Source organism: Tateyamaria omphalii (genome assembly GCF_014651375.1).
In the GTDB taxonomy this organism is placed as follows: domain Bacteria; phylum Pseudomonadota; class Alphaproteobacteria; order Rhodobacterales; family Rhodobacteraceae; genus Tateyamaria; species Tateyamaria omphalii.
Genome location: NZ_BMWT01000003.1, coordinates 111,709 through 164,829 on the forward strand (window position 1 = coordinate 111,709; position 53,121 = coordinate 164,829).

Genomic DNA, 53,121 nt, shown 5'->3' on the forward strand with positions numbered 1-53,121 from the left:
TCACATCGATAGCGGAGTCAGGCAGCTTGCGGTCATTGATGTACCGGCTCGCCAGTTCGACAGATGTCTTGATCGCGTCCGAGGTATATTTGACGCCGTGGTGATCCTCGAAATAGGGCTTGAGGCCCTTGAGGATCTTTGTGGCATCTTCCACAGACGGTTCGTTCACATCGATCTTCTGGAACCGGCGGCTCAGCGCGCGGTCCTTTTCGAAGTGCTGGCGGAACTCCTTGTAGGTGGTCGATCCCATGGTGCGCAGCTTGCCGCCCTGCAAGGCAGGTTTCAACAAGTTGGACGCATCCATCGCGCCACCCGACGTGGCACCAGCGCCAATCACCGTGTGGATTTCGTCGATGAACAGAACAGCGTCCTTGTGCTCTTCCAACTCGGTTACGACGGCCTTCAGGCGTTCCTCGAAATCACCGCGATACCGCGTGCCAGCCAACAGTGCGCCCATGTCGAGCGAATAGATGGTGGTGCCAGACAGCACTTCAGGCGTCTCGCCCGCCACGATCTTGCGCGCCAGACCTTCGGCAATGGCCGTCTTGCCGACGCCTGGATCACCGACCAGCAGCGGGTTGTTCTTGCGGCGGCGGCACAGCACTTGAATGCAGCGCTCCACCTCGTCGGACCGGCCGATCAGCGGGTCAATATCGCCCTCGCGCGACTTCTCGTTCAGGTCTACGCAATACTTGGCGAGCGCGCTTTCTTTCTTCTCACCCTCGGTTACGCCCTGCGCCTCCTCTTCAACTTCTGGCGCGCCGGACACAGGCCGGGCTTCGCCGAATGCCGGGTCCTTGGCCACGCCATGAGCAATGAAATTCACCGCGTCGTAGCGGGTCATGTCCTGTTCCTGTAGGAAATAGGCCGCGTTCGATTCGCGCTCGGCAAAGATGGCGACCAGCACGTTGGCCCCGGTCACTTCCGTGCGGCCCGAGGATTGCACATGGATCGCAGCGCGCTGAATCACACGCTGGAAGGCGGCTGTGGGCACGGCCTCGGACCCGTCAATGTCGGTGACAAGGTTCGACAGGTCGTCGTCCACGAACTCCTCTAACGTGCCGCGCAGCTCGTCAATATCAACTGAACAGGCCTGCATGACACGGCGCGCGTCTGGTTCGTCAACCAGCGACAGCAGCAGATGTTCCAGGGTTGCAAATTCGTGCCGGCGTTCGTTGGCCAGCGCAAGCGCCTGATGAATGGCTTTTTCGAGTGTCGTCGAGAATGAAGGCACGGGCAGTGCTCCTTTCGATCGGGGTCGGGTGGGGGCGCCAAGGTATGTCGAGGCCCCGTACCAACCATGGCCTCATGTGTTTAAGTTTGGTTGAAGATCGCGCAGCTTCAAGGCTTTTTTGCACCTTGACCCTCACAATGTGCGTGAGAAACGTTACGATGGTGTCACTTTGGGCGCATTGGTGGACTGATCCGTCTCAGAAGTTGTCCTTCCGGGTGCGGATTTCCTTGAACACGTCGGTGGCGTTGGCGCCTTCCATACCCAAATGGGTCTGAATGGCGGGATCGTGGGCGCGCAAAAATGGGTTTGTTGCCAGTTCTTCGGACAAAAGCGAAGGAACGGTGGGGATATCCGATGCGCGTTTGTCGGCCACCTCGCGGAGTCGCGATATAAGCTCCGTATTCTCAGGATCAATGGTAAGGGCGAATTTCCCGTTGGCTGCCGTATATTCGTGGCCGGAGTAAACACGAGTATCATCGGGCAGGGCCGCCAGCTTTTGCAGGCTCTCATGCATTTGCGGTTTGGTGCCCTCGAACACGCGGCCGCAGCCCAAGGCCATCAGGCTATCGGCGGTGAAAACAGCCTTGGAGGCGGGAAAGTGGAACGCAATGTGGCCTACGGTATGGCCTGACACGTCGATGATCGCACCAGTTTCGGACCCGACGGTGACCTGGTCGCCTTCGGCCACCTGTACATCTAGCGCGGGCAGACGGTGCGCATCAGCACTGGCACCTGTGACACGGGCAGGGTGTTCGGTAAGGATATCCTGCAAACCGTCGACGTGATCATAATGGTGATGCGTGATCAGAACATCCGTCAGCTTCCATCCCGTCTCGGCCAAGGCTGCAAGAATGGGCGCGGCCTCGGGCGCGTCGATCAAGGCGGTATCCCCAGTGTCCGGGTCATGGGCCAGAAAAGCATAGTTGTCGGCGAGGCAGGGGATCGTGAGAATGTCGAGAGGCATGGCAATTCGGCTCTTTGTGCTTAGTGTTAGGGCCAAGGTGGTCCGAACGGGCCGGATGAACAAGAGACGATCATGCATCTTGATGTGCAGGACCTGCGCAATTTCTATTACCGCAGCGCGCTGGGGCGTGCGGCGCAGGCATCGCTGCGGCGGCGCCTGGTTGAATTGTGGCCGGAGGCCAAGGGCCAGACGGTTGCTGGCTTCGGCTTTGCCGCACCGCTCTTGCGACCCTACCTGAAAGAGGCACGCCGTGTCGTGGCGCTTATGCCGGGGCCCCAGGGAGTGATGCCGTGGCCCCCCGACATGCCTAACGTGTCCGTGCTGACCGAAGAGACCCTGTGGCCAATTGAAACCGGGCACGTGGATAAGCTGGTCATCCTGCACGGACTCGAAACGTCGGAACGTGCCTATGACCTGCTGGAAGAAGCGTGGCGCGTGCTGGGGCCGGGTGGCAAGGCGCTGTTCATCGTGCCCAACCGCGCAGGGTTGTGGAGCCGTAGGGACCGCACCCCCTTCGGCTATGGACGTCCCTATTCAGCGAGCCAGCTCGAGACTCAGTTGCGCAAACACCAGTTTTTGCCCGAACGGCATGTCGGCGCATTGTACCAGTTCCCGTCTAGCCGGCGGCTGTGGATGAAATCGGCCGCTATGTTTGAAAAGGTGGGGCGATTGATGCCGGGCATGGTGGCAGGCGGGGCGTTTATGGTGGAAGCATCGAAACTGGTCTACCCGCCCAAGGGCAAGGCCGTGCGTTCCAAAGCCAAGCGGCAAACCTTGCCGCAAGGTGTCACAGCGCCTGTGGCAGGGCGGGTTTGATGGGGGGCTCTAGCGCAGAGTACCCTGAATGATGATTTGATCTTCGGTCAGGTTTGGAACGCCATCCAGCCGAATGACCGACACCGTATCATCGATGAACGGCCCGTTGTCCAAGGTCACACGCACCTCGGTGTAAGATCCGTCGTCTGATGGAACGATTTCGATACCGTCGAAAAAGCCATAACTTCCGAAGGTGAATCCGTCACCCGTTTCGGAGTTGTCCAGAACAATCACATCTTCGTCGGGATCGAAATCTGTAATCCTAATCACGTCACGTATTGTTTCTTCTTCAAAGTCACTCAGGTAAATCTCGAACGTGTCGAAACCCTCACCTCCGGTGAGGGTCGAAATCCCGTCCTCCGCCGCGATTTCGTCGCTATATGAGCGACTGATCAACGTGTCGTCGCCCATTCCGCCATCTGCAACCCCGTCAATAGACACTGTCAATTGATCATTGCCATCGCCGCCCAGACCCGTCGCGTTTGCACCGATGAAAAGTCTATCATCTCCAACGCCGCCATCCAGCGTCACCGCGCCCCGCTCGGTAAGGAGGGAATTGGTGGTGGACTGTAGCGTGTCATCGCCTTCGCCACCCAATAGGGTTGTTTCCGCACTGGCGTCTTCATATGCGAATGCCGAGATTGAATCGTTGCCCTGACCGCCGTCCGCAAACCCATCCTGCACCAGCAGCATAATGTCATCGCCGTCATCGCCGAGCAGTGTCGCTGTGCTGGTTGCGACCAGCGTGTCGTTCCCGACTCCACCGGAGGCCACACCGTCCTCGCCTTCCAACCGGATCGAATCGTCGCCAGCATCTGTGGAGACAGTTACGTCGTCGCCCAACGCGGTGACCGTATCATTACCTGCCGCCGTTGAAATACTGTCACCGTCAGTGACAGACATAATGTCTTCGTCGACGGCATCACTCTCCGTCTCCGCGTCCTCAGTAGACGGATCGTCATTGTCGAACGCAGCCAACAAAAGCGCGCCCGACAGCAACCCAAGTAACGCCAAAGCGCCCATACCATTTCCTTCCCCGTTCGCCCCCGAACGCGCTCAGGTTGTATCTGACGCCAATGCGAGTCAACAAATGCGGTTGTTGCGCGTTTTGGAACAAAATGGCTCGTTGCGATTGTACCACATGTCACCGCACCAGACCCGGAATCGCCCCCGAACGCCCACGTTTTGTGACGGAAATTTTGCAATTCCTGAGGGCCAAACGGTCGCAGTTTTGTTAAGCCCTTGAAAACGCGAAATAACCACCCTACCGCCTGTTCGCGAACACATGTTGCGGGGTTGGAAACCCTCTGCTACATCCCCCCTGATTTTCACGCCTTGGCAAAATCAGGGCGGTCCAACACCCCGGGCCACGCATCCGTGTGCAGCAATCCGGGCCAAGACATCGAAAGGGTGGACGTGTCCGAACCAGCTTCGATCTCCACAGGTATTGCCGCGCGCTATGCCACTGCTGTCTACGAACTTGCCAAGGAAGGCAAAGCCGTCAAGAAACTCGAAGGTGATATTGAAACCCTGACAGCCGCCATGGCTGACAGCGGTGACTTCAACGCCCTGATCCACTCGCCCGTTTACAGCCGGGAAGAGCAGGCCGCCGCCATCACCGCGATCGCCAAGAAAGCAAAGCTGACAGATCTGATGGCCAACACGCTGTCGTTGATGGCTGAAAAGCGCCGTCTGTTTGTGCTGCCACAGCTGGTGCATGCGCTGCGCGAGGTGATCGCCGAAGACAAGGGCGAGCTGACCGCGGACGTCACGTCGGCCAAGGCGCTGACAAAGACTCAAAGCGACAAACTTGCCAAGACGCTCAAGGCCCGCATGGGTAAGGACGTCACCATCAATGCCACCGTCGATGAAAGCCTCATCGGCGGTTTGATCGTAAAAGTGGGCTCGAAGATGATCGATACGTCGATCCGCTCCAAGCTCGCTTCCCTCCAGAATGCAATGAAAGAGGTCGGATAAATGGGTATCCAAGCAGCAGAAATTTCTGCGATCCTAAAAGACCAGATCAAGAACTTTGGTCAGGAAGCAGAAGTGGCCGAAGTGGGCCGCGTTTTGTCGGTAGGGGACGGTATTGCCCGCGTCTACGGCCTCGACAATGTGCAAGCCGGTGAGATGGTCGAATTCCCCGGTGGCATTCAGGGTATGGCCCTGAACCTCGAAAACGACAACGTCGGTGTCGTGATCTTCGGGTCCGACCGCGACATCAAAGAAGGCGACACCGTCAAGCGTACCAACTCCATCGTGGACGTGCCCGCCGGTGACGAACTGCTTGGCCGCGTCGTGGACGGTCTGGGTAACCCGCTGGACGGCAAAGGACCGATCAAATCCTCCGAGCGTCGCGTTGCTGACGTGAAAGCGCCCGGCATCATCCCACGTAAATCGGTGCATGAACCGATGGCAACCGGCCTCAAAGCCGTGGACGCGATGATCCCGATTGGCCGTGGCCAGCGCGAACTGATCATTGGTGACCGTCAAACCGGCAAGACAGCCGTGGCTCTGGACGCGATCCTGAACCAGAAATCCTACAATGACGCAGCCGGCGATGATGAGAGCAAGAAGCTCTACTGCATCTACGTTGCCGTCGGCCAGAAGCGTTCGACCGTGGCGCAGCTGGTGAAGAAACTGGAAGAGTCCGGTGCGATTGACTACTCGATCGTTGTGGCCGCAACCGCGTCCGACCCGGCGCCGATGCAGTTCCTAGCGCCCTACGCCGCAACCGCGATGGCGGAATACTTCCGCGACAACGGCCGCCACGCACTGATCATCTATGATGACCTTTCGAAACAGGCCGTGTCCTACCGTCAGATGTCGCTGTTGCTGCGTCGCCCACCGGGCCGCGAAGCCTATCCTGGCGACGTTTTCTACCTCCACTCGCGCTTGCTGGAGCGTTCGGCCAAGCTGAACGAAGACAGTGGTGCCGGCTCGCTGACGGCCCTGCCGATCATCGAAACGCAAGGTGGCGACGTGTCGGCGTTTATCCCCACAAACGTGATCTCGATCACCGATGGCCAAATCTTCCTTGAAACGGAACTGTTCTATCAGGGCATTCGCCCCGCCGTGAACACCGGTCTGTCGGTGAGCCGTGTGGGTTCGTCCGCTCAGACAGACGCGATGTCGTCTGTTGCTGGTCCCGTAAAATTGTCACTGGCCCAGTACCGTGAAATGGCAGCTTTTGCACAGTTCGGTTCCGACCTCGACGCCGCGACCCAGCAGCTGCTGGCTCGGGGCGCGCGCCTGACCGAGCTGATGAAGCAGCCGCAATACGCACCATTGACCAACGCGGAAATCGTCTGCGCGATCTTCGCAGGGACCAACGGCTATCTCGACGGGATCGACGTCAACGAAGTGGGCAAGTTCGAAACCGCATTGCTGACCTTCCTGCGTACGCAGAAGGCAGACTTCCTCAAGTGGATCGCGGACGAAGACCCTAAGTTCAAGTCGGGTGAAAACGTCGACAAGATGAAGGCGGTTCTCGACGAGTTCGCGTCGACCTACGCATAAGGTAAGGAGGTAGGCACATGCCTTCTCTGAAGGACCTGAAAAACAGGATCGAGTCGGTCAAATCGACCCGCAAGATCACCAAGGCCATGCAGATGGTGGCCGCTGCAAAACTGCGGCGGGCACAGGAAGCAGCCGAGGCGTCACGCCCCTATGCCGAGCGGTTCAATGCCGTTATGGCGGGGCTTGCGTCTGCCGCGGCAGGCTCAGACAGCGCGCCCAAGCTGCTCAGCGGCACGGGCTCGGATCAAACCCACCTGCTGGTGGTCATGACGGCCGAACGCGGCCTGTGCGGTGGGTTCAACACGAACATCGCCAAACTGGCCCGCGCCAAGGCGGCAGAACTGAAAGCGGCAGGCAAGACGGTCAAGATCCTGACCGTTGGCAAGAAAGGCCGGGACCAGCTCAAGCGTGACTTCGAAGATCACTTCGTGGGTCATGTCGATCTGACCGAGGTCAAGCGCATGTCCTATGCCGACGCCCAGGGCGTGGCCAAGGACGTGCTGGGCCGCTTCGATGCGGGCGAGTTCGACGTGGCGACAATCTTCTACTCGAAGTTCCAGAATGTCGTGACGCAGATCCCGACCGCGCAACAGATCATCCCCTTCGCGATCCCCGAGGACTACGAAGCGGGCGACACGCTCTATGACTACGAGCCCGACGAAGAGGCCATCCTGGCCGACCTTCTGCCGCGTGGCGTGGCCACGGCGATCTTCTCCGGCCTGCTGGAGAACGGTGCATCTGAACAGGGTGCCCGGATGAGCGCGATGGACAACGCGACCCGTAACGCGGGTGAGATGATCGACAAACTGACCATCCAGTTCAACCGCTCACGTCAGGCCGTGATCACCAACGAGCTGATTGAAATCATTTCCGGCGCGGAAGCGCTGTAAGAGACCCGGAGACGAAAAATGGCAAACGCTAAAGGCAAAGTAACACAAGTCATCGGGGCCGTCGTTGACGTGCAGTTCGATGACCACCTGCCAGAGATTCTGAACGCTCTGGAAACCGACAACAACGGCAACAAGCTGGTGCTTGAGGTCGCACAACACCTCGGCGAAAATACCGTCCGCACCATTGCGATGGATGCGACTGAAGGTGTGGTTCGCGGTCAGGAAGTGGAAGACACAGGTTCGGCCATCATGGTGCCCGTCGGCACCGCGACACTGGGTCGTATCCTCAACGTGACTGGTCAGCCCATCGACGAAAAGGGCCCGGTCGAGGCAGACGAATTCCGCCCGATCCACGCCCCTGCACCGGACTTTTCCGATCAGTCGACAGAAGCCGAAGTGCTGGTGACCGGCATCAAGGTGATCGACCTGCTGGCTCCTTACGCCAAAGGCGGCAAGATCGGCCTCTTCGGCGGTGCTGGTGTGGGCAAGACCGTTCTGATCCAGGAACTGATCAACAACATTGCCAAGGTGCACTCGGGCCTGTCCGTGTTCGCTGGTGTGGGCGAGCGGACCCGTGAAGGGAACGACCTCTATCACGAGATGATTGAATCAGGGGTTCTGACGCCGGACAACCTGACCGACTCCAAGATCGCTCTGTGCTTTGGCCAGATGAACGAACCTCCAGGTGCGCGTGCACGTATCGCCCTGACCGGTCTGACACTGGCCGAGCAGTTCCGCGATGCGACGGGTACAGACGTTCTGTTCTTTGTCGACAACATCTTCCGCTTCACGCAGGCGGGTTCGGAAATGTCGGCGCTTCTGGGTCGTATTCCTTCGGCTGTGGGCTACCAGCCAACACTGGCAACCGACATGGGCGCGATGCAGGAACGCATCACCTCGACCAAGAATGGTTCGATCACGTCCATTCAGGCTGTCTACGTTCCTGCAGACGACCTGACGGACCCTGCGCCTGCAACCACATTTGCGCACCTCGACGCGACAACGGTTCTGAACCGGGCGATTTCCGAGCTGGGTATTTATCCTGCTGTGGACCCGCTCGACTCGACCTCGCGCTTGATGGACCCGCAGATTGTGGGTGAAGATCACTACAAAGTGGCCTCTGACGTGCAGCAGATCCTGCAGCGCTACAAGTCGCTGCAAGACATCATCGCCATCCTCGGGATGGACGAACTGTCGGAAGAGGACAAGCTGACCGTTGCCCGGGCGCGCAAGATCCAGCGCTTCCTGTCGCAGCCCTTCGACGTGGCGAAAGTGTTCACCGGGTCCGACGGTGTGCAGGTTCCGCTGGAAGACACGATTGCCTCGTTCAAGGCGGTTGTGGCCGGCGAATACGACCACCTGCCCGAAGGTGCCTTCTACATGGTTGGCGGCATCGACGAGGTGATCGCCAAAGCCGAGAAGATGGCTGCTGAAGCTGCCTAATCGTAAGGCGGGCTTAGAGCCCGCCCTACATCTCAATCTCCGGGCGTAGGGCGGGGTTCACCCCGCCGCCCCAAATAGGAGAAAACGATGCAATTTGATTTGGTATCGCCCGAGCGCAGCCTTGCGTCCATGGACGCCACTGCAGTGCAAATCCCCGGTGCCGATGGCGACATGACCGTGATGGCCGACCACGCCCCCACGATCACGACCCTGCGCCCCGGCGTACTCAAGGTCGAGGCAGGCAGCGACACTCATGAATATGTCGTGACCGGCGGTTTCGCTGAGATCGGCGCGCAGGGCGTGTCGGTGCTTGCCGAACGTGCGGTTGCGAAGGGTGACATGACCCAGGACCAGCTGGACGCAATGATCGATGACGTACAGGACGCCTACAATCGCGCCAAGGATGCGGCGCAGGGCGACACAGGCCCGGTTGATGATGCAGCCAAGCTGTTGGCCGACATGGCCACGATGGGTTCCGAGATCGGGTTGAGCCCCAAGCAGCCCAGCCTGTAACGCTCCGTAAACAAATGTGTGAAAGGCCTCGCATGTCGCGGGGCCTTTTTCGATTTTTGACCTTAAACTAGCGACGCGACGTGTTACCACGGCAAAGTCCAATAGAACGATCTGATGAAACGACTGCGCAACCACCTGATAGGCATCGACCAAGGCGATACTGTCCTGTTCTCTGACTTCGAAGACGGCGGGGACATGTGGACGGGGCGTGGTCAGCGCGAACGGCGACGCCGTATCGCCTTTTCCGAACCTTTCCGTACGGAACCAACGGTGCATGTGTCGATTTCGATGTGGGACGTCGAAAACGAAACCCCTATGCGCGCGGACATTTCAGCTGAGACGATCACGCAAGACGGGTTTGATTTGGTCTTCCGCACCTGGGGCGACACGCGTGTTGCGCGGGTGCGTGTTGCCTGGCTGGCTATGGGTGAGTTGCGGCAGGCAGACGAGTGGGACCTGTACTAGGCGGGATACATTCGGCTGCAAATGCTTGAGTCGGTACGCGCGCGTGCAGACTGTGAATATGATCAGGCACCACGCCCATTGTCGACTGTATGCAAGACCGGGGTCAGATGTCTGCCGCCTGCTTTCCGCGCCAAAGTATGAAAAGGCCGGACAGAACGATCAGGCATGTTCCGACCAGCATTGACGCACTCAATTGCTCACCAAAAACCGTCACGCCCAAACCCACTCCGAACAACAGTCGCGTGTATCGGAACGGGGTCACCGCAGATACCTCTCCGGTTCTCATTGCTTTCATCAGGCTTGCGTAGGCGACGGCGCCTGCAAGTATGGCGCCAAGAAGTGCAAGTGATACGCCAGCATTGGGCTGAACAAACGCTTTGTCTTGCCAAACCGACACGATCAAACCCGCAAAGAGCACGGACAAGAAACCATATACGCCAAGAATATTCGTACTGAGTGATGCAGGGGCTGCACGACTGGCCAGATCACGCCCAGCAAAACCGATCATGCCTACAAGAGCCAGAATGGACATTGCGGAAAAGCTGTTTGTGCCGGGTTGAATGATGACAACGACGCCGACCAGTCCGATGAGAATGGCGGCCCATCTCCTCCAGCCAACTCTTTCGCCAAAAAGCAAGGCCGCACCTGCAACAACAACGAGCGGGGTCGCTTGAAGTATGACAGTGGTCGAAGACAAAGCCGTCAACGAAATGGCCAGCACATAGAACAGGCGGCCAGTGATCTCGAAGATTACCCGCACAAGCATGGGCGGCGAAACCACCTCTGGTACGAACAGGGAATCGCCCTTCCACAGAGCCAGCGCAGTGAAGACAAAGACCCCGCCAAGCCCGAAGATGATCAGGATCTGGCCTACGGGCAATGCGACCGAAGCGGCTTTAACAAACGCATCTTCTGCCGCAAATGCCGCCATCGAAGCGACCATCCACAGGCTTCCAAGCAGATTGGCACGCTGGTTCGTTGCGATATCAGTTGTCACGAGAATTCCGCCGGGTTTCGAGATTTGACAGGCACCGGACGGTGATGTTCCCGTATCGGTGCCTTGGACGTCGATGCCCCAATGGCGTCGATCATGCAATGCGACACAGTTCGAATTATTCAGGTTGCCGACTGTAGCCTGGGCGCTCGTGAAGCAACGTCCTGGATGATTGCCGTTATCGCAAAATGCTTGCCAGAAATCGCTGTGTGCGTTCGCGCTCGGGGGCCGAGAATATCCGCTCTGGTGTGCCTTCCTCGGCAACCACTCCCTGGTCCATAAATACCACCCGGTCCGCAACATCACGCGCAAAGGCCATCTCGTGCGTAGCCAGCACCATTGTCATGCCGTCGTCCCGCAAACGACGCAGCACGTCTAGTACCTCTCCTACCAGTTCAGGGTCCAGGGCCGAGGTGATCTCGTCCAGCAGCATGGTTTGGGGGCGCATCGCGAGTGCCCGGATCACCGCAACGCGCTGCTGCTGCCCGCCGGACAACTGATCGGGGTACTTCTTCATGTGATCCGCCAGCCCGAACCGTGAAAAAAGCGCTTCAATCCGCGCGCGCGCATCTTCTCCCAGCACGCGGCGGGGGGCGAGGGCGACATTGTCATAGGCAGTCATATGCGGGAACAGGTTGAAGCTCTGGAACACGATCCCGATACGCTGGCGGATGGGCGTTAGGTCAAACCCCGGCTCGGCGATATCGACCCCGTCCAGTCGCACCTCTCCATTATCCACGGGCTCCAAACCGTTCATGCAGCGCAACAGGGTCGACTTGCCCGAGCCGGACGCACCAATCAGGCACACCATCTCGCCCGGCGCTATGTCCATATCAATGCCGCGCAAGACCTGCACGTCGTCAAAGCTCTTGGTTACGCCGCGCAGGCTGAGTCTAGGATCGGGCATCGCGGTCCCTATTCAACAAGTAGTCGGCATAGCGCGTGGCAGGCACCGTGACACACAGGAAGATCACTGCCGCGACCACATAGGGCGTGAAATTGGCCAGCAGCGACTTGAAGATGCCCGCCTGCCGCAAGATTTCCACGGGTCCGATGAAAGACAGCAACGCCACATCCTTTTGCAGCGCGACCAACATGTTCATATTGGCGGGCACCACGCGGCGGATGGCTTGCGGCAGGATGACATAGCGCATTGTATCCCGCTCGCTCAGGCCAAGACAGATGGCGGCGTTGCGCTGGCTGGCGTGGATGCTTTCGATGCCCGATCGCAGAACCTCGGCGATATAGGCCGAATACGTCAGGACGAGCGCCACCGTGCCCCAGATGTAAGGCGAATTCCACGGACGGGCGAGGCCCAGACCGGGAATGCCAAAGCCCACAAGGTAGACCAACAGGACAACAGGAATGCCACGAAACAGATCGACATAGACGGCACCGAAGATGCGCAGTGGAAACAGCGCCGGGTTGGTGTTGCCCCGTGCCAATGCGATGGCAAGGCCAAGGCCAAAGATCAGCGGCACCGACCAGGCGAAAATGGCCACATCAAGCAGAAAGGCGCGCAACAGGTCAGGAAAGACCCGGACAAACACCTCCCCATCAAAAAATGAGGCCCGCACCGCCTCCCAGCCCGGGGCCAGCGGCACAAGAAACACGATAAGGGCCAGCACAAGTGCTGTGCTGACCCCTGCAATCAGATTGGCGCGACGTTTCTGTTGCGCCTCATACGCGGCTCGTCTCGTCACTTGATCAGTGGAACTCCGGTGGCTTCCTGCAGCCATTGTGCTTCGATCTCGGCCAGCTTGCCGTTTTCGGTCATGGCGGCCAGCGCCTCATCGACACAGGCTTTCAGCTCGGACCCTTCAGGCATCAGCATCCCGAACTGGTCGGGGTTCTCGGCGGCTGACGGGTCGAACTGGCCCAGCACCACACCGTTGTCCATCAGGACGGCAGCGGTGAACAGGGCGGTGGGCAGGTCAAACAGGGCCGCATCAATCTGCCCCGCCTTCATGGCGGCCGTGATGTTGGCATTGTCGTCATAGACCAGCGGGCTGGCGTCGGGCTGGATTTGCTCCATCACAACGGGCAGGGCGGTGGTCGAGGCGACGACCCCCCATTTCAGACCCTTCAGGCTCTCCAGCGTCGGTTCCGCCCCGCCTTCAACCACCGGCGTGGTCGTTATCACGGCCTGTGGCGCGGTGTAATAGGGGGCCGAGAAGTCCACGACCTTGTCGCGCTCGGGTGTGATCGAATATTGCTGCATGTTCAGATCGAAATTCTTGGCGCCGGGCTGGATTGCCTCATCGAACGACGTGCGGACCCAGGTGACTTGATCAGCGGCAAATCCCATTTCTTCGGCCAGGGCGTAGGCGACGGCGGCCTCAAACCCTTCACCCTTTTCCGGAGCATCGTCAATGACCCACGGATAATAGGCCGGATTACCGGTCGCGATGGTCAGCGCGCCGTCGGCCAAGGTTTTGCTAGCCGCACAATGGCCTGCGGCAAAGGCTCCGGTCGCCATGACGGACAGAACGGCCGCGCTCAAAATTGTCTTCATGAAAAATCTCCCCATTGTTTTGCCCAGATACTCGGCCAAGGGGGCAGGGGTGTCGAGTCCCTAACCGCGCGCACCGCTCAGGTCAGCAAATCAAGCTCGCCATTGCACGCGGATTGAACAAAGCCGTCGGGGTCAGCGGCAAAGGACGCCCACAGGCTGAAATGCTCGGTCTCGCGCAGACCAACACGGGTGATCCCGCGATGTGTCAGCCTCAATAACGTCGCTTTGGGCACCGCCATCAATATGGGCGAATGGGTGGCCATGATGACCTGCGCACTGGCGTCTTCCTGAATCTCGGCCAGGAACGCCAGCAATTCCGCCTGCTTGCGGGGCGACAAGGCTGCCTCGGGTTCGTCCAAAAGGAATATGCCCTGCCCAGTCATCCGATCCTGGATCATGGCGGCAAATCCCTCGCCATGGGATTGGGACAAGTAGCCGCCGACGGTGACATCAGCGACAGCGGCAAAGCTTTGCGCCTTGAGGAACCAGCCCTGTTGCACCTTGGGCAACCACGCTCCGCGCAAGCGACCCGCCAATGCCGCGGATCCTTCCAAGCCTGCGGTACTCGTCGCACCGCTCCACGCGCCGCGGCTAGATGTCGAGAAGCCGGCAAGCACCGCAATTGATTCCAAGAGCGTGGATTTGCCCGATCCGTTCTCACCAACAAGAATGGTGACGGGTGTGTCGAAAGTCAGCTCGAAAGCCGCGTCCAGCCATGGCAAGTCAAACGGGTATTGATCGGGGCGCGGCGCGTCAGGATCATTTAGGAAAACGCGCTGCAAATATGGTGCAGGCAGCTTGGTATCCCGTCTCTTGTGCGCCAACTTACCGGCTTACTCCGCCGCGTACATCCCGTCGTAAATTGGGCTCAGCGTTTCGGCTTCAAACAGCGATGATACAGACGTGCCATGCCAGATATTCAGAATGGCTTGCGCAAAAACAGGCGCAGTGGGCACGATCCGAATATTCGGCGCGTTCTTGACCGCTTCGGTGGGTTGAATGCTGTCGGTCAGCACCAGCGACTTCATCACCGAATTGGTGACGCGTTCCACTGCAGGCCCTGACATGACGCCGTGCGAGATATAGGAATGCACCTCTTTCGCGCCGTTGTCCAAAATGACCTCGGCTGCCTTACAGAGCGTGCCCGCTGTGTCGCACATGTCATCGACAATGATGCACACCTTGTCTGTCACATCCCCGATCACGGTCATCTCGGCCACTTCACCTGGCTTCTCGCGCCGTTTGTCGACGATGGAGAGCGGCGCGTTCAACCGCTTCGCCAGCTCCCGCGCGCGCGCTACACCACCCACATCGGGCGACACGATCATCAATTCGTCCATGCGGCCAGCAAACTGTGTCTTGATGTCCAGCGCAAAGATGGGCGAGGCATAAAGGTTGTCGACCGGGATATCAAAGAAACCTTGAATCTGCGCGGCGTGCAGGTCCATAGTCAGAACCCGTTCGATGCCAGCGCCTACCAGCATGTTGGCAACCAGTTTCGATGAAATGGGCGTGCGCGCCTTGGTCCGACGGTCCTGACGCGCATAGCCGAAGTAAGGGATCACGGCAGTGATCCGCGCCGCCGACGACCGGCGCAGCGCATCGCACATGATCAGCAGCTCCATCAGGTTGTCATTGGCGGGGTTCGACGTAGGCTGGATGATGAACATGTCCTCGCCGCGTACGTTTTCGAAGACTTCAACGAAAATCTCACCATCGTTGAAGCGTTCCACGCGAGCATCCACCAGCCCCACCGTGACGCCTCGATGCATCGACATGCGTCGCGCAATTGCATTTGCCAATGGCAGATTGGCATTGCCCGAGATCAACTTGGGCTCTTCGATGTTTGGCATGTCGTGTCCCCGCGCAGCACGATTGTGACAGATTCGTGATGTTGACTCCGCTTAACACGGGCTTACCGTCGCGCGAAACAGTTGACCCCGCGACCGAGGACGAAAATGCCCCATATTGACTATTATTTTGCAACTCTCTCTCCCTACACCTACCTGGCCGGGAAACGGTTCGAGGCACTGGCGCAGCAGCATGGCGCAACCGTGACGTATAAACCGCTGGATGTGATTGCCCTGTTTGGGCGTACAGGCGGAACGCCTCCCAAGGATCGGCATATCAACCGCGTTGAATACCGCGCACAGGAACTGGTGCGGCAAGCCAAGAAATACGACATGCCGTTCAACCTCAAACCCGCGCATTGGCCCACCAACGCAGCGCCATCTTCCTACGCCATAATTGCTGCACAGAACGCGGGCGGTGGTGATCTTGGCACGCTGGTACACGCCGTCCTGCGCGCTGTCTGGGCGGAGGAAAAGGACATCGCGCAAGACGACGTGATCAAGGCGTGCCTGACCGAGGCGGGTTTTGACCCTTCCCTGGCCGACAGCGGGTTGCTCAGCGGTGCCGAAACCTACGCCGCCAATCTGGAAGAGGCGGTCGACAAGGGCGTCTTCGGTGCGCCCTTTTATATTGTCGACGGGGATCAGCGGTTCTGGGGTCAGGACAAGCTCGAAGATCTTGATCTGCATCTTTCCGGTAAATTGTGATCCCCCAGATCCACACCCGGACCTTCGGGTCCGGGCCGCGCCCTGCGCTCGCCATCCATTGCTCTCTGGGGCATTCCGGTGTCTGGCGCGGGTTGGCGCAGTCGTTAGATGATGGCCTGACGCTGCATGCCTACGATCTGCCCAATCACGGCAAGTCCGGCGATTGGGACGGGCATGGCATCATGCACGACACCGCCACCGCCATGGCGCTCAAGGTCATGGACGAGATTGGCGCTGACCCCATCGACATCATCGGCCACAGCTTTGGCGCTACGGTCGCCCTTCGGCTCGCCATTGAACATTCAGCGCGCGTGCGCAGTGTGGCGATGTTTGAACCCGTCTATTTCTCGCCCATCATCGCCGACGACCCGGATTTCGGCCCAAGCTACAAATGCGACACCGCCGATTTCGATGCTGCCATTGATGCAGGTGACAACGAGACCGCCGCGCGCGCCTTCAATCGCGCCTGGGCCGAGGGGCCTGCATGGGATGATATTCCGGCTCAAAGCCGCGCCTACATGGTGGACCGCATTCGCTTTGTCCGCAATTCCGCGCCGTTCCTGATCGATGACAGCGCCGGCCTGCTCAAGCCGGGACGTTTCGAACAGGCAAAAATGCCCGCGCTTCTGATGGGGGGCGCAACCTCGCGCTGGGCAGCGCCGGTCAACGGTGCCATTGCCCGACGTTTGCCACGGGTCACATCGCATACCTTCGACGGAGTGGGGCATATGGGACCGATCACGCATCCCGACGCGGTGGCGCAGGTCTGGCATTCCTTTTTGAATGGGATTTGATGCGCGCAGCACACCACCCGGGCTCACTCAGTTTTCTTAGCGTTGTCATGGGGGAAACGCGCAATTTCTGTCCGGGGTGGGCATCGACGGTAGTTATCCTGCAGTCGATCGCCTTTTGCGTACAGCACTGTGCCTCTCAAGTCGGTTCGTCTATGATATGCTCTTCCCAATCATCGTCAGCCACATCGAATTCGCTGAACGTGCGGCCCTGCATGGACACACCTGCGGCATGAACAGTTTCCGCCCGACCTGAAATCAACGGGTGCCAGTCGAACAGGGGTTTGCCTTCATAAACAAGGCGATAGGCGCAAGTCTGCGGAATCCAGTACAAGTGTTCTTCGATATTCTCAGGCTTCAACACAATGCAATCCGGCACGAATTGGTGGCGCGTCTCGTAATGAGCGCACCGGCACGTGTCGTCATCCAGCAATCTGCAGGCCACCCGCGTCAATGCGACTTCACCAGACTCTTCATCCTCCAGCTTGTTCAAACAACATTTTCCACACCCGTCACACAGTGCCTCCCACTCCTTGCGGGACAGTTTGGAGATCGGCTTTCTCTCCCAAAAACGGGATGCTAGACCGTCGCGGTCAATCGGATCACTCATAGGTCGGCCAGTATCGCGCGTGCCTGCACACTGTCCGCATCCATCTGGGCAACCAGCGCGTCCACGCTATCAAACTTCACCTCGCCGCGCAGATGCGCGACCAAGGCGACGGACACCGGGGCACCATACAAATCGCCAGAAAAATCAAAGACAAAGGTCTCAAGGTTGGGTTTGTTCTCACCAAACATCGGTCTCACCCCAAGCGACGCCACCCCGTGGTACGACCCCGCATGAGGGCCTTCCAACACATTGAAAAGAACAGCATATACGCCAAAAGCAGGCGGGTGCAGGCCGTCAATCGACATGTTGGCCGTTGGATACCCCAAGGTTCGCCCGCGCTGCTCACCGCCGATGATCGGCCCCTCGATCCGGTGCCAGTGCCCCAGCATGTCCGCCGCATCCTGCGGCCTGCCATCGGACAACGCTTGGCGAATGGCGGTCGATGATATCGTATTGTCCGCGCGTTCCAGCAAAGGGGCAACAGTCACACCAAACCCCATCTCCTGACCAAAGCGCACCATGTCCGCGGCGGTACCCGCACGTTTCTTGCCAAAGCAGAAATCGGCCCCCACCACGACATGAGACAGGCCCAGCCCATCGCAAATCACATCCCGTGCGAATTCTTCCGGGCTCAACCCCGCCAAGCCGGAATGAAACGGCAATTCAAAGAGATAATGGATACCCATCTTCTCCAAGCGGCTCGCGCGTGCGGCCTGGCTCATCAGCCGAAAGGGGGGCGCTTCGGGCGCAAAATACTCGCGTGGATGAGGCTCGAATGTCAGGACGCCCAGAGGCGCGTCAGGCGCGGCTGTCTGCGCCAGATCAATAACGGACCGATGGCCAATATGGACGCCATCAAAATTGCCGATGGCGACGCTGGCCCCCCGGTCGCCTGCATCAACAAACTGGTAGTCCCGAATGATCTTCATGCCCCTTGCCTAGCCAAGCGGCCAAACAAGGGCAAGGACCCGTTTCTTCTGACTGAAAATACCACGGGGGAGGCCGTAGGCCGGGGGCAGAGCCCCCAAAACCGCTTTGAAGCCGTGACTTAGTCGAACTTCCGCGACGGCGCCAACACCGTTGCTTCGCCAATCAGCACTTTCTTACCGTCCACAGCGCAGTGGCAGTCCAGCTTCACGCGACGCTTGGCAAAGTCGATGTCGATGACCTTGACCTCGGCATAGACCATGTCTCCTGGGCGAACGGGGGCGAGGAATTTCAACGATTGGCCCATGTAAACGGTGCCATGTCCCGGAAGTTGCTCACCGATGACGGCGGAAATCAGACCGGCAGTCAGCATTCCATGCGCAATGCGGCCCTGAAAGATCGTGTCGCGCGCATAGTCATCATCCAAATGCACTGGGTTCCGGTCGGTCGAGACCTGCGCAAACATCTCGATGTCTTCATCCGTGACGACTTTCCGCAGGTGGCGGGACATCCCCATTTCGATGTCTTCAATACAGATCGTGCCGCGGGGCATGTTGTCCAACATGAGCTTGCTCCGGTAATAATCCGAACGTTTGTTCGGTGTGTGCGCAATGTAATTACTTTGCGCGCGCAGAAAAGCAAGCTAAAAGTAGGTCAGCGTAAATGCCCTATCGCAAAGGTCGGCGCGCTTTTTTCTGTTTCTAAATAATCCCTTAGCGCATCCGGATCCGGTTGGTGCGACGTTTTGGTTTCTGCCGCGGCCAAACCACCCGAAATGAACAGAGAATCGATGTCCTCGCCCATCGCGCCCGCGATATCGGTCAAAACACCATCCCCAATGGCCAGAATACCACTGTCCGGCACATCCACACCAAGCTCAGCCAACCGCCGGCGGGCCAGATCATAGATCGGCGGATGCGGCTTGCCGAAATACAGGCTCTCGCCGCCCATCTCGGTATACAGCTTGGCCAAGGCGCCTGCACACCACTCCCGCACCTCGCCACGGTCCACAACGATGTCGGGGTTTGCACAAAGCAGCTTCAGCCCCAGTTGCTTGGCCATAAGAAACTCAGGGCGCATCACGTCTGGGTCTGCCATCGGGTCGCGCGGACCGGTGCACACAATCCCCTCGGCCTCGTCCAGAGGCACCATCTCGATCTTCACTGGATCCTTGATGACACCAATAGGCTCAAAGAATTTCTCCTCACCCGGCTGCCCAATGAAATGCACCTTGGACCCAACGATCCCCCGGAACATCGCCGCACGCGCGCTGTCGCCCGATGTGGCGATCGTGTCCCACGCATCATCCGGCACACCAAAATGCACCAACTGCTTCATCACACCGGCGCGGGGGCGGGGCGAGTTCGTGACCAACACCACCTTGCCCCCCTTGGCTCGGTAGGCATGCAATGCGGCCACGGCCTCCGGCAGGGCGTGTACGCCGTTGTGTACGCACCCCCAAAGATCGACGAACAGCGCGTCATAGCGATCCGAGATCTCGGACAGGGAAGTGATGATCTGGGCCATGACGCCTCCGGTCTGAATTGGTCAACCAGGGTGTGCCACAGCCGGGGCAGGGGCGAAAGGGCCTAGTCGGCGCGATGATCCGGGTCGTTCAACGGGTGGTTCCACGTCCAGTCATACAGGCCCTCGTCCCGCTCTTTCACCGCCTGTTTCCAGCCCATGGCCTCGGCCCGGACCTTGAAGTTCAACCCCTCGGGTGAATGCCGGGTGATCCCGTCAAAAACGGTGGCAAGACGCTGGGTCTGGTTGATCGTGGCCTCAAGTGTCTGGTTGATCACCATCTTGTTCATGGCGAGTTGATTGATCGGCACCGACGCCATGCGCGCGGCAAGCGCCTCAACCTCTGCGTCCAATGCGTCGGCAGGCACAGCTTTCAAAACCAAACCCATCTCAGCCGCTTCTGTCCCTGTGATCTTGTCACCGGTCAGCAGCATCCGCTTGGCCCGCTCCGGTCCCAGCCGGTACACCCACATGGCCGTGGTGGGACAGCCCCAGACGCGGGCGGGCATGTATCCAATCTGGGCCTCATCCTCCATCACCACCATGTCGCAGCACAGCGCAATGTCGGACCCACCCGCAACAGCAAAACCATGCACTTTGGCGATCACGGGCTTCATCGCCCGAAACAGCGACATGAAGCATTGCGTATTGGCCCACATGAACTGGTAGTCCTGCATAGGGTCCCAAGGCATCTCTTGCGTGATCTTGTTGTCGGGGTCCTGCGCATAGTGCGCGAGGTCATACCCGGCGCAAAAGGCGCGACCCGCCCCGGACAGCACCATCACATGCACGTCCCTGTCCGCATCAAACGCTTCGACCGCGGCCTGCAACTCGCGCGGCAGATCGTCGTCGATGGCATTCATCACGTCTGGACGGTTCAGAATGATCCGGCCAATCCGGCCGTATTTTTCGGTCTTGATGGTGCGCATGGTGTCCTCCCGCAACAACGGTTGCACAAAAAAGTAAGGCGGACCACTGGTCCGCCTGCCTTGCGCTTCTTCACCTGTAAGGCGGAGGTGCCCTCCGCCCCGCACCCTCAGACCTTGAGGTTCGGAATGATCTGCTTTTTCCGGCTCATGATGCCGGGCAGGACAACGGTGTCGCCCGACACGGTGGCATCAAAGCTCTTCTCCGCCACACCTTTCACCCGGTCATTTGGGATCAGCATGGTGGCTTCCTCGTTCAGGATATCCACCACGAACAACAGCACTTCGTCTGCGCCATCCTCTTTCGCCACGTCAACCATGGACGCCATCAGGCTGTCCTTGCGGTCCAGCACCAGCTTGGGTGCGGTCGTTTCCAGAACGGACACGCGGAATTGCGTGCCATCGACGGCATATTCCTTGCTGTCCATGCGCAGCAGCTCGGCATCCGAAAAGGCCGATACGTCGGATTTCGCCTCGAACATCTCAGACGCATAGGCGGCCAGGTCCACGCCCAGATCCTTCGCCAGATCATGGGCAATCGCCTTGTCTTCCTGCGTCGTGGTGGGTGAGCGGAACTCGAGCGTGTCTGACAAGATGCAGGACAGCATCGCGCCTTTCACACCTGTTGGCATCTGCGCCATGTCCTTGCCGATCATCTTCCACATGATGGTCGCGGTGCAGGCCAGCGGCTCGATACGGATGTCGATGGGACCCTTTGTCTCCAGACCACCCACCAGTTTGTGGTGATCGATGATGGCCGTGATGTCGGCATCGTTGATCGCGTCGGGCAGCTCGGCAGGGTTGTTGGTGTCCACGATGACAACCGGTTGGTCCGCATCAACCGCATTGATGATGCGGGGCTTGGGCAGGTCCCACTTTTTGAGAACAAAGGCGGCTTCGGTGTTGGGCTCGCCCAGCAGTACAGGTTCGGCCTGCACGCCCTTGATCTCATTCAGATACCACGCCCAGATGATGGGCGAGCCGGTCGAGTCCGTATCAGGCGATTTATGGCCAAAAACGAGCGTTGTCATAATGGGGATTCCTTTGGGAGAAGAGAATTTGGCGCCCTTATAGCAAGCTTTCCTTTGGTGTCACGGGGGCCGGTCAGAGTGCAATTGTCGCGCCTGACGATCCGTTGTATATTGTTCGAACACAAACCAAGGAGTGCTCTGAAAGTGAACAAGCTGGCCTGACTGCCCACCTGTTCCGCGCATGACATGCGCATCTTTTCAGAGGAGTGTTTTCCCATGGACAAGCCTGCCTGACCCGCATCTGTGGGGATCGTTCTGCACGTATGTGCAGTCCCATCCAATTCAGACAGAAGGGGCAGCCCATGCCCATATCCAAGAAAAAAGCCCGCAAGCCGGGCGACACCCGCACGACATCACAACCCCGCAAACCCGTTGCGCAGCGGTCCGGCATCAACCGACGCCCTGACCACATTCTGCACACGCAGGTGCGTGGCGGGCGTCCGCCGCGCTTCCCCGGCCGCACCGGCGGGCGATAGGGCTTGCCAACGGTCCCGTGCGTGGGGTTTCCTCGCACGGGCCAACTGCCCGGAAACACACGTGACAACCCGCGAAACCGATCTCTACCCACCTGTCAAAACCTTCCTTGAAGGGCAGGGATACGTGGTGAAGTCCGAGGTCGGGGCGGCGGATGTCGTCGCCGTCCGGGGTGGAGAACCACCGGTCATCGTCGAGTTGAAGCTTGGGTTCTCGCTGGCACTTGTGCACCAATGCATAGCCCGGCTTGGGGTCAGCGATGATGTCTACATGGCCGTTGAGCGTGGCAAGGGAAAGCGCTTCCTCAAGGCCACCAAGGACATGACGCGTCTGTGCCGCCGCCTTGGCCTTGGCCTTCTCACCGTGCGTCTGTCGGACGGGCTGGTGCAGGTCCATTGCGACCCCGGCCCCTATGCCCCCCGCAAGAATGCCAAGCGGCGGGGGCGGTTGCTCAAGGAATTTGCGGCCCGGCAGGGCGATCCGAATGATGGGGGGCAGACCCGCGTGGGGCTGATCACCGCTTACCGTCAGGACGCGCTGAAGCTGGCGCTTTTCCTGTATGAGGTTGGCGCCAGCAAGGGCGCGGACGTTGCGCGCGAAACGGGTGTGCCACGGGCCACGACGATGATGCGTGATGACCATTACGGCTGGTTCGAAAAGGTTGAAAAGGGTGTCTACGGTCTGACCCCAAAGGGTGCAGAGGCGGTGGATCGGTCCGGGGATGTACTGGGAACGTGATGTGGCTGATGGCTGAACACGTCACGCATTGGCGGGAACCAGCGTATCCGCCATCAGATCATCCAGAAACAAACTGAGAAGTTGCAGCCGCCCGGATACATCCGCTTTTCGATAGAGCGCGGCACATTGCGCCTTTACCGTGCCCTGAGCAGTGTCGCGCAGCTTTGCCATCTCCAATACGGAAAACCCCTTCAGCGCCAAAATGGCAACTGCGCGCTCTGCTTCGGTCAACTTCCACTCATCAAACCGCGTTTCAAGCAAGTCGGAAAAGGCGCCAGAGGCGATCTTCAACTGATCCGTTATCTGATCTTCTCGTCGCATCATGCGCCGCAGTTCCGAGGCCGAAAAGGCAAGCCCGAAAAACAGCGCAATTGTCACCAGCGCTTCAATCACATCACTTTCGACCACAGGATTGTTCAAGCCAGGCAAGAGCAGATCGAACGTGATGTCGAAGAGGAAATAAGCGCAGCACAAGGCTTGCAGCAAAAAGAGGGTCCACAAGGTTGTGCGGCGTGTCGGCATGGTAGCATCCATAAGGTTCTGCCCGGGTCGATCGGTCCCGGGCAGCGTCTTCAAAGTGGGGCGACTTTAGCTGTCGTCGTCATCCTCGTCATCTTCAAGTTCGATTTCGGTCACAAGGCCGGTGTCCATGGACACCTCAACTTCGTAGGCGACGCCATCAAGCATGACGTCCGCTTCAATCTCGCCGTCCTCAATCTCGACTTCCTGCACGGCATAGCCCATGTCGGTCAGGGCTTGCCGGACATCGGTCTCTGATGTTCCAAGGGTCTGGCCGATATCAACACCGGCAATGGCAATGCCGGGCACGATCAGGGCGGCCAGAAGGGCGGGTTTCATCAGGTTGGTCATGATCATCTCCAGTATGTTTATACGCGCCGCTTGTCGTGCGGCTGGAGATGATTTGCGGCGGTATCGCGCTGTTCTGAATTGGACTTTCGACCGAAATCAAAGCGCATATGCCGAAGGTTTATGACGAATGAAGGACGGATTACCGGTCAAAAGGGGAGCCGCTCCAGCGTAAACCCACGATCTGACAGTTGCTGCAACAAGCCGGATTCACCGGACAAATGCGCGGCCCCCACGGCGATGACAATATTTGCCTCGGTGCGCGCGTCGATCCGGTCCATCCAGGCCAAGTTCCGTTGAACCAGCAACTCCTCCATCATGTCGTCGAACAGAACGTCAAATTCGCCGTCGGGAAGATCGACTTGTCCCCGCGAAAACACGCGTGAGAACGCAAGAAGTTCGCCATGCTTCTCATCGAAATAGCTTTCGACCGTTGTTGCGGTCGAATCCACGATGAATTGTTCCATCTGCGCGATCATCGGCAGAAACCGCACCTGCTCCTCGATCGGCTCCGATCCAAGCAGGGCGATCAAATCCTGATGGGTTTCCAATTCGACGATGGGCACGTCCGCAGCCGTGGCCCGGGCCATGACCATCTTGTCCAGCCCAACCTTGCCGGCATGCAGATCAGCCATGGCGCAGGGGGCAATGCCCAGAGTAAGGGACAGGAACCATGGCTGGTACTTCGCGGCCATGAAGGGTGGTACGCCGCGCGCCTGTGCCGCCTCGGACAAAACGGTCCAGGTTTCGGGTGAAACAAGGTCAATCAGGCTTGGGCCGTCTGACAGGAACGCGATGGACGGGTCAGTTGCGATGGCATTCAGCAGTGCAGCTTCTTCCTTGGCCGTGATCTCGACCATCAACAGGTCGGCGGTTTCAACCACCGGCCCCAACCGATCCACAATAGGTTTCATACGCGCATCAAAGATGTGCATGGTGCCAACAAGGTTGATCACTTGGTCGTCCCGAGCTGCGCGCCAGTGGTTCCCCTCGGAAAACGGCAGGTCGCTCGCAATCGTAGCAATCTCATTTCGCGCTGCATCATCCAGTGTGGGGCGCAGATCAGTGCCGGTGCACGCTGCGTGCACCGTCAACGGCACCATGAACGATAGAGCCAACAAAAGTTGTCGAACCATCCTGTATTTTCCTTTTTTGTCTGCCCGCACCGAACGCTAAGTCAGCGCCGCTGCATTGCCAAGGATGTGTCAAAAAACCTTTGCAAAATTATGGCGGCATCACTGGTTGACTCATGCCGGGGGCTTCCTTACGTACGCAACGTTATCACTCGAACATGTTGAGTGCTAACGGTCCCCGACCCGGGGGCCAAGGGAGTAACTTTGAGCCTCAAGGAGCTGCAAAGATGGCATTGAAACCGCTTCATGACCGCGTGCTTGTACGCCGCACGGAAAGCGAAGAGAAAACCGCTGGTGGGCTGATCATCCCCGACAGCGCCAAGGAAAAGCCCAGCGAAGGCGAAATCGTCTCCGCAGGCCCCGGTGCCCGCAAGGACAGCGGTGAGCTGATCGAGATGGGCGTGAAAGCCGGCGACAAGGTGCTGTTCGGCAAATGGTCCGGCACCGAAGTCACCATCGACGGCGAAGAGCTGCTGATGATGAAAGAATCCGACATCATGGGGATCATCGAGTAAGCGGCCCCGCTTCTCTGATCTCTGGACGAAACTCTCACAGGAGAATTGAATATGGCTAAGGACGTCAAATTCGACACAGATGCCCGCGGGCGCATGCTGACCGGCGTGAACATTCTGGCTGACGCCGTCAAAGTCACCTTGGGCCCCAAAGGCCGCAACGTGGTGCTGGACAAATCCTTCGGCGCACCCCGCATCACCAAGGACGGTGTATCGGTTGCCAAGGAAATCGAACTGGAAGACAAGTTCGAAAACATGGGCGCGCAAATGGTCAAAGAAGTGGCCCAGCGCACCAACGACGAAGCAGGTGACGGTACAACAACCGCAACCGTGCTGGCGCAAGCCATCGTCAAAGAGGGCATGAAATCGGTTGCCGCTGGCATGAACCCGATGGACCTCAAGCGCGGCATCGACATGGCAACCTCGAAAGTGGTTGAAGCTGTCAAAGCTGCCTCGCGTGAAGTGAACGACAGTGCTGAAGTGGCACAGGTCGGCACCATCTCCGCCAACGGCGAAGCCGAGATCGGCCAGCAGATCGCAGACGCGATGCAGAAAGTTGGCAACGAAGGTGTGATCACCGTCGAAGAGAACAAGGGTCTGGAAACAGAAACCGATGTTGTCGAAGGTATGCAGTTCGACCGCGGCTACCTTTCGCCCTACTTCGTGACCAACGCGGACAAAATGACCGCCGAGCTCGAAGACTGCATGATCCTGCTGCACGAAAAGAAACTGTCGTCGCTGCAGCCGATGGTTCCGCTGCTCGAGAGCGTGATCCAGTCGCAAAAGCCACTGCTGATCATCGCCGAAGACGTTGAGGGCGAAGCGCTGGCAACTCTGGTTGTAAACAAACTGCGCGGTGGCCTGAAAATCGCAGCTGTCAAAGCACCAGGCTTCGGCGACCGCCGCAAAGCCATGCTGCAGGACATTGCGATCCTGACCGGTGGCCAGGTGATTTCCGAAGATCTGGGCATGAAGCTCGAGAACGTGACCATGGACATGCTGGGCACCGCCAAGCGCGTTCAGATCACCAAGGACGAGACCACCGTGATCGACGGCAACGGCGAGAAAGCGGAAATCGAAGCCCGCGTGACGCAAATCCGTCAGCAGATCGAAGAAACGACATCCGACTACGACCGTGAGAAGCTGCAAGAGCGCGTTGCCAAACTGGCTGGCGGTGTTGCCGTGATCCGCGTCGGCGGCATGACCGAAGTCGAAGTGAAAGAGCGTAAAGACCGCGTCGATGACGCTCTGAACGCAACCCGCGCTGCTGTGCAAGAAGGTGTTGTCGTGGGCGGTGGTGTTGCTCTGGTTCAGGCGGCCAAGTCGCTTGACGGCCTGACCGGTGTGAACAACGACCAGAACGTCGGTATCTCGATCGTACGCAAGGCCATCGAAGCGCCTCTGCGTCAGATTGCTGAGAACGCTGGTGTCGACGGCGCCGTTGTGGCTGGCAAGATCCGCGAAAGCGACGATGTGACCTTCGGCTTCAACGCTCAGACCGAAGAATATGGCGACATGTTCAACTTCGGTGTGATCGACCCTGCCAAAGTGGTTCGTACAGCTCTGCAAGACGCGGCTTCGGTTGCTTCGCTGCTGATCACCACCGAAGCCATGGTGGCCGACAAGCCCGCCAAAGAAGGCGCCGGTGGCGCGCCCGCAATGCCCGACATGGGCGGCATGGGCGGCATGATGTAATCACCGCACCCGCGCAGCGGATGCAATGATTGGGTGATGGTTTCCTCCGCAGGGGAAAATCCAAAACCCAAATCGCCAAGATTAAGGAAAGGCCGCCCAACAAGGCGGCCTTTTTGCTTACATGTTGGCAGTTCCCAACATTGCAAAGTATCCAGGCAGAACCTCGGCAAAGCGGTGTTCACCGTCCGCTGTCAGGCATAACTGCTTTTCCCGCTTGTCAGTGGATTGATCCGCGGCAAGCATGATCAAATCCTTGGTCTTCAGCGCGGCCAACGCTTTGCTCAGGACAGGCTTTGACACATCCAGACGATCAGAAATCTCTCCCGCCGACAGGCTGGTGCGACTTGGCTCGCGCACAATCATCATCAGTGAAAGAAACTGCGTTTGTGACAACCCATGGCCACGCAAGAATGCCTCTATATCGCGCAGCAGGATGCTCGCGCGTCGCAACCCCTCCAGCACGGTTAGAACATGCGTCGCATCAACATCGGGGATATCCGCAGTCACCCCTGTGATCATTTCCGGGCTTGGCAGGTCTTTCAGAAAAAACATCAGGCGTACCGGCGCATCCGCACAATCTCGACCGGGGCGGCCAGCCAATTCTCGTAGTCGGCAAAGACTGTTTTGACGTAGTCCATGTCATAATGCGCATCGAGTGCGGCGTCGTCCGCCCAATGCTCCACAAGATGTATCGCACCGGTGTCTTCTGCCCCCACATTCAACTCAAACCGGTGACATCCAGGCTCGGCGCGGGTGGCTTCCAAAATACCTTTGATCGCTGCAAGGGCATCTGATTTGTGCTCGGGTTTTGGGCGAATGGTGGCAAACAGGCTGAGTTCAGTCACGGCAGAATCTCCATAAAGTTAGCATGCTAATTATATGGGAACGTGCTGCGTTGTTGCAAGTGCGTGGCGCGGCCCCTTTGGGATGCAATTGTTCTCCCGCCTGCGCTTCCTATTGCGCCCGTCGAAACCTTGGGTCACGTTCAGTCACATGCAGCGCGTCATGATCATAGGACAGCCCGGATCGGGCAAGTCGACCCTGGCGCGGCATCTGGGGGACAAGACGTTTCTTCCCGTCATCCATATCGACCACATCCACTGGAAATCCGGATGGGTCGAGCGCGACAGCGCCGAGAAGACGCAGATGACCCTCGACGCCATTGAACAGCCCAAGTGGATCTTCGAGGGCGGACACTCGGTGACGTGGCCCGAGCGGTTGGCTCGGGCCGATACGCTGATCTGGCTCGACCTACCTGTCGGACTGCGCCTGCGCCGGGTGCTATGGCGGTCCTTGCGGTATTTCGGTCAAAGCAGGCCGGACCTGCCCAAAGGCTGCCCGGAACAGCTGGACTGGGAATTCCTGTCCTTCATCTGGCGGACGCGCAACAGCTCCCGCGAAAAGGCACGCGCTCTCTATGAAAACGCGCCTCTGGAAAAGACGAGGTATCACTTCACGTCCCCCGCCCAGGTGCACAACTTTCTGTCAAACCTTGAAACGGCTCTTGCCATTGGCAACCTCGGCGTTCCACACCGCTGATACCATGCGACTGATCCTTTTGACCTTCCTCACCATGATTGCCTTTGCCGCCAATTCGGTCCTGAATCGTATGGCAGTGGACAGCGGTGCCATTGATCCGTCCAGCTTTGCGATGATCCGTGTTTTTGCAGGGGCTATTGCCCTTTGTATGATCCTGACGGTGCGGGGTGGGGGGCTTCCCATCATGCAACGCGGGCGGCTTGTCGGTGCCACCAGCCTCGCCGCTTACATGATCGGTTTCTCGCTGGCTTACGTGACGCTGGACGCAGGCCTTGGCGCGTTGATCCTGTTCGGCACGGTGCAGGTCAGCATGTTCGGCTGGTCGGCCATACGCGGCGCGCGGCCAACGACGCGGCAGGTGACAGGGGCAAGCATTGCCTTTGCCGGGTTGCTGATTGCCCTCTGGCCCACGGACGGCGCGGGCGGAGATTTCGCCGGTGCCCTCTTGATGGTCATCGCAGGACTTGGCTGGGCCGCGTATACCCTTGCCGGCAAAGGGGCAAAGGACCCGCTGTCCGCGACGGCCGCCAACTTTGTCGTCGCAATGCCACTGCTGGCGGTATTGCTGCTTGGTTCGGGGCTGCACGCAGCACCATCCGGCATTGCCCTCGCCATCTTGTCGGGGGCTGTCACGTCGGGGCTTGGCTATGCGTTGTGGTATTCGGTCCTGCCACAGCTTCAGGGTCAGACAGCGGCGGTGGTGCAACTGAGCGTGCCCATCATAGCAATCGCAGCTGGTGCCCTGCTTTTGGGCGAATCCCTGTCGCTCACGCTTGCGCTGTCTGCGGCCCTGGTCATTGGCGGCATCGCCACAGCAGTTACCGCATCAAGGGCTCAATCGGGTCGTAGCTGACGCCTGAACCACCAAATGCAACGGCCCCAAGGCTGTCGGGCTTGTGCGGCACCTGTGACAGTTCCTCTTCCGTTAGCCAGCGCCGCTCGGTCACAACCGCTTCGGCATCGTGCCAAACCTCCGGGCGCAGCGTCCCCGGAACAATGGTGCAGCGAAAGAACACCTCGACCTGATGAAACTGGCTGGGCGGGTCGTGGTATTCGTTGACCAGACACGGTGCGCCAACCTCGACTGTCAACCCTGTCTCTTCATGCACCTCACGCGCCAGGTTGTCGGGCAGGCTGCTGCCCACTTCGACCCCGCCTCCGGGGGCGCACATCAACGCGCTCTTGGCCGTGTGCCACGCGTTGACCATCAACAGGCGTTCGTCCTCAACGATCACGGCGCGGACGGCGATGCGGGGGGATTTCGGGCGCATGGGCAAAACCTTTCCAAGGGCGACGACGCGTTATCATTCCATAAGCGGGCACATGGGGGTATCTCAAGGGTATGAGATGGATTGCTGCCCTTGTTCTGGTTCTGATGGCCGTAAGCGCCCGTGCTGATTGCGTGGTGTTGCTGCACGGGCTCGCCCGCACAGAGACGTCGCTGCTGGTGCTGGAACAGGCGCTACTCTCCGATGGCTACCGGGTGGTGCGGCCCGGCTATCCATCGACCAACGAAACGGTCGAGACGTTGGCACGGGACGTTGTGCCCAAGGCCATCGAAACATGCGGCAACGACACGGTGCATTTTGTCACCCATTCGATGGGGGGTATCCTTGTGCGCTATTGGTTCGCAAACCACTTCGTGCCGCCCAATCTTGGGCGTGTGGTCATGCTGGCCCCGCCCAACAGAGGCAGCGAAGTGGTGGATGAGCTGGGAGATCTAGAGGCGTTCGGCTGGTTCAACGGTCCTGCGGGTCGGCAACTGGGCACGGGTGAGGACAGCCTTCCGCGCAGCTTGCCCGCCGTCACGTACCCGGTCGGCATCATCGCCGGAGAACAATCCCTCAATCCGTACTTCTCATCGCTCCTGCCGGGGCGGGATGACGGCAAGGTGTCGGTGCTGGCCACGCCGGTGGCGGGTATGGCCGATCACATCGTGCTGCCTGTCACCCACACCTTCATGATGAACAACCCGAATGTTATCGCGCAGGTACTGACCTTTCTTGACAACGGCGTCTTTGACCGCGAACTGCGCTGGATTGATGCCGTGCTGGAACAGTTGGGATGTCCGGACGGGGATTGCCTGCAAGGACGCGATGATGCTGAAAATTGATCTGGATGGCGGTGCGGTTCTGCAGCCCTCCGGACTGGAAACCGCCCGCCTGTCGATGGCGGGTGGTGTTGTGGTCGATGCACCTACGGGCCGCTCGGTTGATCTGAGCGGGTATCGTATCCTGCCCGGCATCATCGACGTGCATGGCGACGGGTTCGAACGGCACATGGCCCCGCGCCGGGGCGCGATGAAACAGATGAACGAAGGGATCGTGGCAGCCGAGGCTGAGATTGCGGCCAACGGTATCACCACTACGGTCATGGCCCAGTTTATCAGTTGGGAAGGCGGGTTACGCAGCCTCGACTTTGCTAAGCAGGTCTTCAATGCGATGATCGCCACACGCGGACATGTCGTGACAGACCTGCGCCCCCAGCTTCGCTTCGAAACCCATATGCTCGACCTCTACGCGGAGCTGCCGCAACGCATTGCAGACTGGCAGGTGGGCTATGTCGTGTTCAACGATCATCTGCCACATGATCGACTGGCCGAGGGGCGCAAACCCCCGCGCCTGACGGGGCAGGCGCTCAAGGCCGGGCGGAACCCGGATGTCCACTTCCAGATGCTGTTGGACCTGCACGCGCGTGGGGGCGAGGTGCCCGAGGCACTTGATACACTATGTGCGCAGCTTCGGCAGCAAGGCGTGCAAATCGGCAGTCACGATGACCATACCGGTGATCAGCGCACCACGTGGCGCGCCCGTGGGGCCAAGGTCGCTGAGTTCCCCGAAACGGCAGAGGCAGCAGAGGCCGCGCATACCGCGGGTGACCTCGTCGTTCTGGGATCACCCAATGTCGTGCGGGGGGGATCGCACAAGGGCAACGCCTCCGCGCTGGATCTGATCACCATGGGGTTCTGCGACGCGATTGCGTCTGACTACCACTACCCGTCGCCGCGCCGTGCAGCACTGATGCTGGCCAAAAGCGGGTTGATGGATTTGGCCGGGGCATGGGCGCTTGTGTCATCCGGCCCTGCAAAAGTGCTGGGGCTCACGGATCGCGGCACGCTCACTCCGGGCAAACGCGCAGATATCGTGATCCTCGATGAAACGGACCGGGTGGCCGCCACGCTTTCGGGTGGGCGGGTTAGCTACATGTCCGGCGACATCGCGCAACGCTTCGTGGCAGCGGTCTAGCCGACCACCCGGTTCACATGGCCCATCTTGCGACCTGATCGGGCCTCGGCCTTGCCATAGAGATGCACGGCGGTGCCCGCCTCGGCAGTCAGTGCCGGAACGCGATCCACATCATCCCCGATCAGGTTTTCCATCACCACATCTGAATGACGCTGTCCGTCGCCAAGCGGCCAGCCCGCAATGGCGCGGATATGCTGTTCGAACTGGTCCACAACGCACCCGTTCTGGGTCCAGTGACCTGAATTGTGCACGCGCGGCGCAATCTCGTTCACGATCAGGCCCTGTGGTGTGACGAATAACTCAACGCCCAGCACCCCCACATAATCCAGAGCGTTCAGGATGTTGGCAGCCAGCAAGACTGCGTCGGTGCGCTGGCTGGCGCTCAGGCGGGCAGGGACGGTGGTGGTGTGCAGGATACCATCCTTGTGCACGTTTTCGCCGGGATCAAAGCAGGCAACAGCTCCATCCAGCCCACGGGCCGCGATGACGGACACCTCGTGGCTGAAATCGACAAAGCCTTCGAGGATGGCGGGTGCATCCTTCATCTCGGCCAAGGCGGCCCCGGCGCCGGCAAAGTCCATAATGCGCGCCTGCCCCTTGCCGTCATAGCCAAAGCGGCGGGTTTTCAGGATCGCCGGTATGCCTATATCGGCAATCGCCTTGGTCAGTGCGTCCACATCGGGAATGTCGGCATAGGGTGCCGTTTTCAAACCCAAACCGGTCAGAAAGTCCTTTTCAACCAAACGATCCTGACTCACCCGCAGCGCTTCGCGGCCCGGACGGATGGGCACGTGATCCTCCAACGCATCCAGCGTCAGTGTGGGGATGTTCTCGAACTCGTAAGTGACAGCGTCAACCTTTGTGGCAAAGGCATAGAGGGCGTCGTTGTCCTCGTAGGGGGCTGTCGTCACCATATGGGCGACATCACTCGCTGGTGGTTGCGCGGAGGGATCAAAGATATGCGTTCGAAAGCCCAAACGGCTTGCAGCAACCGAAAGCATACGGCCCAACTGGCCACCGCCCAGAATTCCAATGGTCGATCCCGGCGCCAGTGGCTCAGTCATCGCTTGGCACCTCTGGGATGGACGCGGACAGGGCGTCGCGCCACGCCTCCAACCGCTCGGCCAAGGCCGGGTCCGATACGGCCAGAATGCCTGCGGCCATCAGCCCTGCGTTGGCCGCACCTGCTGCGCCAATCGCCATGGTGGCCACGGGAAAACCGCGCGGCATCTGCAGGATGGAATACAGGCTATCGACCCCGCTCAGCGCCTTGGTCTGCACGGGCACACCAATTACAGGCACACGGGTCTTTGACGCCATCATCCCCGGCAAATGCGCCGCACCGCCGGCACCCGCAATAATCACCTTCAACCCCCGATCCACAGCCGTCTTGCCATAGTCCCACAGCCGATCCGGCGTGCGGTGGGCGGATACAATGCGCGCCTCATACGGCACCTCCAGCGCATCCAGCATCTCGGCAGCTTCACGCATGGTGGGCCAGTCCGACTGGCTGCCCATGATGATGCCAACGGGGGAAGGGGTGTCTGTCATCTCAATTCGCTCTGCGGTCAGAAAGCGCGCACTATAGCCAGATCGCGCCGCGGGGCAATGGCGGCACAACCGGTTTCATTTGACATGATGCTGCGCTGCGGCAACGCTGGAAGCATTGAGATCAGGAGATTGCAAAATGATGACCCCATTTGACGTCTGGGCGCCGATGTTCCGCGCCCCGTTTTCCGGCGATGTGACACAGGAAATCGTGCCGCGCATATTGTCTCCGGACATTGCAGGCAGCGCCGAGATCGAGGCCAGGATCCAGACCGACGTGGCCAGCTATGGCACGCAACTGGGCAAGGTGCTCGAAGCATTGCAAACCCTCGCGGCGGCCACCAAGACGGACCTGCCTGCGATCGACAAACTGGTCGCTCAGATCGAAGGTGTCAAAGATCAAAACCGGGACACGATCCGCGCTGATGCCGAACGCGCTCTGGCGCGGCTCAAGGCAGTGGACAAGGAAAGCTGGCGCAGCCTCACGCGCGGCGACTAGGGATCAGGCGATGATATCGGGGGTCAAGCGATCCTCGATGATCGCGATCTTGTCCTTCAGCATCAGCTTTTTCTTCTTCAGGCGCTGTATGGTGAGCTGGTCGCCCGTGGCCTTTTCCTGCAAGGCATGAATGGCCTCGTCCAGATCGCGATGCTCGCGCTTGAACACTTCCAGTTCAACGCGCAATACCTCGTCAGTCTTCATCGAGATATCAGAAGGAGCATTCATGATGCGATTCCAAGCAATTGCAGAGGCTTTAATATAATCACAACCCTGCGATACGCCTAGACCTTGTTCCCAACAAGGTTTCTGCCCATATTTACACTATCCGCTGCCGCATCAGGGGCGGATACAGACTGTCGCTTGACCAAAAGGACGTGTCGCATGACGAAGATGACCCTTGCCTCGTACCCACACATGCTGGGATTCGAGCAACTTGAACGGCTGCTGGAACGCACGGCCAAAAGCTCTGAGGGCTACCCGCCGTTCAATATCGAACAGACATCTGACTATTCCTATCGCATCACGCTGGCCGTGGCCGGTTTTGCGGAAAATGATCTCTCGATCACGGTGGAAGATCGCCAACTGGTGATCCGGGGACGGCAAGCAGAAGACACCGAAGAACGGGTTTTTCTGCACCGTGGTATTGCCGCACGCCAGTTCCAGCGCAGTTTTGTCCTCGCTGACGGCGTTGAAGTGGGCGAAGCCATCATGGAAAACGGATTGCTGCACGTCGATCTGACCCGGTCCAAGCCCGAAACAATCGTCCAGACGATCAACATCAGGAAAGGATAAGTCATGAACACGCCCTATGATTTGAACGCCGATGTGGGCCGGATGGTCTATGTAAAGGCCATCGACGTCGATGCGCTGCCGCAGGACGTGCAGGATCAGGCCGAAGGGCTGGATCAGCTCTTTGCCGTACACGATGCGGAAGGACAGCAATTGGCGCTTGTGGCTGACCGCAAGCTGGCCTTTGCACTGGCACGCCAGCACGACTACGCGCCGCAACCGCTGCACTAAAAACGTGCGTTGGCCCGACTCAGGTCGGGCCTCAGATCACCATGCTGAAGCAGGCAATTGACTGGATGGACCGTCGCAAACATCCTTACGTTGAGCGAGTGTAATCTGACACCTCGCCGCCCGCTTTGACCGTCAAACCGTTCGGCTCAAAACAGAAGCTCGAAGCTTCCCACAGTCAAACTCTTACAATCCTGCCCTTCATGTGCGGATGAAACACACAGAAGTAAGATGTTTGCATGTCATCAGTGACAACAACCTTGGCAACTTGGTTTTGCACAAGTTCGCCCGTGTCCCACTCAAAGTCGTCCGCGGTCGCAGTGTGCGGGGCAAGGTCTTCGTTGATCCACTGAATCGTATCGCCAACGTTTACCTTGATTTGCTCCGGAACGAAGGCAAAACGCTTGATCCGAACAATATGCGTTACGGGCCCAGATGCCGAAGCTGCTCCAGTTTTCAGGGCGGCTGCCGCTGCAGCCGCCCCTATCAAAACCGCGCGTCGTGTTGTCGACGCATTCATCAGTATTTCAAGCCTTTGACCATCATCTCGGCATGCTTTTCATGCGCCTTGAAGATTTCCAGCCCTTGTTCAAAAAGCGCTTTCACTTCAGCATTGTCGATGTTGGGGATCATTGTGCCCTCAACCAGAGCGTTGACTTCTTTATGGTAGGCCAGCTCATTTTCGGCATAGGCCATGTCGAATGCTTTGCTTTCAAGTTCGATGAAACCGGCAATAATCTTATCTGCACGTTCATTGAGTGATTGGCTGACGGCATTGTCCTGCGCGGTTGCACCAAGCTTGTCCAAAAGTCCCAATGCCGCTTCGCTTACCGCTGCATGATCCCGGATCATGGTGCGCGCAAACTCATGAATGTCGGGGTTCTTTGACAAGGCCAGGGCAAGATGCGCATACCGGATATCAATGTTGTCGGCAGTATAGGCGATATGAGCGAATTCCAGATCGTTCATCGCTGCGATGTCCTGTGCCCGCGCTTGCACACCCATCATTGAAGCCGCTAGGGCCAATGCAGATACGAGTTTCTTCACGACAATTCCTCCAGGTCGATAAGTGACGTGAATCCAATATCGTAGGCATGGAGGTGTGGCCTATGCTCCACAGTTCGTATTTTCATACAGATCTTTCAATCCTTTGAACAAAGGCGATGTCAGTTCGACAAGCGGTCGCGATTCAGTTGCGACCGCGCTGAACTGCAGAGTGTTGCGGCGCTTTCAGAAACTCAGCGCGATAGGACGGCAATGTCGTGTCTGGGTAGACGGTTTTCCAAGGGTGCCCTCGTATGGACAATAAAAAAAGCCCTCAAGGGCCCACCACGTTTGTCCCAGACAAGACCGCGAAAGTGATCAGTCGCCGCCGCCGTCTCCGTCCCCATCACTGTCCCACTCTCCGCCCGGCTCTGACGGGTCGGTCGCCGAACACCTCGTTCCTCCGTGCCATTCGACCCAGACGTAAATGCCGTCGTCCCTCTGGTGAAGCGTACTCCGTCGCCGGAAGTCCGCCCATGCTTGGAATGCAAGGAATAGACCGACCAGACCCATCATAGCGGGCTCCGTTCCAGAGAATGCCATAAAAGCAAGAAAAATAGTGGGGCCAATGACCGATTTCAGGCCAAGACCCAAGTGCGAGCAAGTGCTCGTCATCACAAGTCTCCATGTGGTTTGATGTGAAGTAGACACGAAGGACGCGATTTGATGTTTCGGGGTCAGATCTGTCCAACCCCCGCGCGTCATATCGACCTTGTCGTCAAATAAAGTGTCATGTCTGTGCCACCCGTAGCATCACAAAGGTAACAGTTATATGACGCCGGTTTGCTTCGCTGGCCTATGCCCGCGTGACCTGGTGTCATCTGGTGCAAACCAACCCTTCACTGCATGCATCCGATACCTTGACCAAGCCTCTGACCGATGCCTTCACTGATCTGGCCGGGTCACGTCCGTTGACCAAGGCGTCCCCAAGGAATGAGGAAAAGAACATGAGTTTCAATGTTGATTGGGTAGATGCCTTCACGGATCGTGCCTTCGGTGGCAACGGATGTGCTGTGGTGCATGACGGGGCAGGGCTGGACGATGCCACCTGCATGGCATTTGTCCAGGAAACGTCACTGGTGGAATGCACCTTCACCGGCCCATCGGACGTGGCCGACATCCGCGTCCGATACTTCCTTGCCAGCCGCGAGATTCCCTTTGCAGGTCATCCAACTGTTGCCACGGTTGCTGCCTTGCGCCACCGGGGTCTTGTGTCTGACGGGTCTCTGACGCTGGAAACAGGTGCCGGGATTGTCCCGGTGGATGTCGATGGCATGTCCGTCCGCATGACGCAGGTTGCGCCAAAATTCGGTGTGCGTCCTGATCCCGCACTGGTGGCCGCGGTTGGCGGAGTGCCTGTTGACGCGATTGTCCATCCACCTCGCGTTGTCTCCACCGGACTGCCGTTCACGATCACGGTGCTCAAGGATCGCGCAACCTTGGAACAGGTCCGCTTCAACATGGACGCGTTCCAGACTTATCTGGATACGCTGGGCGTGCACGGTACAGATGTGATGGAGCCGTTCTGGTGTACACGGGAAGGGGCAACTGATGCCGGTGACACCCTTGCCCGTCTTCTCATGGCACCACCCAGCCCTCCCGAGGATCCTTTTACCGGATCGGCCACCGGGGCCATGGCCGCCTATCTCTGGTCCGAAGAGCTGATTGACGATCCGGACTTCGTCGCGGAACAGGGCCACGTGCTCGGGCGTCCGGGCCGGGCACATGTGTCTGTGCAAGGACCCCGTGATGCCATCAGCGGTGTGATCGTGGAAGGCAAAGCCCACATCCTGATGAGTGGTCAGCTACATCTCTAGTATGGCCTCGTAAGGCGCATCCCGATGCGCCGCCCACCTTCGCTGGGCAGTCTGCCATTTGCGTGGTTAACACTGAAAAAGCGCACCGTACGCTGCGCAAGCAGCTGATATTCCAGCGCGAACACAGAGTGCTAAAGACCTCGTTAAAGCACCGCACAGGCTGTCCCCGCGGGGACAAACCGAAAAAGGCGCACCAGAAAGGTGCGCCTTACATCTTCTCGTAAGGCGGAGGTGTCCTCCGCCCCGCCTTATTCGGCGGCGATCAGACCCATGCTTTCCAGCTTCAACAGAACCTGGTGGGCGCAGTTGTCCACGTCCACATTCTCGGTCTCGACGCTCAGCTCAGGATTTGCCGGGACGTCATAGGGGTCAGAGATGCCGGTGAACTCCTTGATCTTGCCTTCACGCGCCAGCTTGTAGAGACCTTTCCGGTCGCGGCGTTCGCACTCCTCGATCGAGGTCGCGACGTGCACTTCGACAAAGGCACCAAACTGTTCGATATCCTCGCGCACCGCCCGGCGGGTCGTCGCGTAGGGGGCAATGGGCGCACAGATCGCGATGCCACCATTCTTAGTGATCTCGGACGCGACATAGCCGATGCGGCGGATGTTCAGATCGCGGTGTTCCTTCGAAAAGCCCAGTTCCGACGACAGGTTCTTCCGCACGATGTCACCATCAAGCAAGGTCACGGGACGGCCACCCATCTCCATCAGCTTGACCATCAGAGCGTTGGCAATCGTCGACTTGCCAGATCCGGAAAAGCCGGTGAAGAACACGGTAAAGCCTTGCTGCGAGCGTGGCGGCTTGGTGCGGCGCAGTTCCTTGACAACTTCGGGGAAGCTGAACCATTCGGGGATTTCAAGACCTTCGGCCAGACGGCGACGCAGCTCAGTGCCCGAGATGTTCAGGATGGTGACATTGTCCTTGTCGGCAATCTCGTCATTGGGTTCGTACTGGGCGCGCTCCTGCACATAGACCATGTGTTTGAAGTCGACCATTTCGATGCCCATCTCCTCCTGATGCTCGCGGAACAGGTCCTGCGCGTCATAGGGGCCATAGAAATCCTCACCCGCCGAGTTCTTGCCGGGGCCCGCGTGATCGCGACCGACGATGAAGTGGGTGCATCCGTGATTCTTGCGGATCAGGCCGTGCCAGACCGCTTCACGAGGGCCTGCCATACGCATGGCCAGGTTCAGCAGCGACATGGAGGTGGTCGATGCCGGGTACTTGTCCAGCACCGCCTCATAGCAGCGCACGCGGGTGAAGTGGTCCACGTCGCCGGGCTTGGTCAAACCCACAACGGGGTGGATCAGCAGGTTCGCCTGGGCCTCACGGGCGGCACGGAAGGTCAGCTCCTGGTGCGCGCGGTGCAGGGGGTTGCGGGTTTGGAAGGCCACGACCTTGCGCCAGCCCATCTTGCGGAAATAGGCGCGCAGCTCATTTGGCGTGTCGCGACGTGCGCGGAAGTCATAGTGCACAGGCTGCTGGATGCCGGTGATCGGACCGCCAAGATAGATCTCACCCGCAGTGTTGTGCAGATAGTTCACCGCCGGGTGGGCGCTGTCATCGGCGCCAAAGACCTTCTCTGCCTCATGGCTCTTGTTGGGGGTCCAACGGTCGGTCACGGTCATGGTGGCGAGGATCACGCCTTCCTGGTCGCGCAGGGCGATGTCCTGACCGATTTCAAGGCTGCTTGCGAATGTGTCGTTGACATCCAAAGTGATCGGCATGGGCCATAGCGCACCGTCGGTGGTGCGCATCGTGTCGACAACGCTGTTGTAGTCGGCTTCGGACAGGAACCCCTTGAGCGGGTTGAACCCGCCATTCATCAACAGCTCAAGATCGCAGATCTGGCGTGGGGTCAGATCCCAGCTGACAAGGTCAGCCGCATCCATCTTCAGCTTTTGCGCGCTGTCATATGAAACATACAGCTCGGGGATCGGAGCAAGGTTGTTTTCCATCAATTTTGTCCTGTGTTTCAGGGGGTTTAACCCGGACGTGGTGCCGGTCAGTTCGGCAAAAAGGGCATCATATTCCGCGAATTTGCGAGCGAGGAATTGATCGGTGAGCCGGTTTTTTTCGGCGGCTCCCCGTGTCGTGAGCGCATAGGAAAAGCGTTGCCGCTTGTCTGGACCGTCCATGTCATTGACCTGTACAAAGCCCGCCTCGGTTGCTTGCCGCAACAGAGTGTTGAGGCGCCCAAGGGACACGCCAATCTCTTGCGCCATCGTGCGTTGAGTGACACCGGAGGCCTGATCCAGCTGCCGCAACAGGCGGAATAACTGGTCGTCGCTTTCCGGTGTTGATTTGGGCGCGGTTGACATCACATGGGCTCGGCTGCGTTCACGGGTGAACACATTTCATAGAAAGTTTGTTCACGAAAGAACAAACTTTTCCCATGCGCGGATTTCCGCAGTTGTGGCAAATGCGTAACGGCTGTGTGCGTCCCGTCAAGCCTGTCAGGCAGGCGCCGTCATGCGTGGCGTAAAGGCGCTTACATCGGCGGCATTGATCAGGGGGACAGCTTCCAGCGGTGCTTCGCGCCCGCGCAGTGACAGCGACACCACGATATCCGCGGCGGCGTCCAGACCAGCGGCGTGCAATGTGTCCATAGACACAAGCACCTGCGCGCCACGTACCTTTGTTTCGCTCTCCAATCGCGAGGCAATGTTCACCGTGTCGCCAATCAGCGTGCGAGGGGCATGACCCGCCGCGCCGATTTCACCCAACACGACATTGCCCAGATGCACGCCGATCCCGATGGCCACCGGCGCACTGCCTTCACTGTCCAATCGTTGATTGAAGTCGGCAAGGGCTTTGCCGATACCCTCAATCGCCTGAATGGCGGAGCGGGCAGATATTTCAGCCGTGGCGCTTTCGAATACTGCCATCAGCCCATCGCCCATGTACTTGTCCACCGTACCGCCAGCGGCATTGATGGGGGGCACAATCTCGTCAAAAAAGCGGTTCAGCAAATGCACGACGTCATAGGGCAATTGCCCATCCGTGCGGGCCGTGAACCCGCGCATGTCCAGAAACAGAACGGCGAGCTGCGCCTCTTTGCCCTGGCTGGCATGGGCGCGCCCACGTTTGCCATCGCGGTCAAAGACGCGGAACACCCGAACCGAGCTTGTGGGACGCACCTGGCAGGCCAAGCGCGCATTGGGTGGCGCGTTCACAGCGATCAGGCTGCGTTGTTCCGCCTCTGACGGGGGAGGCAAGTCTTCCAACCCTTCCTCGACAATCACACGGCAGGTCGTGCATCGACCCCGCCCACCACACAAAGCCGTATGGGTGACGCCGCTGCTGCGGGAGGTTTCAAGAATGGTCTGACCACGCGGTGCCCGCACGCTGGGTCCGTCCACGTAATGGATACGGATGGGGCGCGCGATCGCCGCGAGCGCGCGGCGCGCCAGAAAAGCCGCAGTCGCAAGTCCCAGAATGGCCCAGACCGCCAACGTCATTCTATTGGAGGCGGCGGCGAGGGCCGCGAACCCCTCTGCTTCGGGCCAGTTCCATGCCGCATGCGCCACCTCTTCTGCGCGCGGATTGCTGAGCAATCCGTCGATCGTGCGGGCAAAGGTGACGTACCCGACCAGGGCCAGCGTCGGTAAAGTGACTGCGATGCCGATCAACCAAGGGATGGCCTGATGCCACCAGGATGTCAGGCGCAACCACATATGCAGGCCAATCACGCCATGGCTCCACGCCACAACCAAAAGCACTGCTTGTGCCCAGCCGTCTGTCGTGTCCCAAAGCAGCCGGGTAATGTATCCGAACATCGTGGTGACGCCGAGCATCTCGTGCGCGGCGCGGGTGTAGATCAGGTGATCCACCAGCATGATGGGGATCAAGAGGCCCAGTGCGATCTGCACCCATTCGCTCAGCGGCATCCGCAATGTGCGCGCTGCAACCACCTTGCCCAGCGACAGGAACATATGTGCGAGAAAGGCCGATATGATGATGACCGTGCCCACACCCGACCGGGTCACCCAAAGGCGTGCGGACTGAAACGTGTCAAAGGCCGTTGGTGAAATCAGGATCGTTGCGAGGTTCAGGATGTGCAAAGTCAGATAGAGCATCAGGATCAGGCCACTGAAGATCCTGATCCGTGTTGCCAAACTGCCGCGCCAGATCGCGTGCGCCATGACTGCCCTTTTTTGTGTTTACTTCAGCACAGGGTGGCCGTGACGATCCGTCTGGTCAAGCGCGTCAATGCATTGGACGTGTCGGGGGAGGGGGCGCTGCCCCCGCGGCTGTGCCGCTCCCCCGTGGTATTTTCGGTCAGAAGAAACTGCGGGCGTTACTCGGCCGCCAGTTCCTCGGCGCTGTTTTCGGTTTCCGCGATGAACCGTTCGGCTTCAAGCGCGGCCTGACAGCCCATGCCAGCAGAGGTGATCGCCTGGCGGTATTGCCAGTCGGTGATGTCGCCGGCGGCGAACACACCCGGGATCGAGGTTTCGGTGCTGTCAGGCTTGGTGACCACGTAGCCGCCCATATGCGTTTCCAGCACGTCCTTGACCAATTCGTTGGCAGGCGCGTGACCGATGGCGACAAAGACGCCCTTGGCGGGGATGTCGGTGATCTCGCCTGTCTGCACGTTCTTGACCTTCACGCCCTCGACCCCCAGCGGGCTGTCGGTGCCATAGACCTCTTCCAGCTGGTGGAACCACAGCGGCTCGATCTTGGGGTTCTTGAACAGGCGGTCCTGCAGGATCTTTTCGGCGCGCAACTCGTCCCGGCGGTGGATCAGCGTGACCTTGGAGGCAAAGTTGGTCAGGAACAGCGCTTCTTCGACGGCTGTGTTGCCGCCGCCGATCACGACGATCTCTTGCCCGCGATAAAAGAACCCATCACAGGTGGCACAGGCCGAGACGCCAAAGCCTTTGAATTTTTCCTCGGACGGCAGGCCCAACCATTTGGCGCGGGCGCCAGTGGCGAGGATGACGCTGTCAGCCACGTATTCGGTGCCGCTGTCGGATTGGGCGACGAAGGGGCGTTTGGACCAGTCGACGGACGTGATGATGTCGCCGATGATCTCGGTCCCCATCGCCTTGGCGTGTTCCTGCATGCGGATCATCAGGTCGGGGCCCTGAACCTCGGTGTCACCGGGCCAGTTCTCGACCTCGGTGGTGGTGGTCAACTGGCCGCCGGGCTCGATCCCCTGAACAAGGATCGGGTTCAGCATGGCGCGGCTGGCATAAACCCCTGCCGTGTATCCCGCAGGACCCGAGCCGATAATCAGAACCTTGGTGCGCTTCGTCTCAGCCATTTTGACCCCCGTCTGGTGTTTGAAAGCCTGTCTGATATAGACGCCCGATACACAGGATTGAACCCAGGAAATGGGCAGCCGGGTTGCAGTGGACGCAGGGCGTCATTTCGGAAAATTGCGCAATCGTGAAACATTATTGCGCGTCCCTGCGGGCGTGTTATAACAACCGCAAAATCACGGGGGCTTTGATGGCGAGCACGCGACTCGATCCGATTGACCGGAAAATTCTGGCAGAACTGCAGGCCGATGGTCGCATGACCAATGTCGAACTTGCGAAACGAGTCGGTATCTCTGCGCCGCCCTGCCTGCGCCGGGTGCGCACGCTTGAGGAAAGCGGCTACATCCGTGGCTACCATGCGGATGTGGACAGTCACGAGCTAGGCTTCGAGGTGCAGGTCTTTGCCAATGTGGGGCTGGCCAGCCAGGCCGAGGCTGATCTGAGCGCCTTTGAGGACAAGTGCCGTGCGTGGCCGCTGGTCCGCGAATGCCACATGCTGAATGGCGAGGTCGACTTTATCCTGAAATGCGTGGCGCCCGATCTGTCCAGCTTTCAAAGCTTCCTGACGGGCGAGTTGCTGACGACGCCGAACGTGGCCTCGGTCAAGACGTCGCTGGTGATCCGGCAAGCCAAGGATTCCCCCGGCGTGCCGTTCGATGTGTTGGAAGAGCGGCTGGCGAAATCAGCCTAAGCCGTCCGGTATCGCCTAATTGCTGACGCTGTCACGCTCGGGTGCGCGCGGATGCGCCAGCGGGCCGAAATCCGTCATATGGGCGATATGCGGGAACATCGACAGAAACAGGTCGCGCTGCGCGTGGGTCACTTTCCGTGTCGCGCCCATGCCGGGATGAAAAGTCTCGGCTTCGATCCCGCCCACATCAACGGCAGCGTGCCGTGTCAGGCAGATGTGAAACAGACGGATCGGAGTGGGGGGCACCACTTCGATGACATTCACATTGTCGACAAACTCCGATGCGGGCGTCAGCAAAGGTTGACCACCAGTTGTGCCACGCAGATGCGGCGGCGTTTGCAGCAAACGCGCGCCCGGTCCCACCGTGATGAACGAACTGGGGCGATGCTGTCCAAAGCTGTCGGCCATGATCCGGATCAGGGGCACGCGGCGCCCGGCGTCTGATGGCACAAAGCTTGATGATCCGATCCAGATCACCTGTGCAGGTTCACCTGACGAGGTGTTCAACCAATCGCCTGGCTGCAAATCCTCGATCGCGATGCCGCCATTGGGGCTGGCAAGCACCACGCCACGTGCAAAGGCGGAAAAAGCGGATTCAAACAAAGGCAGGGCAGGGGCCTTGAACGTGCCAATGCTGCGCGACCCGTCCGCGCGCAGTGCCGCAACCTCGAATGTGCGGAGTGGAGGATAGTCAGGCCGAGCCATGGGCGTCGCAAATCGTTCTTCAAGTGCGCGTGGTACGCGCAGGGCAGCAGGGGACGTCATAGATAAAGTGTAACCTCGTATAGTACCAGTCACATCCGTATCGGCCCCCACCGACGACGACAGACGGAACGCGTCCTTGTGTCAAGTTTATGAAGCCTAATTCTTAAAATTGCCGCAAATTGTCAAAGAATCGGAGATATAAACCAAGAACGGCGCACCAATGGCGCGCCGCTCAAGATATTGTTCACTCGGAACCGGGCAGAACTGCCACATTCCGATTCGTATGTCAGGCAGACTTGCGCAGCTCCAGCGCAGCCTTGCGCTTCGCGATAAACATCTCGCGCCGCTTGCCGCGCGCCCAAGGCATCTTTGACGCATCCTGCTTGGCGGCGTCGGTCACGGATTTGATGAAGCGTGCGTTTGTCATGGTCTGTCCTCTGCTCAATGCTCTGGGTCTGTTGCCCGTTGAGAAACAGAATGGCGGCGCAATCGGGCAAGTTTGGGGCCAATGGAAACATTTCTCAGAAAAATTCAAAGACCCGGATGCACAATTGTGGCGGGTCTGGAAGGCCTGTGTTTGTTGCCTGATTGACGCTTGATTGGTCCCGATTTGGAAACAATGGGACAGCAGGGTGGCAAGGTCCGCCCGATTTGTGCCCCAATCACAGAACGATGGTGGAAATCAGGCGTCCGTAATCGGGGTCTTTCTGATGTACAGACCGCCGATAGGAATAGAACCGCTCGGGGTCGAAATAGGTGCAATGCCGCGTCCACTCGGCTGATGCGATGCCAGCGGCGCGCAGCCGCATCAATCCGTATCCAGGCAGATCAAAATGCATCCGGTCCCCATCCCCACCTGCAAAAAAGCGGGTGTTCTCCGGGTCCTCTGTCAGGAAGATGTCAAAGAACTCGGGCCCGACCTCATAGGCGCGTTGGCTGATCGTAGGACCAATGACCGCGTGTATGTTTTCGCGTGCAGCACCAAGGGCCACCATGGCGTCAATCGTGGCTTCCATGATCCCGGCCTGCGCACCTTTCCAGCCCGCATGCGCGGCACCGATGACCTGTGCCTCGGCATCTGCAAACAAAACCGGCTGACAGTCCGCAGTCAGCACAGACAGCGCCAGCCCCGGTGTTGCCGTGACCAAACCATCTGCTTTGGGTTTTGGCTCGGGGGCGGTTTTGACGTGAAGGGCATCTCCGGAATGAACCTGGTGCACCCCGGCAAGCTTGTCAGGGTTCACACCCATCGCTTCGGCCACGCGCCCGCGGTTGATCGCCACGATTTCCGTTTGATCAGAGCTGCCCACGCCACAATTGAGGCCAGCAAAGATGCCTGAGGATGCGCCCCCCTTGCGAGTGAAAAATCCGTGCCGGACGGGTGCCAGGCTCTCGGCAGTCAGAATTTCCAACGTCATCGTTCCAGTCCGGGCGGTGGTGCGGCAGCGGTTGGGAAAAGCCCCAGAACCTTGAACAGGTTTCCCATTTCATCGGGATGCGTCAACCGTCGATGTGCTGCGATGTGCGCATCCAGTGCGGAACCGTCCAGTTTTGCGGCCAATGCCTGTGCACGCGCCGTGATGCCCAGCCGTTCAAGGAACACGCCCTGGGGGGTGATCCGGGAGAAAGCGGCGGGGGCGGCGGCCTGTGTCAGTGCTTCGAAGTCCACGTGGGCTGTCAGATCGGCCTGTCCGGGATCGGCCAGCGGGTCGACGGTGTTGTGATCTTGCAGGGCCTGCAAGGTGTCGCCCAGTGACCGCCAGTCGCCGTAGTCAATGATCAGCGCGATCCCGCCATGTGTCTCGATCCGGGTGCTGATGGCCGACAGGATCGGCGCCGCCGAGGGGCAGATCTCGACCAGCTGGCCGTCTTCGGTGTCTTCCAGCCGATGCTCTAGCATGGCTTGCGGGGCGGCGGGCGACAGGCCGAAGGACAGTGTGTTGTCGCTGAGGCCCACGCATCTTTCACGCCAGCCCGTGCCATCGCGCTGGAACTGTCGCACTGGCAATGCGTCGAAAAACTCGTTTGCGACCAGCCAAAGCGGGGCGTCGGGCAGATGATCGGCAGCGTGCACATAAGTAATGTCAAACCCGTCGAGGGTGCCGCGTTGCTCGTCCTGCAACGCGGGCGATGCTTCGATCAAGGTAATCTGTGCCGCGTCATGGAAACCGGGCACCCGCGCAGTTGCGCGCAGAATATCGGCCATCAAGGTGCCGCGTCCCGGTCCAAGCTCGGCCAGGGTGAACGGCGCGGGCGCCCCCTGATCCAGCCAGCTTTGGGCCAGCGACAGGCCCACAAGTTCTCCAAACATCTGACTGATCTCTGGTGCCGTGGTGAAGTCACCCGCCGCTCCCAGCGGATCGCGGGTGGTGTAGTAGCCATGCACCGGGTGCAGCAGCGCCTCGGCCATGTAGTCGGCGACGGTGATCGGCCCATGCGTCGCAATGCGCGCGATCAGGCCGTCCTTCAGGTTCATACCGTGGCCGCAACCCGGCGGCGGGCGCGGGTGATCAGCCACAGGCCAAGCAGGATCATCGGCAGCGACAGGATCTGACCCATGGTCAGGCCATAGCCGCCAATGTGCCATGCAAGGCCCAGCGGATTGCCCTCGGAAATGAACTGCGCGTCCGGTTGACGTACGAATTCAACAAGGAACCGGCTGATGCCGTAGCCCGCCAGGAACACGCCTGTCAGCAGGCCGGGTTTTTTGAACCCATCCCGCCGCCACGCCATCCACAGCAGGACGACGAGCAAGACAAACCCTTCGAGGAAAGCCTCATAAAGCTGCGACGGATGCCGCGCGCAGGCTCCCACTATTTCCGGGCAGAATTGCGCGGCCTGCCCGGGGAAAACCACGCCCCAGGGCAGTTCGGTCGGTCGCCCCCACAGCTCGGCATTGATGAAATTCGCCATCCGACCCAAGAGCAGACCGGGTGGTGTGCCGATTGCCACCGCATCGGCAGTGGTCAGCAGAGGTAGCTTGTGGCGGCGGGTGTACAGCCAGAACGCGAGGATCACGCCCAGCATACCGCCATGAAAGGACATCCCGCCCTCCCAGATCGCGATGATGGAGAGCGGATCGCTCAGATACGACCCCGGCTGGTAGAACAGTACATAGCCCAAACGCCCCCCCAACAGGACACCTAGAATGATCCAGGTCAGCATATCCTCGGTCTGGCCGGGGCTCAGCGGCGGTGTCTGGTTCGGCCACAGGCGCGGGGCTTTCAGTGCCATCACCACCAGCCGCCAACCGATGATGATGCCCACGATATAGGCCAAGGCATACCAGCGCAGGGCCAGTTCCATGCCGAAAAGCGAGATCGAAAAGATCTCGGGTGAGATGTCGGGGAAGGGGAGTGCGCCTGTCATCTGCGTCTCAATGCCTCTGCTTGGAGGGCAGGTCAACCTTGCCTCGCCCCACGTCTGTGCCCATATAGGCAACAGGTTTCAAAGGAACACGACATCATGCAAGCACGCGGCAAGATTTTCGACGACATCTCGCAATTGATGACCAACGCGATGGGCGTGGCCCAGGGCGCGAAGGACGAGGCCGAGACGGCGATGAAATCCATGATGGACCGCTGGCTGGCGGATCGCGATTTCGTCACGCGCGAAGAGTTCGACGCCGTGCGCGCGATGGCGCAGAAGGCGCGGGAAGAGAACGAAGCGCTGAAGGCCCGTATTGAGGCGCTTGAAGGGAAGTAAGCCTTCCACATTCGCGACACAGTGAAAGCCCGGCCTTCGCCGGGCTTTTTTGTTGGCCAATGATGCATGGCCCCACGCGTTCAATCTGCGTGTACACTTGCATGGTCATCTGGGGCAGTCACACGTGCTGCACGCTGGGCAAAAGGCGATACCGTGATAAACTCTCTGAGAGTTGTGTGACCAACAGCCCAAGAAGTGGATCCGACATGTCCTTCAAAACCTCTGCCCTTGCGGTTGCCCTGTCGCTTTTGGCGACGAGCGCCATGGCGGACCTGATCGTGATCAACGGGCGCTACGTCGTCGCCAAGGACAGCGTGCGCGCCTACTTCTACCGCCAACGCGATGACCGCACGGTTTTTGACGTCCGCTGGAGCGATTGGTCCACGCAGTACCGTTGCAATGACGAATACGACGGCACCCGGGTCGAGGCCGCCTCCCTCAACCTTGTCCTGCAAATCGGCGACGCGCGCGCACTGGATTTTGGGGACTTCCTGGACAGCGAAGGCTTTGAAGGCTGCGAGAAATTCTGAACGACACTGGACGTGCCGCGCGATGGTCATGCGTGTATGCTGCGGATCGTTGGCCTCACGTGTCCTCGATTTGGGCCGTATAGTGGCCTCAATCGACCCTGAGGCTCATGCCGATGGCGTCGATGATGACCGAGGATCAAGGGACCGGTGCGCTGAGGTTGCGAGCGAACCTGCACAGCCGTGCCCCCTCAAACCACAAGAACGAGGCGGCTACCGCTAGCTTGAAAGCAGTATTTGACCTTCCTTGACAGTGAGCGATCGTCTCGCTGCGGGTCCATAGCTTCCGTCGAACGCCCCGAGTTCAGGGAAGACCTCCAGTAGTTCGGACCGTGGCTTTTCGTCCAATATGCCAAGCCCAAAAGACCCTGGGTGAAAGCTCTCTGTCCACGCACCTTCCGAATTAACAATTTCATGTTGGTCGAATAGGATGTGGTAGTACCGGACAGCATCCGGTTCGCATACTTCTGCACTTTGATCGGTCACAAGGCTTTTGGCAGGCGCCAGCACCTCTGAACTTCCATACATCAGTTCTGCGTTGGGACCGCTCAATAGAAGCCTGTGCTGTGGTGAAACGAGCAAGTCATTCTCAGGATTGTTTGGACCAAGTGCACCGGCACGTATGCGGATCGGGGCAAGATGGGGGTTCTCCAAAATGTCGAAGCGCGAAAAGGACTTGCAGCCTATCCATCTGACTTTTTGATAACCATTGTCCCGTGTGACGATCAGGTCTCCAACCTTGATGTCCTCAACTGAAATCTGCCCGCTTTTTGTAAGGAGTTGAGTTCCATGCACAAAGCAAACGACGTCAAAGGTAATATCGCTGATGCCAACTTGACCCGTCCGAGACGTCCCGGGGGCTCTGAGGAAAGACACTTCCAGACGAACAATCGGTTGATCGATTGTAACAGTAACCGAGTCAGGCGCACCTGTTGTGTTGTATGCAGTACTTGATGCGCCGATTGCGCGAACCGTGTTTGCATCATCCAACACATGATACGATTCCAGGTCGGAAAACGTTATCGGAACGGAATTTCCGTCTGCGTCAAACGCAAGCACTTGAACAGTATCCTGAAACACCGTGCCGACAGCGTCGACATCAAAGATTTCAAAGCTCAGATTCTCAACAGGTGCATCGAATGAAAAGGATGAAGTCCGTGGATCAGTTGTAAAACTGCTTGCGGCTGAAATGTGGCCCCCAGCCCCTCGGTTGAAAATCCAATCTCCTCGTCCAATTGGATTGTCGGAATCGATATCGACGGTTACCGAATCTGTGCCATCCGTTATGACCACATCGTCTGCTGAGGGCGCTCTAATGGTCGCCCAATCCAAAACCAATGGCATTACAAACGCCCCCACGTTGATAAAACAATGGACATGGTTAACATGATTCGCGCATCAGTTGTGGAAACAATTTGACGCGTTTGTGGTCGATTGGGAAACAATGAGGAAAAAGATATGGCAGCCTATTTGATGCCAAGGGAGACGCGCAACGCTCTCTCGGAACCTCTGAAGCGTGTCGAAGCGAAAACAACTGTCGTTGAGACTTTGGCATCGGATTTGGTCTTTGCCGTGATATTCACCAGTGAGGAAAAGACAGAATTTGGGAATAACGGAGATGCGCCGTTGGCTTTGTCCACCCAAGACGCGGCAGAGTTCGAAAGTGTCATTCCAGAGTTCTCGGGCAAAACGCGCAACTATGTGCGGGTTACCTCAAAAAGGGCGCGTCGTGCATTTGATGCTTTTTTTGATGCTGAGGCAGATGGGTCAGATTCTTGATGAGCCAGGTTCATTGCGGTTGATCACCGGACTCTCCATTGGTGCCGTCAGGCAATTTCAAGTTTTCACCATCATCAATCCACGCGCTCTCAGTATCAATTAGCGCTTAAAAGGTTTGTGTCGGAATGGCGCCTATGGCTTGGTCCCAGTCTGATCAGCGACTTGAAACCACAGCTGGTTTCGTTCACGCATCTGCCATTCCGACCAACCAACCATCGGTCGTTGCGGGGCCTTCACCCAACTCCCCCATCTTGCCCCTGAATCCATCATATCCCCAACTTATTGCGGTTACCCCCAAATAAAGGGTTGCCAGATGGCCGCACCCTCGTCACCATATCTTGTAGAGGCACGGGGGATCGCCCCGGTTTCTAGAGCAGGCACCTAGCGCTTGGGGCGCTGCCAGCCCCCCGCGCTACTAGCGAATAAGAGGTGGCACCATGGCACTTTCCGAGCAGTTCCTGGAAGACGAGATTCATCCTATCGATATCGTCGAGCATCTGGCCGAACACCACGAATGGGATTTCGACCGCATCGCCGACGACCAGATCGCAATGGCCGTCGAAGGGCAGTGGCGCACCTATTCCATCACGCTTGCATGGTCCGGCTATGACGAAACGCTCCGCATGGTCTGCACCTTCGAAATGGAGCCGCCAGAGGAGAAACTCGGCGGTCTTTATGAACTGTTGAACCACGTGAATGATCAGTGCTGGGCGGGGTCCTTCACCTATTGGGCCGAGCAAAAGCTGATGGTTTATCGCTACGGTCTTGTGCTGTCGGGCGGCCAGATGGCCAGCGCCGATCAGATCGACACCATGATCGGCGCGGCGGTGATGAGCGCCGAGCGCTATTACCCCGCCTTGCAGCTTCTGGTCTGGGGGGATCGGACACCCAAAGATGCAATGCAAGTCGCTATTGCGGAGGCCTATGGCCGCGCCTAATCTGCGCCCCTGAGCAAACGGGGGATTTCATGAAAGACAGTCGGATTGCAGCCCGGGGCCTTGTGCTTCTGGGCTGCGGCAATATGGGATCGGCGATGCTCGCCGGATGGCTCGAACGGGGCCTGCCCGCCACTTCGGTCTGGGTCCAGGACCCAGCACCATCATCATGGGTGCAATCAACCGGCGTCCACGTGAACGCGGACTTGCCGACAGATCCGGCCGTCATTCTCGTCGCGGTGAAACCGCAGCTGATGAGCGACGCCTTGCCTGCCTTCGCGGCCTTTGGCGGGGGCGACACCGTGTTTGTGTCCGTGGCCGCAGGAACGCCCTTGTCGGCGTTTGAAGAGGTCTTTGGCATCGCCAGCCCCATCGTCCGCGCGATGCCCAACACACCTTCCGCCGTTGGCCGGGGAATCACGGCCATCTGTGCCAACGATGCCGGTCAGGGGGCGCTGGACGAGGCCGACATGTTGCTGTCAGCCGTGGGAGACGTTGTGCGCCTCGAAAACGAAGAGCAGATGGATGCAGTCACCGGCGTCAGCGGTTCCGGTCCGGCTTACGTCTTTCACCTGATCGAAACGCTGGCCGCAGGCGGTGTGGCACAGGGCTTGCCCGAGGAGTTGGCGATGCAGCTTGCGAAAGCCACCGTTGCGGGGGCCGGCCACTTGGCCATGGAAGCAGCGGAACACCCGGCTCAACTGCGCGTTAATGTCACGAGTCCCAATGGGACAACGCAGGCGGCGCTAGAGGTGCTGATGGATGAAAATTCCGGATTCCCCAGTCTGTTACCGCGCGCAGTTAAAGCAGCGAGTGAGCGGTCCAAGGAGCTGTCTCTTGGCTGAGATTTCCTTCGATGATTTCATGAAGGTCGACATCCGTGTGGGCCGTGTGGTGCGGGCTGAACCCTTCCCGGAGGCGCGCAAGCCGGCCATCAAGATGTGGGTGGATTTCGGTGGTGATCTGGGGGAACGCAAGACGTCGGCGCAGGTAACGGTGCACTACGATCCCGACGCGCTGGTGGGCCGTCAGGTGATGGCGGTCGTGAATTTCCCGCCCCGCCAGATCGGGCCTTTCATGTCCGAGGTTCTCGTCCTCGGGTTCCCCGATGACAATGGTGATATCGTGCTGGCCACACCCGACAAGGATGTCCCTGTCGGTGGGCGGATGCATTGATGAAACTCTGGATCACACGCCCTTTGCCGGACAGCGTGGTGCGGGCCGCACAAGACCGATGCGATGTCGAGGTGCGGACCGAGACCCTGCCTTTGACGGCGGAGGAGTTGCGACGCGCGCTTACAGATTTCGATATGGTGCTGCCGACTTTGGGGGATGCTTTCTCGGCTGACGTGTTCGCCGATGTTGCCGAGCCACGTTGCAAGCTGCTGGCGAACTTTGGTGTCGGGTACAATCATATTGATGCAAGCGCCGCACAGGCCAAGGGTATCGCAGTGACCAACACGCCCGGAGCCGTGACAGATGCGACGGCGGATATCGGGATGATGCTGATCCTGATGTCAGCCCGCCGTGCGGCAGAGGGTGAGCGGCTGGTGCGAGCGGGCGCGTGGCCCGGCTGGCATCCGACGCAGATGCTTGGCCTGCACGTGACCGGCAAGCGGGTTGGCATTGTCGGGATGGGGCGCATCGGGCAGGCGATT

At 59.1% G+C, this 53,121-nt stretch carries 65 protein-coding genes (2 of these 65 cut by a window edge); 29 read left to right on the forward strand and 36 right to left on the reverse strand.

Features of this window, described 5'->3' with window-relative positions; genetic code table 11:
• Positions 1-1,234, reverse strand: the 5' portion of a protein-coding gene (gene clpA, locus IE087_RS11160) for an ATP-dependent Clp protease ATP-binding subunit ClpA (protein ID WP_189369431.1). It extends 1,088 nt beyond the left edge of the window; the window shows 1,234 of its 2,322 coding nt (coding positions 1-1,234); the start codon lies at positions 1,232-1,234; the stop codon falls past the left edge of the window.
• 196 nt (positions 1,235-1,430) lie between these two features.
• Entirely contained in the window at positions 1,431-2,198 is a 768-nt protein-coding gene (gene gloB, locus IE087_RS11165) for a hydroxyacylglutathione hydrolase (RefSeq protein WP_189369432.1), read from the reverse strand.
• Between the two features lie 72 nt (positions 2,199-2,270).
• On the opposite strand from gloB, the gene IE087_RS11170 reads away from it, so the two are divergent.
• Entirely contained in the window at positions 2,271-3,014 is a 744-nt protein-coding gene (locus IE087_RS11170; RefSeq protein ID WP_189369433.1) for a class I SAM-dependent methyltransferase, read from the forward strand.
• Positions 3,015-3,023: 9 nt separating this feature from the next.
• On the opposite strand, the gene IE087_RS11175 is transcribed toward IE087_RS11170, so the two are convergent.
• Positions 3,024-4,037, reverse strand: a complete 1,014-nt coding sequence (locus tag IE087_RS11175; protein WP_189369434.1) for a calcium-binding protein — start codon at positions 4,035-4,037, stop codon at positions 3,024-3,026.
• 393 nt (positions 4,038-4,430) lie between these two features.
• Between IE087_RS11175 and IE087_RS11180 the strand changes: the two genes are divergently transcribed.
• The 6 genes from IE087_RS11180 (at position 4,431) to IE087_RS11205 (ending at position 9,844) form a co-directional block, all read left to right on the forward strand.
• On the forward strand, positions 4,431-4,991 hold the full coding sequence (locus IE087_RS11180) for a F0F1 ATP synthase subunit delta (protein WP_189369435.1): 561 nt from the start codon (positions 4,431-4,433) through the stop codon (positions 4,989-4,991).
• Positions 4,992-6,533 carry a F0F1 ATP synthase subunit alpha gene (gene atpA, locus IE087_RS11185; protein WP_189369436.1) on the forward strand — a complete coding sequence of 514 codons (1,542 nt, stop codon included), beginning with the start codon at positions 4,992-4,994 and terminating at the stop codon, positions 6,531-6,533.
• 17 nt (positions 6,534-6,550) lie between these two features.
• A complete protein-coding gene (locus tag IE087_RS11190) occupies positions 6,551-7,423 on the forward strand; it encodes a F0F1 ATP synthase subunit gamma (protein WP_189369437.1) in 873 nt (290 codons plus the stop codon).
• Between the two features lie 18 nt (positions 7,424-7,441).
• Positions 7,442-8,866, forward strand: coding sequence for a F0F1 ATP synthase subunit beta (gene atpD, locus IE087_RS11195; protein ID WP_189369438.1), 1,425 nt, complete (start codon positions 7,442-7,444; stop codon positions 8,864-8,866).
• Between the two features lie 87 nt (positions 8,867-8,953).
• Complete coding sequence (locus IE087_RS11200) at positions 8,954-9,379, forward strand: F0F1 ATP synthase subunit epsilon (protein WP_189369439.1); 426 nt, start codon at positions 8,954-8,956, stop codon at positions 9,377-9,379.
• 114 nt (positions 9,380-9,493) lie between these two features.
• Positions 9,494-9,844 carry an H-type lectin domain-containing protein gene (locus IE087_RS11205; RefSeq protein WP_189369440.1) on the forward strand — a complete coding sequence of 117 codons (351 nt, stop codon included), beginning with the start codon at positions 9,494-9,496 and terminating at the stop codon, positions 9,842-9,844.
• A gap of 103 nt (positions 9,845-9,947) precedes the next feature.
• On the opposite strand, the gene IE087_RS11210 is transcribed toward IE087_RS11205, so the two are convergent.
• The 6 genes from IE087_RS11210 to IE087_RS11235 form a co-directional block, all read right to left on the reverse strand.
• Positions 9,948-10,841: a DMT family transporter gene (locus IE087_RS11210; RefSeq protein ID WP_268244645.1), complete on the reverse strand. Its 894-nt coding sequence runs from the start codon at positions 10,839-10,841 to the stop codon at positions 9,948-9,950.
• A 175-nt stretch (positions 10,842-11,016) separates the two neighbouring features.
• A complete protein-coding gene (locus tag IE087_RS11215) occupies positions 11,017-11,745 on the reverse strand; it encodes an amino acid ABC transporter ATP-binding protein (RefSeq protein ID WP_189369441.1) in 729 nt (242 codons plus the stop codon).
• Entirely contained in the window at positions 11,732-12,577 is an 846-nt protein-coding gene (locus tag IE087_RS11220) for an amino acid ABC transporter permease (protein ID WP_189369442.1), read from the reverse strand. The genes IE087_RS11215 and IE087_RS11220 overlap by 14 nt, the downstream gene beginning before the upstream one ends.
• Entirely contained in the window at positions 12,538-13,353 is an 816-nt protein-coding gene (locus tag IE087_RS11225; RefSeq protein WP_189369443.1) for an ABC transporter substrate-binding protein, read from the reverse strand. Before IE087_RS11225 ends, IE087_RS11220 begins: the two co-directional genes overlap by 40 nt.
• Positions 13,354-13,430: 77 nt before the next feature.
• A complete protein-coding gene (locus IE087_RS11230; RefSeq protein ID WP_189369444.1) occupies positions 13,431-14,177 on the reverse strand; it encodes an AAA family ATPase in 747 nt (248 codons plus the stop codon).
• Positions 14,178-14,186: 9 nt separating this feature from the next.
• On the reverse strand, positions 14,187-15,206 hold the full coding sequence (locus tag IE087_RS11235) for a ribose-phosphate pyrophosphokinase (protein WP_189369445.1): 1,020 nt from the start codon (positions 15,204-15,206) through the stop codon (positions 14,187-14,189).
• A 105-nt stretch (positions 15,207-15,311) separates the two neighbouring features.
• Between IE087_RS11235 and IE087_RS11240 the strand changes: the two genes are divergently transcribed.
• Together IE087_RS11240 and IE087_RS11245 are read left to right on the forward strand one after the other, a co-directional pair.
• A complete protein-coding gene (locus tag IE087_RS11240; RefSeq protein WP_189369446.1) occupies positions 15,312-15,911 on the forward strand; it encodes a 2-hydroxychromene-2-carboxylate isomerase in 600 nt (199 codons plus the stop codon).
• On the forward strand, positions 15,908-16,705 hold the full coding sequence (locus tag IE087_RS11245) for an alpha/beta fold hydrolase (protein WP_189369447.1): 798 nt from the start codon (positions 15,908-15,910) through the stop codon (positions 16,703-16,705). Before IE087_RS11240 ends, IE087_RS11245 begins: the two co-directional genes overlap by 4 nt.
• Positions 16,706-16,841: 136 nt before the next feature.
• Here IE087_RS11245 and IE087_RS11250 read toward each other — a convergent pair whose 3' ends face one another.
• From IE087_RS11250 to IE087_RS11275, 6 genes are all read right to left on the reverse strand, one after another.
• Positions 16,842-17,312: a YcgN family cysteine cluster protein gene (locus tag IE087_RS11250; protein WP_189369448.1), complete on the reverse strand. Its 471-nt coding sequence runs from the start codon at positions 17,310-17,312 to the stop codon at positions 16,842-16,844.
• Positions 17,309-18,241, reverse strand: coding sequence for a bifunctional riboflavin kinase/FAD synthetase (locus tag IE087_RS11255; protein WP_189369449.1), 933 nt, complete (start codon positions 18,239-18,241; stop codon positions 17,309-17,311). The genes IE087_RS11250 and IE087_RS11255 overlap by 4 nt, the downstream gene beginning before the upstream one ends.
• Positions 18,242-18,360: 119 nt before the next feature.
• Positions 18,361-18,804 (reverse strand): MaoC family dehydratase, encoded by a 444-nt coding sequence (locus tag IE087_RS11260; protein ID WP_189369450.1) that lies wholly within the window; start codon positions 18,802-18,804, stop codon positions 18,361-18,363.
• Positions 18,805-18,893: 89 nt separating this feature from the next.
• Positions 18,894-19,766, reverse strand: coding sequence for a TIGR01459 family HAD-type hydrolase (locus tag IE087_RS11265; protein WP_189369451.1), 873 nt, complete (start codon positions 19,764-19,766; stop codon positions 18,894-18,896).
• Between the two features lie 62 nt (positions 19,767-19,828).
• On the reverse strand, positions 19,829-20,692 hold the full coding sequence (locus IE087_RS11270; RefSeq protein ID WP_189369452.1) for a crotonase/enoyl-CoA hydratase family protein: 864 nt from the start codon (positions 20,690-20,692) through the stop codon (positions 19,829-19,831).
• A gap of 107 nt (positions 20,693-20,799) precedes the next feature.
• Positions 20,800-21,720 (reverse strand): manganese-dependent inorganic pyrophosphatase, encoded by a 921-nt coding sequence (locus IE087_RS11275; protein ID WP_189369453.1) that lies wholly within the window; start codon positions 21,718-21,720, stop codon positions 20,800-20,802.
• 302 nt (positions 21,721-22,022) lie between these two features.
• Between IE087_RS11275 and IE087_RS11280 the strand changes: the two genes are divergently transcribed.
• Together IE087_RS11280 and IE087_RS11285 are read left to right on the forward strand one after the other, a co-directional pair.
• Entirely contained in the window at positions 22,023-22,196 is a 174-nt protein-coding gene (locus IE087_RS11280; protein WP_189369454.1) for a hypothetical protein, read from the forward strand.
• Positions 22,197-22,257: 61 nt separating this feature from the next.
• Positions 22,258-22,932, forward strand: coding sequence for a DUF2161 domain-containing phosphodiesterase (locus IE087_RS11285; RefSeq protein ID WP_189369455.1), 675 nt, complete (start codon positions 22,258-22,260; stop codon positions 22,930-22,932).
• A 21-nt stretch (positions 22,933-22,953) separates the two neighbouring features.
• Here the strand turns inward: IE087_RS11285 and IE087_RS11290 are convergent, their stop codons facing one another.
• The 3 genes from IE087_RS11290 to IE087_RS11300 form a co-directional block, all read right to left on the reverse strand.
• Positions 22,954-23,454: a helix-turn-helix transcriptional regulator gene (locus tag IE087_RS11290; RefSeq protein WP_189369456.1), complete on the reverse strand. Its 501-nt coding sequence runs from the start codon at positions 23,452-23,454 to the stop codon at positions 22,954-22,956.
• Between the two features lie 66 nt (positions 23,455-23,520).
• Positions 23,521-23,802 (reverse strand): PepSY domain-containing protein, encoded by a 282-nt coding sequence (locus IE087_RS11295; RefSeq protein ID WP_189369457.1) that lies wholly within the window; start codon positions 23,800-23,802, stop codon positions 23,521-23,523.
• Between the two features lie 146 nt (positions 23,803-23,948).
• On the reverse strand, positions 23,949-24,935 hold the full coding sequence (locus IE087_RS11300) for a TraB/GumN family protein (protein WP_189369458.1): 987 nt from the start codon (positions 24,933-24,935) through the stop codon (positions 23,949-23,951).
• 224 nt (positions 24,936-25,159) lie between these two features.
• On the opposite strand from IE087_RS11300, the gene IE087_RS11305 reads away from it, so the two are divergent.
• Together IE087_RS11305 and groL are read left to right on the forward strand one after the other, a co-directional pair.
• Positions 25,160-25,447, forward strand: coding sequence for a co-chaperone GroES (locus IE087_RS11305; RefSeq protein ID WP_147109029.1), 288 nt, complete (start codon positions 25,160-25,162; stop codon positions 25,445-25,447).
• Positions 25,448-25,498: 51 nt separating this feature from the next.
• Positions 25,499-27,139: a chaperonin GroEL gene (groL, locus tag IE087_RS11310; protein WP_189369459.1), complete on the forward strand. Its 1,641-nt coding sequence runs from the start codon at positions 25,499-25,501 to the stop codon at positions 27,137-27,139.
• 117 nt (positions 27,140-27,256) lie between these two features.
• On the opposite strand, the gene IE087_RS11315 is transcribed toward groL, so the two are convergent.
• Together IE087_RS11315 and IE087_RS11320 are read right to left on the reverse strand one after the other, a co-directional pair.
• The gene (locus IE087_RS11315; protein WP_189369460.1) at positions 27,257-27,691 is read right to left on the reverse strand and encodes a MarR family winged helix-turn-helix transcriptional regulator; all 435 of its coding nucleotides are present in this window, start codon (positions 27,689-27,691) and stop codon (positions 27,257-27,259) included.
• Complete coding sequence (locus tag IE087_RS11320; RefSeq protein ID WP_189369461.1) at positions 27,691-27,984, reverse strand: putative quinol monooxygenase; 294 nt, start codon at positions 27,982-27,984, stop codon at positions 27,691-27,693. The genes IE087_RS11315 and IE087_RS11320 overlap by 1 nt, the downstream gene beginning before the upstream one ends.
• Before the next feature lie 148 nt (positions 27,985-28,132).
• Between IE087_RS11320 and IE087_RS11325 the strand changes: the two genes are divergently transcribed.
• Together IE087_RS11325 and IE087_RS11330 are read left to right on the forward strand one after the other, a co-directional pair.
• Positions 28,133-28,678 carry an AAA family ATPase gene (locus IE087_RS11325; protein ID WP_189369967.1) on the forward strand — a complete coding sequence of 182 codons (546 nt, stop codon included), beginning with the start codon at positions 28,133-28,135 and terminating at the stop codon, positions 28,676-28,678.
• Positions 28,679-28,682: 4 nt separating this feature from the next.
• On the forward strand, positions 28,683-29,531 hold the full coding sequence (locus IE087_RS11330; RefSeq protein WP_189369462.1) for a DMT family transporter: 849 nt from the start codon (positions 28,683-28,685) through the stop codon (positions 29,529-29,531).
• Here the strand turns inward: IE087_RS11330 and IE087_RS11335 are convergent.
• Complete coding sequence (locus tag IE087_RS11335) at positions 29,497-29,949, reverse strand: NUDIX domain-containing protein (protein ID WP_189369463.1); 453 nt, start codon at positions 29,947-29,949, stop codon at positions 29,497-29,499. The two genes, IE087_RS11330 and IE087_RS11335, sit on opposite strands and share 35 nt — an antisense overlap.
• A gap of 71 nt (positions 29,950-30,020) precedes the next feature.
• Here IE087_RS11335 and IE087_RS11340 point away from each other — a divergent pair, with 71 nt between their 5' ends.
• Together IE087_RS11340 and IE087_RS11345 are read left to right on the forward strand one after the other, a co-directional pair.
• On the forward strand, positions 30,021-30,791 hold the full coding sequence (locus IE087_RS11340; RefSeq protein WP_189369464.1) for an alpha/beta fold hydrolase: 771 nt from the start codon (positions 30,021-30,023) through the stop codon (positions 30,789-30,791).
• Positions 30,775-31,923, forward strand: coding sequence for an alpha-D-ribose 1-methylphosphonate 5-triphosphate diphosphatase (locus tag IE087_RS11345; RefSeq protein WP_189369465.1), 1,149 nt, complete (start codon positions 30,775-30,777; stop codon positions 31,921-31,923). The genes IE087_RS11340 and IE087_RS11345 overlap by 17 nt, the downstream gene beginning before the upstream one ends.
• Here the strand turns inward: IE087_RS11345 and IE087_RS11350 are convergent.
• Both IE087_RS11350 and purE read right to left on the reverse strand, forming a co-directional pair.
• Entirely contained in the window at positions 31,920-32,987 is a 1,068-nt protein-coding gene (locus IE087_RS11350; RefSeq protein ID WP_189369466.1) for a 5-(carboxyamino)imidazole ribonucleotide synthase, read from the reverse strand. The two genes, IE087_RS11345 and IE087_RS11350, sit on opposite strands and share 4 nt — an antisense overlap.
• Positions 32,980-33,474, reverse strand: coding sequence for a 5-(carboxyamino)imidazole ribonucleotide mutase (gene purE, locus IE087_RS11355; protein ID WP_189369467.1), 495 nt, complete (start codon positions 33,472-33,474; stop codon positions 32,980-32,982). Before purE ends, IE087_RS11350 begins: the two co-directional genes overlap by 8 nt.
• Positions 33,475-33,610: 136 nt before the next feature.
• Here purE and IE087_RS11360 point away from each other — a divergent pair, with 136 nt between their 5' ends.
• Positions 33,611-33,970 carry a hypothetical protein gene (locus IE087_RS11360; RefSeq protein WP_189369468.1) on the forward strand — a complete coding sequence of 120 codons (360 nt, stop codon included), beginning with the start codon at positions 33,611-33,613 and terminating at the stop codon, positions 33,968-33,970.
• A 3-nt stretch (positions 33,971-33,973) separates the two neighbouring features.
• Here IE087_RS11360 and IE087_RS11365 read toward each other — a convergent pair whose 3' ends face one another.
• Positions 33,974-34,198, reverse strand: coding sequence for a YdcH family protein (locus tag IE087_RS11365; RefSeq protein WP_189369469.1), 225 nt, complete (start codon positions 34,196-34,198; stop codon positions 33,974-33,976).
• A gap of 156 nt (positions 34,199-34,354) precedes the next feature.
• Between IE087_RS11365 and IE087_RS11370 the strand changes: the two genes are divergently transcribed.
• Together IE087_RS11370 and IE087_RS11375 are read left to right on the forward strand one after the other, a co-directional pair.
• Entirely contained in the window at positions 34,355-34,765 is a 411-nt protein-coding gene (locus IE087_RS11370; RefSeq protein WP_189369470.1) for an Hsp20 family protein, read from the forward strand.
• 3 nt (positions 34,766-34,768) lie between these two features.
• Positions 34,769-34,993 carry a DUF1150 family protein gene (locus IE087_RS11375; RefSeq protein ID WP_189369471.1) on the forward strand — a complete coding sequence of 75 codons (225 nt, stop codon included), beginning with the start codon at positions 34,769-34,771 and terminating at the stop codon, positions 34,991-34,993.
• Between the two features lie 175 nt (positions 34,994-35,168).
• Here the strand turns inward: IE087_RS11375 and IE087_RS11380 are convergent, their stop codons facing one another.
• The 3 genes from IE087_RS11380 to IE087_RS11390 all read right to left on the reverse strand — a co-directional run bounded on the left by IE087_RS11380 (position 35,169) and on the right by IE087_RS11390 (position 36,649).
• Positions 35,169-35,510 carry a cupredoxin domain-containing protein gene (locus IE087_RS11380; protein ID WP_189369472.1) on the reverse strand — a complete coding sequence of 114 codons (342 nt, stop codon included), beginning with the start codon at positions 35,508-35,510 and terminating at the stop codon, positions 35,169-35,171.
• Entirely contained in the window at positions 35,510-36,037 is a 528-nt protein-coding gene (locus IE087_RS11385; protein ID WP_229801355.1) for a DUF4142 domain-containing protein, read from the reverse strand. Before IE087_RS11385 ends, IE087_RS11380 begins: the two co-directional genes overlap by 1 nt.
• A gap of 315 nt (positions 36,038-36,352) precedes the next feature.
• Positions 36,353-36,649, reverse strand: a complete 297-nt coding sequence (locus tag IE087_RS11390; protein WP_189369473.1) for a hypothetical protein — start codon at positions 36,647-36,649, stop codon at positions 36,353-36,355.
• A gap of 332 nt (positions 36,650-36,981) precedes the next feature.
• Here IE087_RS11390 and IE087_RS11395 point away from each other — a divergent pair, with 332 nt between their 5' ends.
• Positions 36,982-37,851 (forward strand): PhzF family phenazine biosynthesis protein, encoded by an 870-nt coding sequence (locus IE087_RS11395; RefSeq protein ID WP_189369474.1) that lies wholly within the window; start codon positions 36,982-36,984, stop codon positions 37,849-37,851.
• Positions 37,852-38,099: 248 nt separating this feature from the next.
• On the opposite strand, the gene IE087_RS11400 is transcribed toward IE087_RS11395, so the two are convergent.
• The 3 genes from IE087_RS11400 to trxB all read right to left on the reverse strand — a co-directional run bounded on the left by IE087_RS11400 (position 38,100) and on the right by trxB (position 43,123).
• Complete coding sequence (locus tag IE087_RS11400; RefSeq protein WP_189369475.1) at positions 38,100-40,175, reverse strand: bifunctional sulfate adenylyltransferase/adenylylsulfate kinase; 2,076 nt, start codon at positions 40,173-40,175, stop codon at positions 38,100-38,102.
• A gap of 135 nt (positions 40,176-40,310) precedes the next feature.
• The gene (locus IE087_RS11405; protein ID WP_189369476.1) at positions 40,311-41,999 is read right to left on the reverse strand and encodes an adenylate/guanylate cyclase domain-containing protein; all 1,689 of its coding nucleotides are present in this window, start codon (positions 41,997-41,999) and stop codon (positions 40,311-40,313) included.
• A 155-nt stretch (positions 42,000-42,154) separates the two neighbouring features.
• Positions 42,155-43,123, reverse strand: coding sequence for a thioredoxin-disulfide reductase (gene trxB / locus IE087_RS11410; RefSeq protein WP_189369477.1), 969 nt, complete (start codon positions 43,121-43,123; stop codon positions 42,155-42,157).
• Positions 43,124-43,311: 188 nt separating this feature from the next.
• On the opposite strand from trxB, the gene IE087_RS11415 reads away from it, so the two are divergent.
• Complete coding sequence (locus IE087_RS11415) at positions 43,312-43,812, forward strand: Lrp/AsnC family transcriptional regulator (RefSeq protein WP_189369478.1); 501 nt, start codon at positions 43,312-43,314, stop codon at positions 43,810-43,812.
• A 15-nt stretch (positions 43,813-43,827) separates the two neighbouring features.
• Here the strand turns inward: IE087_RS11415 and IE087_RS11420 are convergent, their stop codons facing one another.
• The 5 genes from IE087_RS11420 to lgt form a co-directional block, all read right to left on the reverse strand.
• Positions 43,828-44,577, reverse strand: coding sequence for a Hint domain-containing protein (locus IE087_RS11420; RefSeq protein WP_229801356.1), 750 nt, complete (start codon positions 44,575-44,577; stop codon positions 43,828-43,830).
• A 226-nt stretch (positions 44,578-44,803) separates the two neighbouring features.
• Positions 44,804-44,944 (reverse strand): hypothetical protein, encoded by a 141-nt coding sequence (locus IE087_RS11425; RefSeq protein WP_189369479.1) that lies wholly within the window; start codon positions 44,942-44,944, stop codon positions 44,804-44,806.
• 235 nt (positions 44,945-45,179) lie between these two features.
• Positions 45,180-45,935, reverse strand: a complete 756-nt coding sequence (pgeF, locus tag IE087_RS11430; protein ID WP_189369480.1) for a peptidoglycan editing factor PgeF — start codon at positions 45,933-45,935, stop codon at positions 45,180-45,182.
• Positions 45,932-46,993: a class I SAM-dependent methyltransferase gene (locus IE087_RS11435; RefSeq protein ID WP_189369481.1), complete on the reverse strand. Its 1,062-nt coding sequence runs from the start codon at positions 46,991-46,993 to the stop codon at positions 45,932-45,934. Before IE087_RS11435 ends, pgeF begins: the two co-directional genes overlap by 4 nt.
• Positions 46,990-47,886: a prolipoprotein diacylglyceryl transferase gene (lgt, locus tag IE087_RS11440; RefSeq protein WP_189369482.1), complete on the reverse strand. Its 897-nt coding sequence runs from the start codon at positions 47,884-47,886 to the stop codon at positions 46,990-46,992. Before lgt ends, IE087_RS11435 begins: the two co-directional genes overlap by 4 nt.
• A 96-nt stretch (positions 47,887-47,982) precedes the next feature.
• Between lgt and IE087_RS11445 the strand changes: the two genes are divergently transcribed.
• Positions 47,983-48,222, forward strand: a complete 240-nt coding sequence (locus IE087_RS11445) for an accessory factor UbiK family protein (RefSeq protein WP_189369483.1) — start codon at positions 47,983-47,985, stop codon at positions 48,220-48,222.
• 206 nt (positions 48,223-48,428) lie between these two features.
• A complete protein-coding gene (locus tag IE087_RS11450) occupies positions 48,429-48,752 on the forward strand; it encodes a hypothetical protein (RefSeq protein WP_189369484.1) in 324 nt (107 codons plus the stop codon).
• A 216-nt stretch (positions 48,753-48,968) separates the two neighbouring features.
• Here the strand turns inward: IE087_RS11450 and IE087_RS11455 are convergent, their stop codons facing one another.
• Positions 48,969-50,093 (reverse strand): Hint domain-containing protein, encoded by a 1,125-nt coding sequence (locus IE087_RS11455; protein ID WP_189369485.1) that lies wholly within the window; start codon positions 50,091-50,093, stop codon positions 48,969-48,971.
• A gap of 114 nt (positions 50,094-50,207) precedes the next feature.
• On the opposite strand from IE087_RS11455, the gene IE087_RS11460 reads away from it, so the two are divergent.
• From IE087_RS11460 to IE087_RS11480, 5 genes are all read left to right on the forward strand, one after another.
• A complete protein-coding gene (locus IE087_RS11460) occupies positions 50,208-50,528 on the forward strand; it encodes a hypothetical protein (protein ID WP_189369486.1) in 321 nt (106 codons plus the stop codon).
• Positions 50,529-50,965: 437 nt separating this feature from the next.
• Entirely contained in the window at positions 50,966-51,466 is a 501-nt protein-coding gene (locus IE087_RS11465) for a type III secretion system chaperone family protein (RefSeq protein ID WP_189369487.1), read from the forward strand.
• A gap of 29 nt (positions 51,467-51,495) precedes the next feature.
• Complete coding sequence (gene proC / locus IE087_RS11470; RefSeq protein ID WP_189369488.1) at positions 51,496-52,308, forward strand: pyrroline-5-carboxylate reductase; 813 nt, start codon at positions 51,496-51,498, stop codon at positions 52,306-52,308.
• Entirely contained in the window at positions 52,301-52,639 is a 339-nt protein-coding gene (locus tag IE087_RS11475; protein WP_189369489.1) for a tRNA-binding protein, read from the forward strand. The genes proC and IE087_RS11475 overlap by 8 nt, the downstream gene beginning before the upstream one ends.
• On the forward strand, positions 52,639-53,121 hold the 5' portion of the coding sequence (locus tag IE087_RS11480; RefSeq protein ID WP_189369490.1) for a 2-hydroxyacid dehydrogenase. Its footprint extends 468 nt past the window's final position; 483 of the gene's 951 nt are visible here — the first part of the coding sequence; the start codon lies at positions 52,639-52,641; the stop codon falls past the right edge of the window. The genes IE087_RS11475 and IE087_RS11480 overlap by 1 nt, the downstream gene beginning before the upstream one ends.

Excerpts from the sequence above, each read along its gene's own strand:
- IE087_RS11400 (WP_189369475.1), bottom strand. The coding sequence starts at position 40,175 with ATGTCAACCGCGCCCAAATCAACACCGGAAAGCGACGACCAGTTATTC.
- proC (WP_189369488.1), top strand. The coding sequence starts at position 51,496 with ATGAAAGACAGTCGGATTGCAGCCCGGGGCCTTGTGCTTCTGGGCTGC.
- IE087_RS11360 (WP_189369468.1), top strand. The coding sequence starts at position 33,611 with ATGATGACCCCATTTGACGTCTGGGCGCCGATGTTCCGCGCCCCGTTT.
- IE087_RS11270 (WP_189369452.1), bottom strand. The coding sequence starts at position 20,692 with ATGCGCACCATCAAGACCGAAAAATACGGCCGGATTGGCCGGATCATT.
- IE087_RS11420 (WP_229801356.1), bottom strand. The coding sequence starts at position 44,577 with ATGACGTCCCCTGCTGCCCTGCGCGTACCACGCGCACTTGAAGAACGA.
- IE087_RS11225 (WP_189369443.1), bottom strand. The coding sequence starts at position 13,353 with ATGAAGACAATTTTGAGCGCGGCCGTTCTGTCCGTCATGGCGACCGGA.
- IE087_RS11175 (WP_189369434.1), bottom strand. The coding sequence starts at position 4,037 with ATGGGCGCTTTGGCGTTACTTGGGTTGCTGTCGGGCGCGCTTTTGTTG.
- IE087_RS11465 (WP_189369487.1), top strand. The coding sequence starts at position 50,966 with ATGGCACTTTCCGAGCAGTTCCTGGAAGACGAGATTCATCCTATCGAT.
- IE087_RS11250 (WP_189369448.1), bottom strand. The coding sequence starts at position 17,312 with ATGAGTGATCCGATTGACCGCGACGGTCTAGCATCCCGTTTTTGGGAG.
- gloB (WP_189369432.1), bottom strand. The coding sequence starts at position 2,198 with ATGCCTCTCGACATTCTCACGATCCCCTGCCTCGCCGACAACTATGCT.
- IE087_RS11450 (WP_189369484.1), top strand. The coding sequence starts at position 48,429 with ATGTCCTTCAAAACCTCTGCCCTTGCGGTTGCCCTGTCGCTTTTGGCG.
- IE087_RS11305 (WP_147109029.1), top strand. The coding sequence starts at position 25,160 with ATGGCATTGAAACCGCTTCATGACCGCGTGCTTGTACGCCGCACGGAA.
- IE087_RS11265 (WP_189369451.1), bottom strand. The coding sequence starts at position 19,766 with ATGGCCCAGATCATCACTTCCCTGTCCGAGATCTCGGATCGCTATGAC.
- atpD (WP_189369438.1), top strand. The coding sequence starts at position 7,442 with ATGGCAAACGCTAAAGGCAAAGTAACACAAGTCATCGGGGCCGTCGTT.
- IE087_RS11240 (WP_189369446.1), top strand. The coding sequence starts at position 15,312 with ATGCCCCATATTGACTATTATTTTGCAACTCTCTCTCCCTACACCTAC.
- IE087_RS11345 (WP_189369465.1), top strand. The coding sequence starts at position 30,775 with ATGATGCTGAAAATTGATCTGGATGGCGGTGCGGTTCTGCAGCCCTCC.
- IE087_RS11375 (WP_189369471.1), top strand. The coding sequence starts at position 34,769 with ATGAACACGCCCTATGATTTGAACGCCGATGTGGGCCGGATGGTCTAT.
- pgeF (WP_189369480.1), bottom strand. The coding sequence starts at position 45,935 with ATGACGTTGGAAATTCTGACTGCCGAGAGCCTGGCACCCGTCCGGCAC.
- groL (WP_189369459.1), top strand. The coding sequence starts at position 25,499 with ATGGCTAAGGACGTCAAATTCGACACAGATGCCCGCGGGCGCATGCTG.
- IE087_RS11315 (WP_189369460.1), bottom strand. The coding sequence starts at position 27,691 with ATGTTTTTTCTGAAAGACCTGCCAAGCCCGGAAATGATCACAGGGGTG.
- IE087_RS11415 (WP_189369478.1), top strand. The coding sequence starts at position 43,312 with ATGGCGAGCACGCGACTCGATCCGATTGACCGGAAAATTCTGGCAGAA.
- IE087_RS11170 (WP_189369433.1), top strand. The coding sequence starts at position 2,271 with ATGCATCTTGATGTGCAGGACCTGCGCAATTTCTATTACCGCAGCGCG.
- IE087_RS11340 (WP_189369464.1), top strand. The coding sequence starts at position 30,021 with ATGAGATGGATTGCTGCCCTTGTTCTGGTTCTGATGGCCGTAAGCGCC.
- IE087_RS11220 (WP_189369442.1), bottom strand. The coding sequence starts at position 12,577 with ATGGCTGCAGGAAGCCACCGGAGTTCCACTGATCAAGTGACGAGACGA.
- IE087_RS11260 (WP_189369450.1), bottom strand. The coding sequence starts at position 18,804 with ATGTTGGACAACATGCCCCGCGGCACGATCTGTATTGAAGACATCGAA.
- IE087_RS11380 (WP_189369472.1), bottom strand. The coding sequence starts at position 35,510 with ATGAATGCGTCGACAACACGACGCGCGGTTTTGATAGGGGCGGCTGCA.
- IE087_RS11335 (WP_189369463.1), bottom strand. The coding sequence starts at position 29,949 with ATGCGCCCGAAATCCCCCCGCATCGCCGTCCGCGCCGTGATCGTTGAG.
- IE087_RS11290 (WP_189369456.1), bottom strand. The coding sequence starts at position 23,454 with ATGCCGACACGCCGCACAACCTTGTGGACCCTCTTTTTGCTGCAAGCC.
- IE087_RS11395 (WP_189369474.1), top strand. The coding sequence starts at position 36,982 with ATGAGTTTCAATGTTGATTGGGTAGATGCCTTCACGGATCGTGCCTTC.
- IE087_RS11455 (WP_189369485.1), bottom strand. The coding sequence starts at position 50,093 with ATGCCATTGGTTTTGGATTGGGCGACCATTAGAGCGCCCTCAGCAGAC.
- IE087_RS11390 (WP_189369473.1), bottom strand. The coding sequence starts at position 36,649 with ATGACGAGCACTTGCTCGCACTTGGGTCTTGGCCTGAAATCGGTCATT.
- IE087_RS11330 (WP_189369462.1), top strand. The coding sequence starts at position 28,683 with ATGCGACTGATCCTTTTGACCTTCCTCACCATGATTGCCTTTGCCGCC.
- IE087_RS11350 (WP_189369466.1), bottom strand. The coding sequence starts at position 32,987 with ATGACTGAGCCACTGGCGCCGGGATCGACCATTGGAATTCTGGGCGGT.
- IE087_RS11405 (WP_189369476.1), bottom strand. The coding sequence starts at position 41,999 with ATGGCGCACGCGATCTGGCGCGGCAGTTTGGCAACACGGATCAGGATC.
- IE087_RS11280 (WP_189369454.1), top strand. The coding sequence starts at position 22,023 with ATGCCCATATCCAAGAAAAAAGCCCGCAAGCCGGGCGACACCCGCACG.
- IE087_RS11445 (WP_189369483.1), top strand. The coding sequence starts at position 47,983 with ATGCAAGCACGCGGCAAGATTTTCGACGACATCTCGCAATTGATGACC.
- IE087_RS11275 (WP_189369453.1), bottom strand. The coding sequence starts at position 21,720 with ATGACAACGCTCGTTTTTGGCCATAAATCGCCTGATACGGACTCGACC.
- atpA (WP_189369436.1), top strand. The coding sequence starts at position 4,992 with ATGGGTATCCAAGCAGCAGAAATTTCTGCGATCCTAAAAGACCAGATC.
- IE087_RS11425 (WP_189369479.1), bottom strand. The coding sequence starts at position 44,944 with ATGACAAACGCACGCTTCATCAAATCCGTGACCGACGCCGCCAAGCAG.
- trxB (WP_189369477.1), bottom strand. The coding sequence starts at position 43,123 with ATGGCTGAGACGAAGCGCACCAAGGTTCTGATTATCGGCTCGGGTCCT.
- IE087_RS11205 (WP_189369440.1), top strand. The coding sequence starts at position 9,494 with ATGAAACGACTGCGCAACCACCTGATAGGCATCGACCAAGGCGATACT.
- IE087_RS11200 (WP_189369439.1), top strand. The coding sequence starts at position 8,954 with ATGCAATTTGATTTGGTATCGCCCGAGCGCAGCCTTGCGTCCATGGAC.
- IE087_RS11215 (WP_189369441.1), bottom strand. The coding sequence starts at position 11,745 with ATGCCCGATCCTAGACTCAGCCTGCGCGGCGTAACCAAGAGCTTTGAC.
- IE087_RS11435 (WP_189369481.1), bottom strand. The coding sequence starts at position 46,993 with ATGAACCTGAAGGACGGCCTGATCGCGCGCATTGCGACGCATGGGCCG.
- lgt (WP_189369482.1), bottom strand. The coding sequence starts at position 47,886 with ATGACAGGCGCACTCCCCTTCCCCGACATCTCACCCGAGATCTTTTCG.
- IE087_RS11255 (WP_189369449.1), bottom strand. The coding sequence starts at position 18,241 with ATGAAGATCATTCGGGACTACCAGTTTGTTGATGCAGGCGACCGGGGG.
- IE087_RS11235 (WP_189369445.1), bottom strand. The coding sequence starts at position 15,206 with ATGCCAAACATCGAAGAGCCCAAGTTGATCTCGGGCAATGCCAATCTG.
- IE087_RS11370 (WP_189369470.1), top strand. The coding sequence starts at position 34,355 with ATGACGAAGATGACCCTTGCCTCGTACCCACACATGCTGGGATTCGAG.
- IE087_RS11295 (WP_189369457.1), bottom strand. The coding sequence starts at position 23,802 with ATGACCAACCTGATGAAACCCGCCCTTCTGGCCGCCCTGATCGTGCCC.
- purE (WP_189369467.1), bottom strand. The coding sequence starts at position 33,474 with ATGACAGACACCCCTTCCCCCGTTGGCATCATCATGGGCAGCCAGTCG.
- IE087_RS11325 (WP_189369967.1), top strand. The coding sequence starts at position 28,133 with ATGCAGCGCGTCATGATCATAGGACAGCCCGGATCGGGCAAGTCGACC.
- IE087_RS11190 (WP_189369437.1), top strand. The coding sequence starts at position 6,551 with ATGCCTTCTCTGAAGGACCTGAAAAACAGGATCGAGTCGGTCAAATCG.
- IE087_RS11460 (WP_189369486.1), top strand. The coding sequence starts at position 50,208 with ATGGCAGCCTATTTGATGCCAAGGGAGACGCGCAACGCTCTCTCGGAA.
- IE087_RS11365 (WP_189369469.1), bottom strand. The coding sequence starts at position 34,198 with ATGAATGCTCCTTCTGATATCTCGATGAAGACTGACGAGGTATTGCGC.
- IE087_RS11300 (WP_189369458.1), bottom strand. The coding sequence starts at position 24,935 with ATGGTTCGACAACTTTTGTTGGCTCTATCGTTCATGGTGCCGTTGACG.